The sequence below is a fragment of the Pseudoalteromonas sp. C2R02 genome (assembly GCF_018860845.1).
Classification (GTDB): domain Bacteria; phylum Pseudomonadota; class Gammaproteobacteria; order Enterobacterales; family Alteromonadaceae; genus Pseudoalteromonas.
The window spans coordinates 57,672-115,342 of the sequence record NZ_JAHKQC010000052.1; the positions used below are offsets into that span (position 1 = coordinate 57,672).

A 57,671-nucleotide genomic window follows, 5' to 3' on the forward strand; every position below is an offset into this window, starting at 1 on the left:
GTTTGGTTTTTACGATAATGCATTTAGCACAATTCAAAAGGCCTATGGCGCATTAAATCGCCCAAATGGTGCCCCTCTGCAAACTTGGCAAGATGCGTTTAAACAGCATAGCTCAATTGTGTTGCAAGAATACATCGAAGATAAATGGCAAACTTGGCCAATAGAGTTCCCCACGAATGATTTAGTGCCTGGTCAAATTGATGATGAACTGGATATCTGGGATTTATTTCGCACTGCTTATATGTGGATCAAACATTTTGTATCTGAGTTACGCAATGAAGCAGCAGAGCATAAATTATCAGAAAAAGATGACGATGATGATGAGTCTTGGCTTGAAAGAATGGCTAATTTTATATCGGTAGAAAGCCAAGAGCTTGTGGATGATGTAAAAGATTCACTTGAACATTTAGAAACTTTTTTAAAACAGTTACCAACAAAATTACAAGATAGAAATTCAGACGATCATAACGCAATTAAATTTTTACTAAAAAGGTTAAGACGTTGGATCATATCAGAGTTTTATGAACTTTTAGATGAAAACGATAAAATCAGACGTTTATTTATATCTGCTGATTTAGGGTTAACAATATTGATTGGCATGATTGAAGACGATGTTTTTAAACATGGTTTTAATGTCATCAATAATTCGGATTACAAACAATGGTTACGTGAACACGGCGCTAATGAAAAATATACCGTAAATTCAGCACCTGTAAGAGGTTTTTACGATTTAGTTTTTGCATATGAAGATGGTAATTATGATAAACCTAACATTGAAGCGGGCACTATAATACGCTGCATGATGCGCATTGCACTCAATTATAAAGGTGCCATTATGTGGAAAATGCAAGCAGGTATGGGTGATACCATTTTCACACCATTTTATCAGGCGCTGCAAGATAGAGGCGTTAAATTTGAATACTTTAATAAAGTAGAAAGCATTACAGCTCAAGGTAATACTGTTGATACCATACAGATCACCCAACAAGTTGCTTTAAAAGAGGGCGTTACTGATTATAACCCTTTAGTTAACGTGCCAGTTAAAGGTTATGAATTAGAATTAGCATGTTGGCCAGATAGACCTAACTACAATCAAATTAATGATGAACAAGCTGATTTACTACAACAAAACAATATTAATTTAGAATCTTTTTGGACTAATTGGCCTCAAGTTTATAAAACACATTTTGGCCAAGACTTACCACAAAAAACACTTAAAAATGGCATTGATTTTGATAAGATTATTTTTGGTATCTCGGTAGGTTCTTTACCATTTATTTGCGCTGACTTATTAGATAAAAGCCCCGGTTTAAAAACCATGAGTGATAAAGTGAAAACTGTGGTTACTCAGGCCTATCAGGTATGGAATGATAAAACATTAGATGAATTAGGTTGGCAATATACCCCTGATAATGGTGAAGAACCAGTTTTGAGTGGTTTTGTTGAACCCTTTGATACTTGGGCTTCAATGGATCAGTTACTTGATAAAGAAACTTGGCCGACTTCACTTGAACCTAAAAATGTTGCTTATTTTTGCAGTGTGATGCCAGTGAATAATTTCCCTCCAAAAACGGAACATGAGTTTGCTGTTCAATGTAAGTTGGAAGTTAAAAATAATGCAATTGGTAATTTAAAAAACTCAATTTATAACCTTTGGACTGACGTGGCCCAACCTGGCGAGTTTGATTGGTCAATTTTGATCGACCCTGATAATCAAGTGGGTGAAAATAGATTTAATAGCCAATTCTGGCGCGCGAATATCGATCCATCTGAGCGTTATGTGATGTCAGTTGTTGATAGTAGTCAATATCGATTAGCAACAGATAAAACAGGCTTTAATAACTTTTATATAACAGGTGATTGGATCCAAACAGGATTAAATGCCGGATGTGTGGAGGCTGCTACGATGGCAGGTATGCAAACATCAAGATCTATTTGTGGTTATCCTGAACATATTTCTGGCGAAAAAGACTTTTAAGTCTATATTTATTGTGTAAGGCTTTTAAAGCCTTACACATTAGTTATATAGGCATCTTAGAGATTTAAGATGAAATAAGCATATGATTGTAATATCCTCAAACTTGTATATTAATAGGAAAAGGGTATAGTCCAGTCATTTTTATTTAGGCGAGGGATCCCGTGAAAAAAACTTCTCTTATTATTTTTTCTTCTTCCTTTTTATTTCCACAAGCTTTTGCTGATGATCGCGATAAAGATATGGAAATTATCGAGGTAAAGGCACAAAAACGCCCGCAAAATATTAATGATGTTGCTATTTCAATTACAATCCTCGATGGTAAATCTCTTTCAGATCAAAATATAAAAGATACCACTGCTTTATCTGGCCAAGTTGCTAATTTTAAAATCACCCAAAATGCAGCCGAAGGGACACCACCTGCCATTAATATCCGTGGGGTAGGTAGCATGGATTACAATACGTCAACCACATCACCTGTGGGGGTTTATGTCGATAACGTTGCAGGTGGTTCAGCAAATTCTCAATTAGTGAATTTATATGATATTGAGTCTATTGAAATTCTAAAAGGCCCTCAAGGGACTTTATTTGGCCGTAATACAACCGGTGGCGCTGTATTAATTAATACTAAACGACCTGAAAGTGACTTTTCGGGTTACATGTCGTTAGGCTTAGCCCAAAGAGACCATATTAAATTTGAAGGCGCGGTTAATTTACCCATTAGCGAAAATGTATATACGCGTCTAGCGGTTAATCATCAAGAATATGACTACTCAATCACTAATTTATATGAGGGCGCACCAGAGGCTAAAATGCAGCAAACTCATGGCAGATTGTCTGTTTTAGCCAATTTTGACAAACTAGAAGTCTTTGGCAAAATACATGTCGAAAAATGGGATGGCGCAGTGCAACCTGTTGGCAATATCGGCGTGTATAAACAATTGGGCCCTACCCCTACACTCTGTACGCCAAGTGAAGCAGGCTCATCTCAATGTACCGATTCATTTGGTTTTAACGATGGCTCAAATGACTTTTATGATGTATCAGTTAATAATGATATTAATAATAATAGCCCGCATAAAACAGATAGCTGGGGTGCAGATGTTAATCTGAATTATCAATTAACTGATAATAGCTATGTGGTGAGTATCAGTAGTTTTAATACACTTGACCGTATTCATTTTTTTAATAGTGATGGTAGTCCAGCATCATTAGCAGAAGGAGGTCAAAATGTTTATACGGATGTTTATTCTCAGGAATTACGTTATCACTTAGAATTAGATAAAGCATATATTATTGCTGGCGGCTTTTATTTAGATGAGTCACTAACGCAAGATAATTTTTTAGATTTATTTAGGGGTTGGCGCGCTGTTGAAACACTTTTTAGCAATGCTGCTACCTTCTTTTACGATAATGAAATTAATACCCAAGTATCAGCTGTTTTTGCCCATATAGATTATGACTTTAACGATCAAACCACCCTATCAACAGGACTGAGATACACGGAAGAAAAAATTGATTATCGGGCCGTTGGCACCATTAATGTGCCATTATCCCTAGACGATCAAATGGGGTTCACTGTCCCTGGCTGGAATGAACTGGGTAAGGTAAAAGATGATAATATATCAGGTAAAATATCCATTAATCATAAATTTAATTCAAATTTAACTGCATTTATGAGCTATTCTCGTGGCTATAAAAGTGGCGGTTATAATGGCGCGATTATCACTTCTCAAGAAGAGGCTCAGCGTAATGACTATGGCGCTGAAACATTAGATGCTATTGAGCTTGGATCAAGAATTCATTGGGATGAAGATAATGCTTATCTTTATTTAGCAGCCTTTAATTATGATTACCAAGATCAGCAAGTTTTTATGAATCAAGCTGCTATTTCACCAAATGCGCCGCCTATTCAGTTATTAGATAACGTGGGTGAATCCAACCTATATGGAGCAGAAGCGGAACTTAAGTGGCAATTAACGTCGCAGTTTAACATTCAGCTGGGCATAGGTTATTTACCAGAGGCCAACCTAGAACAGTTTGTGAATGCTAAGGGTGAAACCATTCGTGATAATCGTCTGCCTTTTACTTCTAAGTGGAACGTGAATGGTTTTATTGATTATGTTTTGCCTGTGAATGAGGGGGAAGTGATTTTTCAGCTTAATTTTGATCATCAATCAGACTTTTATTTTGATCAAAACCAAAATCCTTATGCTTCTCAGGATGACTATACCCTATTTAATGCGCGTATCGCCTATGAAATGGATGATTGGAGTGTAGCTGCATGGGGGAAGAATATAACTAATGAAGAATATAGTAATTTAAAATTTGATTTGGTTGGCTTATTAGGCATGTTGCAAGACTTTAAAGGTGAATCTCGTCAACTTGGTGTTGATATTAGTTATTCTTTTTAATTGTTTATATTGAGTTTTAAATGCTTTAGCTTGTATATTAGATGCTGTTTGCAACTATTTCTATGGAATTTAAGTTTTTGGGTAAATTATTTAATTATATAGCGGTCATATCATGTTTTTTTTATGTTTTTGCAAATACTGCTTTTGCAAACGAACGACTGCTACCTACACTTTCATTAAGTGGTATTTCAAACAAAGATATTAGTAAACAGGTCTCTTATTATAAATTTGATGGCGGTCAGCTACCCGCTACAGAAAATCAAATCCCCTTATGGTTAACCTCTCTCAAAACGCATGACTCAACAAATATTTTTGGAGATAGATATATCGCTGTTTTTTCAGTTGAAAATAATACCAAAAATACTGATTGGTTTATTTACCCCTATGGTTCTGTAGTCGAAAACATCGAAATTCACGCTTATCAAAATCAACGACATACAAAGGATACAACGGGGTATAACCACAATAACAAATTAAATTTTCACTATGGTAATAAAGTTTTAATTGCCCCTAATAGTATGAGTACCGTTATTGTGTTATTCCAAAGCGATTTTTTCTTTGCACCCATTAAACTGATTATTTCCCCTGAAGCACAAGCAAAATCATCAATGGAATTAGAGAATATTATTTTATTATTATGTTTAGGGGTTGCTTTAGCATTAAGCATATATAACTTATTTATTTTTATTGGCAGTGGTGAGCGCATGTATTTATTTTATGCACTTGCTACATTTTGTTATATGTGGGGCTGGGTTCATGTATTTGGTGTTTTAGAGCTAATAACGCAAAATACCTATCCTGGTTTGTTAATGCCGCCATTTTTACTTGGTGCATTATGTACAGCATATTTTGCAATCGACTTTTTAAACTTAAAAGGCAATTATCCTAAGCTCACATTCACTCTATACGGTATCGCTCTTTTTTCATTATTGTCTACACCATTTGCCTTTTTTAATCCGAGTTTAGGTTTATTGTTAGCATCTGTGGGAACAGGCTTAATTTTAACGATAGGACTCATTGCGGGCATTATTTGTTGGCGAAATGGCTATGGTCCCGCTAAATATTTTGTATTTGCATTTTTAGCTATGGTTATTCCAAATATGGTTGGCAATATGATTAACCTTGGGCTTTTATCTGGGGTTAATCTCAATATTTATTTACTTGGTTTAATGGGCAATACCCTTGATAGCTTATTACTGGCATTTGCATTAGCTGAAAAAGTAAAAATGACAAATGCTGACAATGTAGACTTAACACAAAACTTAGAGAAAAAAGTATTACAACGTACCCAAGAATTAAAAAAAGCCACTGAAAAAGCAGAAAAAGCGACCAATGCAAAATCAGACTTTTTAGCTAAAATGAGTCATGAAATAAGAACTCCGATGAACGCGGTGATAGGATTAAGTAGGCTGACATTAAAAACAACTTTAGATACAAAACAAAAAGATTATGTTGATAAAATACTGGATTCAGGTGAATCATTATTAGGCTTAATTAATGATATTTTAGATTTTTCTAAAATCGAAGCCGGAAAGTTAACCATAGAAAATAAACCATTTGAAGTGCATAAATTGTTAAGGCGATCAGTCAATCTAAGTGCCATAAATGCGCATGCAAAAGGGTTAGAGTTAATCACTGATATAGACCCTAATATCCCTTCTGTCATGATAGGTGATCCGTTAAGGCTTCAGCAAATTATCGTGAATTTAGTCAATAATGCGGTGAAATTCACGCAAACAGGTGCGGTTTGCATCAAAATGGAACTTAAATATGAGTTTGATTCAAAAATAACATTATTATGCTCTGTGATAGATACAGGTATTGGCATGGATCAAGCGCAACAAAGCCGCATGTTTCAGACCTTTTCACAAGCTGATGAATCTATCACTCGAAAATATGGCGGTACAGGTTTAGGTTTGGCGATTTGTAAGCAGTTATGTGAGTTAATGGGTGGTGAAATAGGTTTGCAAAGTGAGCTTGGAGATGGCTCAACTTTTTATTTTACCGTCGAAGTTCAAAAGTGTGAACAAAAATCAGTAATACAAACCATTGATAAAACCGCTGTTGCAAAATTAAAAGTATTAGTTGTAGATGATATGAGTTTAGCACGAACAGTAATTATAGAACTGCTAGCCAAATTAGGAATACAAGCTGATCAGGTTGATAATGGTTTAGATGCCATAAAATTAGTTGAAGAAAAAATAAAACTTAATAAACCCTACGATTTGGTATTTATGGATTGGCGAATGCCACAAATGGATGGCATTGAAACAGCACGATTAATTCATGAAAATAGTGAAGGTAAACTACCACATATATTAATGGTATCGGCTTATGATAAAGAAGAAGTTAATACTCAGTTAGATGGTACTATTATTAAACAGTTTATAGAGAAACCAATAAATCAATCATCGCTCGTTGATGCAATCACCAATGTTGTGATTAGTGATGAAGTGGATTATGTTGATAGCAATTGCGAATCGGAGTTTATTCCAAATTTTTCTTCATCACATATATTATTAGTTGAAGATAATGCGATTAACCGTCAGGTTGCGCTAGGGTTTTTAAGCGATACTCAGGTTGAGGTCGATATCGCTGAAAATGGGCGCATTGCATTAGAAAAGCTGGCTTTATGCGAATATGATTTAGTCCTTATGGATATTCAAATGCCTGAAATGGATGGGCTTACTGCGATGGGGGAAATCAAAAAGAACCCTAAACTTGCAGACTTACCTGTTATAGCAATGACAGCACACGCGATGCCTGCTGATGTAGTTAGAAGTAAACAAGCGGGTATGTTATCGCATATCAGCAAACCGATTGACCCTGATAATCTATTTAATACTTTAGCCAATTATTTAGATGTAGTAGATGTGTCCTCAGCTAGTCAAGCACCTTGTATTGATGATTTTGAAAATACGTCTGACAGTCAAAATGCCACTTTAAAAAGGTTAAACCTCATAAGCGCAATTGATTTACATCAAGCCATTAATAATATGAATGGACGCATTGAGCTATATTTAAGTTTAATAAAAGATTTTATTAAAGATCAGCATGGCAGTACTGAACATTTAGATGATTTATTTAATAGTAAAAAATTGAATGAAATTTACTTAGTTGTCCATTCATTAAAATCGAACTCTGCATATTTAGGTGCATATGAGCTATCACAAGCGTGTGAAAGATTAGAAACATCTTTAGGAAAAGGCATATGGGAGCCTGACTATTTAGCTATTGTGAAACATCAACTATCAGATTTATTAAAAGAAATATCAAATGTTTTTGATGAGCCGATTGTAACAAGCGATGTTTTTTCAGTTGATAAATTAAAGCAAGAATTAGAGAAAACGGTCGTTTTACTACGCGCTTCAGACTTTAATGTTGAAGCACAATTATTTAACTTAAAAGCATTTTGTAAAAGTACAGATTATGAGCAAGATATTATTAATATTATTGAGTATGTTGATGATATTGAATTTGAAAATGCAACGCAAACAACACTAGAATTAATAACCCAGCTTGATGTGGTGTTTAATGAATAATAAACAAAAAGTATTGATCATTGATGATGAGAAAACTAATCTTAAAATATTAAGTGGCATACTTAAAGGTGAGGTGGAAGTCATTTTGGCAAAAGACGGTGAAACCGGTTTTTGCAAGGCTAAAGAATTATTACCAGATTTGATTTTACTCGATGTGATCATGCCTAAATTAACTGGTTTTGAGGTCATTGAAAAATTAAAAAATGAAGCCTCAACAAGTAATATTCCCGTTATTTTTGTTACTGGTCAATTAGATGTCCAACAAGAAGAAAAAGGACTGGAGTTAGGTGCCTGCGATTATATTCAAAAACCATTTCATGTAGAGATATTAAAAGCCAGAGTAAGGTTACATTTACGCATGGCAAAACAGCGAGATTTATTAGAGAAACTGGCAAATATAGACCCATTAACCTCAGTTGCAAACAGACGTTTATATGATCAAACTTTTGATTCATTATGGGGTAAGGCGATTAAACAGCGACAGATTTTTTCTTTAGTTGTGATCGATATTGATGATTTCAAAAAATATAATGATTTTTTTGGCCATGCAGCAGGTGATCGTGCCTTGGAAAAAGTGGCTACAGCAATCGCTGAAAACTTATCAAGTTCAAATGATTTTTTAGCACGCTATGGTGGGGAAGAATTTGTCGCTTTATTACCAAATACATTAGCATGTGACGCAATTAAAAACATGAATATATGTTTAGAAGCGGTTGCAAATTTAAAAATTAATCATGACCCCTCAGCAGAGCATGAATTTTTAACGGTAAGTTTAGGTGGCGTAAGTTATTTACCAATCGTTGAAAGTTGTCAGGATACCTTGTTTAAAATTGCTGACGATATGTTATTTAAAGCAAAAGTAAATGGTAAGAATCAAGTCGTTTGGCAAGATAGCGTAAAGGGAAGCTAATTTCATGGAATGTATATTATAAAATGACTAAAGCTAAAATTTTACTTGTAGATGATGAAAAAGCAAATTTGAAAGTTTTAAGCGCCCTTTTAAAAAATGACGCTAAAATCAGCATGGCTGTTAGCGGCCAACAAGCCATAGATAAAAGCCTTGCTTTAAAGCCAGACCTGATTTTACTTGATGTTATGATGCCGAAAATGGATGGTTTTGAAACCATTAAAAAACTGAAATCTATTCCTGCAACATCTCAGATCCCTGTTATTTTTATCACGGGATTAAACTCATCAGAAAAAGAAAAATTAGGGCTTACATTAGGCGCTGTTGATTATATTTATAAGCCGTTTAATTCTGAAGTTGTAAAAGCGCGTGTTGCAACACAATTAGAAATTATAAGACAAAGAAAAGAATTGCAGAAATTGTCTCAAGAACTAGCCCATGCCAGTGAAATTAAAAGCCGATTTTTGGCTAATATGAGTCATGAAATCCGTACACCTTTAACGGCTGTTATAGGGTATGCTGAATCTATTTTGGCGGGTGAAATTGATGCACAAGAGCAATTTAATGCGATTTCAATTATAAATAATAGTGGTAAGCATTTATTATCACTTTTAAATGATATTTTGGATATATCAAAAGTAGAAGCAGATAAATTAGATGTTGAACTATTACCTACTGAGTTATTTAAACTTATAGAAGAAGTAAAGTTATTAGTTGGCGATAAAGCTTTACAAAAAGGTATTGAATTTAGTATTAATTATCAATTCCCTTTACCAACAAAATTAATAACAGATCCAACTAGACTGAAACAGATATTAATTAATTTACTCAACAATGCAATTAAGTTTACGCAGCAGGGATTTGTGCATTTAAACATAAAAAATAAATCTCCCCTATTAGAGTTTTCTATTGAGGACTCTGGTATCGGCATTAATAAACATGATTTATGCAAATTATTCGTTGCATTTTCGCAATTAAATAATACTAGTCAGGAGAGTGTCAGTGGTACAGGTTTAGGGTTGCATATCTCAAAGTGTTTATCCCAAAAGCTGGGCGGCAGTATCAGTGTTTCAAGTGAAGAAGGAAAAGGAAGTTGTTTCACTGTCACTATCGCACTCAATGAAACACAAGATTGCACTTGGTTAAAAACAGATACCGAAGTTAAGACTGTACTTGAAAGCCCTTGTAGTGCCATTGAACCGGAGAACAAACTTAAAGGTCATATATTATTGGCTGAAGATGATAAAGGTCTTAGAAAGCTATTCACGCTTATATTAACTAAATTGGGTTTAACTGTTACAACAGTTGAAGATGGCGAAAAACTTGTTGATGCTGCACTTATTAATGAATTTGATCTTATTTTAAGTGATATACATATGCCTAATATGGGCGGAATAGAAGCAATGAATTTAGTTAAGGCAACAGGATGTGATACACCTTTTGTGGCATTAACTGCCAATGCGATGACGCATGAAATTTCTCAATATATAGAAGCGGGTTTTAGTGAGTACCTATCAAAACCGATACAAAGAGAGAAATTAGTGCAAGTTATCAATCAATATTTAAATATTGACTCAAGCATTGATGAAATAGATATTCCACAAAGTCACTTAACCCAATTAAAAAATGACTTTTTACACGCGCTGCCATGTGATATTAAAAATATAAAAAATGCTTATAAGCAGCAAGATTGGTGCAAACTTAAATTTTTTGCACATAGCTTAAATGGCACTTCGGCTGTTTTTGAGTTTGAAGAAATTACGCTTTTAGCAGCAGAGCTTGAAAAAGGATTACAAACAGGAGAGTTCCCAACAAATAGCATACAAATGCAGGTAATAATTGAGAATTTATCTTCCACTTCTAACACCCTGATACAAAGTAAACTGCCTTTATCTTAAATTTACTTTGTAAAGGGGGTTTACATGATTATTTTTTTCAACTGGTTATAACGATATTTTCATAAATAGATTTACTATCTGTTAATTCACTATTATATTCTGAAAATGTTTCACCCTTTTCATTTTCAAAATCACAATATGTACTTTTATTTGGTTCTGGCGGGTATTTTTTAATTACATGATCTTTAAAATGCTGCTCATATGCTTCTAATTGAGCATAATTCTCATGAACAATATCAGTAAAATCAACTGAACTATTTTAATTGTCTGTTAGCATGCAAAACTCAATCGGTGTTTTTATTTAGTGTATTTGCGTAAGTAGGAAATGAGCAGCTTATCAATAAAGTGAATAAATTTGTATTTTTATTAATAACTGCTTAAAAATAAACCAAATGCAAATTTGGCATTGATATATTGTATTTTTATTGTTTTTGAAGTTTAAGAGTTGTCTGATGAATTGACTAATTTTTATAATAGCTAAAAGACAAAGCCAGCTTTATAACTGGCTTTGTCTATTTTTATGTTCTTATAAGCAGATTTTAAATAGTTTATTTTACTATGATGGCATTGTGGTAAATATTTTGTACATCTTCAGCGTTATCTAATAAAGTCATTAACTTCTCAAATAAAGGCAGATCATCACCAGATATTTCAGTATCCGTTTGAGGTATGAATGTAATTTCATCAACATCAAATTGAATGCCTTCGAATGATTCGATTAATGTTGTTTTTGTTTTAAAGTATTCAGTGTGAGGCACAAATACTGATACCTTGCCCGCTTCTACTTCAACATCTGTTACATCTACATCAGCCATCATTAAGGCTTCTAATACAACTTCGTCATCATCCCCTGAAAATCCAAATACGGCATGATGATCAAACATATGAGCAACAGTACCTGGACCACCGAGTTTAGATTTTGACTTGGTGAAGGCGTTTCTTACATCTTGGAATGTACGTTTTGGATTATCAGTTAAACAATCAACAATTACCATCATGCCACCAGGCCCAAAACCTTCATAGCGCGCTGGTGCGTAGTCTTCACCTGCTCCGCCGGTAGATTTATCAAGTGCTTTTTGAATTACATGAGCGGGAACCTGATCTTTTTTTGCTTTTTCGATTAGTTGCTGCAAACTTAAGTTAGCAATGGGATCGGCTCCGCCACTTTTCGCACATGCGTATATGGCTTTACCATATTTAGAATTAACTTTACTTTTAGCCGCTGCCGTTTTTTCCATTGAAACTTGGCGTACAACAAATGCTCTGCCCATCTCATACTCTTAATAAAAATAAATATTATAAATTCATTCTAACAATTACTGAGAGTGAGAGCTAGAATCTGATTTTAAAATTTGTAGCATAAGCCTTTAATATTTCTAAATCCAACTCAATTTAACATAATCTGTAGTTTGTGTTTTTTAAATCAAATATTTAAAAGCGATAACTCGTAGATAAAATCCAAAAATCACCAACGCCATCTTGATTTGAATAACCAAAACCCGCGCTCACTTCTAGTTGAGTGGTGAAATAATACTGAGTCGATAAATCAATATAAGTACCGTTTCGTTCTTTGGTATTATGGCTAATACCTAAAGATAATAAAGTAAAATCAGAGGGGTAATATGTCAGTGTTGCGGACTGATATTCTAAAAAATCTTCATCTTCAATTGCGGTTGAATATTCAAAAGTGATAGTTTGTTCATCATTTAAAGGGAAAAGCTTTCTAGCTGTAAATAAAATAAATTCATTCCAACCAGTACCATTCGAAAAACTGGTGCTAGCAGATATCCTTAAATAATCATCAAGATAATGACCAGTTGTTAATGACAGATCTTGAAAACTATTCCCTTTTTCAAAATTGGTATTAACTTCTATATAAGTATTGTCATTAATAAATTGTGTTCGACCTAAATTAGCAACTGTTGAATCAATTTTATCAAACGATATCCCCGCTAAATACCAAGATGATGTTTTATTTAAATAAGCGGTTTCAGCCAGTGGTCCTTTGTTGGTAATTTTTTTATCAAAATATTCTATTGTTGCACCATATATAGTGATATCGGGTGACTGTTTGAGGCTTTGTAATGCAATACCTAGATTAACTTCAGTTTGATAATTAGCAAAAGAGTAAGGGGATAAAAGTATGGCTGCTAGCAAAAGTGCTGATTTCACGAGATGTTCCAGTGTACCTAATATGTCGGTATTGTAGAGTGATATATACTTAAATTCAAAGGCTAAAGTGTATAAAAATGTTTAGGAAGACAGGGTGTGTTTCCTAAACATTTAATTATGCATAATTGCGTGTATTACTCGAAGTTATTTCGCTTCAAACTGTGTTTGTAGCCAAGTATCTTCACCGCTAAATGTTAAAGTTTTAACTTTGCCTTTGCCCTCAACATTCACCATATTAACTTGTGCAGGCCATAAGTCACGTAAAGCACCATGTGACATACGTAAACCTTTAGCTGAATCAGGAATGGTTATTTCTTGGTAAACCCAAAAAAATTGACCGTCAAGCTGATGCCCAACAGGCTTTAATGTTAGTTTTTTATTGCTCAAGGTTTCGAGTTTAAACTGCTTATCAACATAATTTGCAAAGGTATTTTGCGTTTCTTTATCTGAAATTAAATCAGCGTGATTATGTCTACCAGGCGATTTAGCAAATAAGTGGCTCACTGCATGTTCTGCATCATGTAAATAAAAGCGATGCATCACTTCAATGTTATTGGTTCTATCATTAAATAACACAGTTGTTACAGCGGCTTTAAGTTGATGAGCGCTTGCGGCGCTCGTCAACATTAAAGATATTAAAGGGAGGAGTAATTTCCTCATTTTTTATCCTCAGTTACTGGTTTATCTTTTTTATCTTCGTCTTTTTTCAGCTCAGTTTTGATATCTTGCATAATATCACGATAAACTTTGCCATCTCTTTTCTTCGATTTGTAAGCTTCGATACGTGAAGGAATGATGCGACGGGGGTAATGGTTATTCTCTACATCGACATCAGCTGTTAGCCATGAAGGGTCAATGCTGATGCTTTTAAGCTCTTTATTTTTATCTGTTACGATAAGTTTTTGCACGTTCTTAGGTGAACGACGCCAAACTTCTGCAGGAATATACTTATCTTCTACTGTGCCATCAGTGTAAGTTAACTGTAGCAATATAGGCATAACTAAACCGCCTAAGTTAGAAAACTCTAGCACATAGTAGTTTTTATCTTCTTTTACAGCACGCTCAAATGTTTTGCGTTCCCAAGGTTTTAAGCCTTTAAGAAATTTATTATAAGAATTACGCTCTTTATTTGTTACTGTGAAGCGGTCATTATCGTCGTAAAAATCAGAAACATCTTGGTTGTTATCGATCCATAATTCACGACCTTCAGCTTTATTACGTTCAACAAACTGTGATACCGGCTTATTAAGCTCTGTTTCGCGTAATCGGCCATAATCAATATCTGGATTTTTAGTATCTAAACGTAACTTGTATACGCGATCAATTGAAATATCAACATGATCAGTACTGTAGAACCAACCACGCCAGAACCAATCTAAATCAACACCTGAGGCTTCTTCCATTGTTCTAAAGAAATCTGATGGCGTAGGACGCTTATATTTCCATCTTTGTGCATATTCTTTAAATGCAAAATCAAATAATTCACGACCTAAAATGACTTCTCGTAAAACATTTAAAGCCACAGCAGGTTTAGCATAAGCGTTGCGACCAAAGTTTAAAATGCTATCAGATTGCGTCATGATAGGTACTTGGCGCTCAGATTTCATATAAGGAACGATATCTTGTGCTTCAACGCCCCAAGGAATCGTTGGATCCCATTCACGGCCCGCAATACCATCTAAAAAGCTATTTAAACCTTCATCCATCCATGTCCATTGTCTTTCGTCAGAATTGACGATCATAGGAAAATAAATATGGCCAACTTCATGGATCACTACACCGATTAAAAAGCGCTTTTCGGCTTGAGTATAAGTGCGTGTACCATCATCTTGTAATTCTGTTCTTGGGCCATTAAAAGTGATCATGGGATATTCCATGCCACCGACAGGTCCGTTTACTGACTGTGCCACTGGGTATGGGTAATCAAATGAGAATCTTGAATACACTTCCATCGTATGTACGATAGATTCAGTAGAATATTTTTTCCATAAATCGCCGCCATCTACAGGGAAAAATGACATCGCCATTACTAGTGGTTGATCATCACCACCTTGTTTGTAGCCTTTAGCATCCCATATAAACTTACGTGAAGAGGCCCATGCAAAATCACGTACTTTTTCAGCGTTAAATTTCCATGTTTTTGTTTTTGAAGTGCCTTCTTTTTCGTTTTCTAACGCTTCTTCTTCAGTTACGATAAAGATAGGGCGCTTGGCTGTTTCTGCTCGTTCTAAACGTGCACGTTGTGTTTTTGTAAGTACGCTGCTGGCATTTTCTAACTCACCCGTTGCAGATACAATGTGATCGGCAGGCACTGTTAGTTCAACATCGTAGTTACCAAACTCTAAAGTAAACTCACCACTGCCTAAAAAAGCTTTATTAGTCCAAGCTTCATAATCAGTATAAGCTGCTAAACGTGGGAACCACTGCGCTAATAAAAAGATGTCATTGCCATCTTTTTCAAAGTGCTCATAACCAGCACGAGCGCCAACAGCATCTTCTTCTGCAATGTTAAATGCAAAATCCATTGAGAATTTAGTTGTTTTGCCCGGTTTTAATGGTTTTTTAAGATCGATACGCATTAAAGTACCGACAACGGTGGCTTTTAATGTATTGCCTGAGTTGTCTTTTACCTTAGCAATTTGGTAGCCCATTTCAGTATCATCAAGAAATTGATGACGACGTAATGTATTTAGGCTGATTTTTGCTTTGCCTTTATCTGGACCTGATTTTAATTTTGTTTTTACTGTAGAGGTAAGCTCAGCGATTGAATCGCTTTTAAATATATTTTGGTCAAGCTGTAACCAAAGGTACTTTAAAGTATCAGGTGAGTTATTTTTATAGGTGATACTTTGATGCGCAGTTAGACGGCGTTTTTCTTCATCTAAAGATGCTTTAATTTTGTAATCTACCTTTTGTTGCCAGTATTGCGCGCCAGGTTCGCCTGCTGCATTTCTATAAACATTAGGTGTTGGTAGTGCTTGGCCTAGTTGACGAAACTTATCTTCAAAGTCGCCTTTTGTTTGATTGATTGCCGAGGCATTAACACTCATGGTTAATGGCAGCATAATTGCAGCTGCAATTAATGTTAGTTTATTGCTCATAACGTTCCTGATATAAGTTTATACTTTTTATGAATTGGCTTATTCTCCAAACTATCACTTAAAAAGCAATTTTTAAGCGACAAAGATCACTTTTATACGATGAATCCTTATTAAATATGTTCAGGTTTTATTCAGGGAAATACATTTATTCTAAGAGTGAAAATTAAACGTCGTTTAAGGTGGTGTTATGTATTTTTATATTATTAAAAAAGATAATTGTTTGTCGGCGATTGAAGCAGATGAAAAATTGTTTCTGGCCTACGAAAAACGCGGGTTTACCTATATTGATAAAGTTGCAGCTAAAGATAAGAAACATGCGATAAAGTGCTTATCAAAAACCAGTAATATAGTTAAATCGTCATTAAGTATTATGCTATCGTTGGCTGTTTTAGGGATAACTATTTTCATAATAAAAATGTAAAGGGGGTTTACATCCAGAGCTAGAAATTTTTAATAGATCGTCTTTTTATAATTTATTTCCTATTTATCGTTATTAATAGTTGAAATTACCCCCTAAATATCATTAAAATGCCACACTTTTTACAGGGATATGTATAAAAATAAAATGAATGATTTTGTTCATTTATAAAAATAGCAAAAAGTGGTGTACTTATGGATTTTTATATCCTGAAAAAAAATAACGAATTAACAGCCATTCCCGCAGAAGAAAGTAAATGCAAAGAGTATTTAAATTCCGGCTATAGCTATGTTAATAAAGTCGCGGCTTGCACTGCAAAATCGGCAGTTAAAAAGCAATTAAGTGAAAAAAATCGTTTTACTCCGGTATTTATTGGCATTGTGATAATATTAATCGCCGCGAGTGTGTTTTATTTTAGTCGGTGAAAACACACTGCTAAACATATTACAGTCAATATTTGAGTTGGTATAAAACTGTTTTTTACTAACTCAGTCAAGTTAGAAACATTTAATCTTTTAACATAAACTTCGATTTTAAGTGAAACTCTAATAAACCTAGTTTCGTATACGTTATTTCTATTATATTCAGCATCTTATAAGTATTTTAAAACATAATAGTTTGTTTTAGTGGATATGCTTTTCTCTTCCCTCTATATATACCAAGCTCGTATTAGTACACAAAATTAAAAATACTTAGTAAAAATTTGATCTAAGTAAATATGAAAAATGATTACTACGCATTTTAGTTTTTTGTTTGATACAAATCATAACGGTATTCCTTAAAGCTCTTACACTGACCGTATTTAGGTAAGGTTAAGATGATTATGAGCGTGCGCATTTGTCAATCAGCATTAGAAGCTGTATCTATCATTGAAAGTAACGAAATAATTTGGACCCATTCAATGGCTGCCACACCTAGGGTTTTATTTGAAGCTCTGGCGGTTCATGCTAAAACTAAAACTAATTTAACACTATTGCAATTGCATACAGAGCGTAGTGAAGCGTTAAGTGATAAAAGTCTTTCAGGTCATTTACGTCATAGATGTTATTTTAGTAGTACACCTACCCGTTCATTATTAGCTTCAGGTGATGCTGATTATGTGCCAATTTTCTTGTCTGAAGTACCTAAACTGTTTCGCAGTGGAGAGCAAGAAATTGATACTGCAATTATTCAAGTGTCACCTCCTGATAAACATGGTATGTGTACTATGGGGGTTGCTGTCGAAGCAACTAATGCCGCTTGTCAGGTTGCAAAAAAAATAATTGCTCATATAAATCCTAATATGCCAAGAACTCATGGAGACTCTTTTATTGCGTACGACAGGTTTCATAGTGTGTATTGGCAAGATGATGATTTACCTATTCATACAATGGCAGCGCAAGATGAAATAACACAAACAATAGGCAAAAATGTTGCTCGGCTTATAAATGATGGTGACTGTTTACAAATGGGCATAGGTGCGATTCCAGATGCTGTTTTGGCGTGTTTATATGATAGAAAAGACTTAGGAATTCATACAGAGATGTTTTCTGATGGTGTATTAGATCTAGTTGAATCTGGCGCAATCAATAATAAACTAAAAAAAGTTCACCCAGGTAAAATTGTAACTGGCTTTGCTTTAGGCTCTCAGCGTTTATATGATTTTGTAGATGATAATCCACAAGTTGTATTTTTAGATATCGAATATGTAAACGATACTTCGATTATTCGTCGTAATGATAATGTCGCTGCAATTAATAGCGCTCTTCAAGTCGATATAACAGGGCAGGTCTGTGCTGATTCTATTGGTACCCATATATACTCTGGTGTTGGTGGTCAAATGGACTTTATTCGTGGGGCAGGACTTTCAAAAGGAGGAAAAGCTGTGATTGCATTACCTTCAACAGCGAGTAAAGGTGCAATTTCCCGCATTGTGCCAACTTTGAGTAATGGTGCTGGTGTGGTAACGACTCGGGCTCATGTTCAATATATAGTGACAGAATATGGTATTGCAAACCTAAGAGGTAAAAGCCTTCGTGAACGTGCACAAGCATTGATAGAGATAGCACATCCCAACTTTAGAGAGCAATTAAAACAGCAGGTTAATGAACTATGGGAGTTTGCTGTATAGTTACAGAGCGTTTTATTACTAACTTGAAATTAGTAATAAAAGATATGAATGATGACTTAGAAGTCGACTAAAATGTGAGTTTTTGTAAACCCCCTTTACATTAATTTATTTAGTTCAGTGACCAACCTCTAAGTTTTTTATATCTGACACCATTATTAGTGCTTTGAGAATGGTAAAGCACAACATCAGTGAATTGAATTCTGATGCTAGGGGAGTCCACGATATTTGGATATTCAGAAATTTTTCGAGCTACAGTGATATGAGGTGTGTACTCTAACTGGTTTAGGTCGGTTTCAGTGCAGCTCACCATTTCATTTAGATTTTGTACTAAATTTAATAAAGTGTGAGGCGTTTTTTCCGGCTTTAAATAAAGTACTTTTGGTTTTTTGAAATAGCCAATTTCAGTAAAAGATAAGTGAATCTTCCTACCTTTTAAATGGTTTAATTTTGCAATTAACTCTTGTTCTATCTCTAATTCTGTATTGCCTAAAAAACATAAAGTAAGATGTAGATTATCTGTGATCACAGGAGCGGATAGTTCAGGTAAGGCCTGTTCACGCCATAAAGTAATGGCGCATTTTTCAAAGTCAGGCACTTCAAGCGCCAAGAATAATCTTTTCATTACTAGTAAGCTTTCACAAATTAATAATGGTTAATTATAGTTTAAAGCTGTTCTTTTGTGGAAGTCGTCTACCTTTATTTCATAATAAACCGCTTCAATATCACCAAGAGGGTCCTTATGTATATACGTTTTGATGTATTTCATACCGAGTTTTGTCATTATTTTTATTGAAGCTAAGTTACACTCTAATGCGATAGCTGAAATTTTACTCACGCTCTTAGTTTGGCTAACTGCTAAAGCTATGCTTTTAGCAGCTTCTGTTGCGTAACCTTTTCCCCAAGTGATTTTTTTAAAACGCCAGCCAAGTTCTAGGTTATCTAATTGTGAATTATCACTAAAAAAGTCGATAGGTCTTACTAATACCCAACCAATAAATTCATTGGTATCTGTGATTGATACTTTCCATTGTCCCCAGCCTAATTTTTCGTTTGTATAACTTTTCATTCGTGGAATATAAATATTTAATACATCTTCCATTGAGGTCATATTGCCGCCATTAATATAGCGCATGACTTCGGGATCTTGGTCTAACTCAAAAAATAAATGCGCATCTTGATCTGTCATCAGTTCAAATTTTAAACGTTCGGAATTAGCTATTTTCATTTTTGATCTTTTAACCTTGTTAGATGAGCTAATAAATATACTAAATTTTTTTAAGCAGTTCTTTATTCTTATTACTTTAAATAAATATCTTTTATTGAGTTAATTTAAGGTGAATTTTAATTTTTAAATTATACTCAAAGTTATCTTCATCATGAGGGGCTATTATGAGGTTTAGTATGGATGATTATGAAAAATTACCACCAGGCCAGGAAAGGCGGCATTCAAATTGTCCTTCAAGTAACTTATTATGGTGTAAATTGAATGATGCGCAAAAATCAGCTGTAACGGCATTGCATGGTTATGGTTATGAGTTAACTTTTATTCGAATTGTTGAACACGAAAACTTAGCTATTTTATTACTTGATGGCAATCCTGCAACCGTAGATGTTGATGGTGAGATAGATACAAGTCCTGAGATCATTGTACGCCATTAAATTACTTTGCATGGTAAAAACCCCATCCAATTGTATGCTGGGGGTTGGGTAATAAAATACTGACATCTTTGAATATACATTTTAAGAGACTGGGTCTTGATGTAATAATAGTGCTTGTTTAAAAACTTTTATGGCCTCAATAAATTTTTTATATTTATTTAAACCATCGAGAAAATATGCAATCACTTCCATTTTATCGTGGAAGTGAGGATCATTATAAACGTCTTCAATAATGAAGCTTTTAGCTGTTTTAAAAACATAACCCGCAATACCAATATCGTCAGATATACGGCTCTCTTTTTTAAGTCTAGTGCAAATAGAGTAAATAACTCGTTATGCTGACTATTATGTAAAAATCGAACTTCTTTCTGAATCACTTTCACGGGAAGCGATATTTGCTAAAGTGGAAAAACTTGAGCTAAGGTTTCTTGTAGCGCAATTTCGCGGTTAATTTTAAATATACGTTCAAGGCAACTCGATTTCATAATTTGATCCGTAACTCTAAGTTACATTATTTTTTAATAGAAGGCTTAATTGTTGATGTTCTTTATTTATTACTTTGCTGTTGAGAGTCATTTTGAACATTTATTTGTAGCTGGATTCTATCTCCTAAGTTTTGCACTGTGCTTTGAAATTTCAGGTTTTAGTGAGTTAAATTTTATATTACTTTGTGGATGTTTTGCTTATGAACACTTGATTTAATTTCCAGTTTGTCACGTAAGCTTTGTATTGTTTGTTGTAATTGAAGGTTTTCTTGGTTTAAGTCGAATTTTACTTTTTGAATGTCTTGTTCTCGAATACTGGCTGGTAATTCTAATTGATCTCGTAAAGTACTAATGGTTGCTTTAAATTCATTAGTTTTATTATTTAAAGCATTCTAAATATTGAGCGCTGATTGCGCTTTAGTATCTTGTATTGTTTCAAGCTGCAATCTGGTTGCTGCTATCATTTGTTTTAAATGGACATTGTCATTTTTAAGTTGACTTAATTGAGACAATGTAAATCCTAAGATGAATTCATTTATTTAATAATAGAATAAATGAATTCATCTGATTGATTTGTATTTAAAGCTTTAAAATATGTGAGCTTGTTAATTTTTATCGATACCATATTCTTTTAGCTTATTGGCGATTGCTGTATGGGAGACCCCTAGTTTTTTAGCGAGTTTTCTGGTGCTCGGATAAATAGGATAAAGTTGACGAATTAAATCAGCTTGAAATTTTTTGGTCGCCTCTTCTAATGTATCGCTAAATGCTTCTAGGCTGGTTTTTGGCGCAAGAATATCTGAAGGTAAATTCAGCATTTGTGGTGTTAATTCTGTGGAGCCATCTACCATGCTGATAGCTTGAAATATAATGTTTTTTAACTCTTTTACATTACCTGGCCAGTCATAAGCTTGCAATTTATCAAGGCTTTTTTTCGATAAGGTAAATTCAGTTTCACCTTGCTTATCAGAGTATTGCTGTAAAAAGTATTTAGCTAATATTAAAATATCTTCTTTGCTTTTTCTTAAAGGTGGAATACTTAATGAGCAGGTATTTATTTGGAATAATAGATCTTGTCTGAATTTTCCGGCTTTCATTAATTTAACTAAACTTTTTTTATTTGAACAAATAATTCTGACATCAAACTTTTTATCTGGATTATTATTCAATGTGGCTGTTTTAATTAAGTTTATTAAACTAATTTGCATCTCATTGGTGAGCTCTGATATTTCATCTAAATAGACTGTGCCAAAGTTAGATTGTTCAAATACACTGACAATTTTCTTTTCTTTACAGCCATATAAAATATCATTTAGGTGGCTTTTTTCTAGTGTTGCACATGAAATTGAAGTGAACTTATTATTTTTTCTGTTACTTGCATCGTGACATGCCTTTGCTATGCGTCTTCTGCCTGTACCTACTTCTCCCATAATTAGAATAGGCTCTTCTAGTAGTGCAACTTTTTTGGCTTGTAATAAAGTGCGCTTAATCGCAGAGCTTTGTGAACGGATAGTTTCAAATCCGGCCATGATACTTTTAGTTGATTTATTTTTTGGTTGTTTTGTTGAGTCGGTTTGCAATATATTAATTTGCTTGCTTAATCTTGAGGATGATTTAAGTAAAACAATACCGCCAGAAAGCGTTTTAGTATCTAGATTTTCAGTAATATAAATCGGTAAAATTTCAGCTAAATAGTTTATACCATTTACTTGTACTCTTACCGTTTGATTTATGCCTTTTAGATCATCAAACCAGTTTATAAATGAAAAACCTTGAAGCCACTGATTGAGAGTTTCATTCTCAATCTTTTCTTTTGAAATATTTATTAATGCCAGGGCTGCTTCATTGGTTCTGGTTACTTTACCTTTTAAATCAATGAAAAAAACGGGATCAGGTAAAGAGTTAAGTGCATAATGCTCTGTTTCTAAAGGCATATTTTTAACACTTCTAACATCAAGTACATGATCAAGTTTACGTATTTCGGGCATTAAATTTTTAAACCGTTCAAATTCCAATTCAGGAAAATGCACATGAATAATGCCATTACTATTGGCTTCAACTGCATAGAGATTCAAATCATAATTTTCTAGAATTTCGAGTAACTTTCGTGCTATTCCGGTTTTATTCTCACAAAGAATTTCAAGACGCATAACTCTACTCTTTAATTGACGGTTATTATTTAATTGACGGTTTGCCCTTTACGTAAACGTAAGGCTGAAGGTTAGTTTAAAACTAAAGTGATATTATTGGCAAGTAAGATTTACGTCTAGATAGACTTGTTTCTAGACAAAAACATTATAGAAGTTTAATCTTATCAAAAATTTATATCGAGTTATTACAAATGCAAAAGCCATATTCTCAAGCCTGTGAGAACAATAAATCATATATTCTTAATATTCTCAAAGGTGCCTTTAGTACTCACTCTAACGTTTTAGAAGTTGGCTCGGGAACAGGTCAACACGCAGTGCACTTTGCTAAAAATTTAACGCATTTAACATGGCAAACTAGTGACTTAATAGAGAATCATCAAGGTATTAATCTTTGCATTGATGATGAGCCTTCTGATAATTTAAAACGTCCATTACCGCTTGATTTTTCCAAGCCTTGGCCTGTTGAAATAGTTGATGGTATTTTTACAGCGAATACTTTGCATATAGTCAGCGAGGCCTTAGTGGTATCATTTTTAAAAGGGGTAGGGCGACACTTAGAAAATAATGGCACTTTGTGTATTTATGGTCCTTTTAAATATAATGGTGAATTTACAAGTCCTAGTAATGCACAGTTTGATTTATGGCTTAAAAATATAGACTCAAATCGAGGCATAAGAGATATAGAAAGTATTTTATCTTTAGCTAAAAAAGAAGGACTTTTATTGATTAATGACTTTGATATGCCAGCAAATAATCAACTTTTAGTATTTAAAAAATCATTTTAATCGTCTTTTTTATAAGGTGATAAAGCTTGGCACTCTTTAAAGTATTGTTGCATATGTTGTGTTTCTCTTTGTAAAAAGTCATCGATAGCTAATGCAAAGTCAGAATGAATAATTTTGTGGTTTGAGTAAGTAAATACAGGCTCAAACCCTCTTGCGATTTTATGCTCGCCTTGCGCACCAGAGTGAAAGCATTTTAGTTTGTGTTTAATGCAGTACTCTATGCCTTGATAATAACACAGCTCAAAATGTAAAAAATCACATGGCTCATTTGCTCCCCAATAGCGCCCATAAAGTATATCGTCTGATTTTAAACTCAAAGTAGCTGCGATTAATTCATTAGATTTTGTTGCTGTCATGATAATTAAATCATCGGCTAAGTGCTGCTTTAATAAAGTAAAAAACTCTATATTTAGATAACCTAGATGACCTGAGCGTTTTAAGTAAGTGCGTTGATAAAATTCAATAAATTGTTTAATCAAGTTATCACTAATGTCATCACCGCTTAGCCACTCAATTTGAATATCTTGAGACAGTACTTTTTGTCGCTCCTTTTTTATATTTTTACGCTTTCTAGCATTTAGTGAAGTTAAAAAACCATTAAAATCAGAGTAGCTATTATTAAACCATTGAAATTGTACTCCGATCCTAGGCATGATTTTTTGCTGCTTTAATAAGTTTGATGTTGTTTGATCACAAAAGTTAATATGCCAGCCAGACCAAAGGTTATTGTGTGCAACTTGGTTTAGTGTAGTGCAAATAAATCGATATAAAGCGATAGTATCGCTTTCTTTATGGGCAATACGTAATCCTTGTATTGGTGAAAATGGTATTGCATTTATCCATTTAGGATAATAATTCAAACCATTATTTTGATACGCTTCAGCCCATGACCAGTCAAATACATACTCTCCATAAGAGTGACTTTTTATATACCCAGGCAAAATCGCAACAAGAGAGTGCTCTCGATATATTAAAAAGTGATGTGCAACCCAGCCTGTCTTTTCAGTTGCAGATAAACTTGATTCACACGCATTAATAAAAGCGTGTTTGGTGAATGGGTTATCATCAAAAAATGCATCCCAAATAGATGAATCAATGTCATTAATATTATTTAAAATTTTATAGGAATACATTAGTAGTGTTATTTCTTTGTTGGCCAAGTCATTGAAATCATAGCACCGTGAGGATCAACATTGGAGACTTTTAAATGACCTTGGTGGTTGCGGGTAATGTTATCGCATAGTGATAAACCTATACCTGAGCCTGTTGATTTAGTGGTATAAAAAGGCGTTAAAGCATTATCTAAATTGGCAAACCCAGGACCATTATCAGTGATTTCTATAACTTGATTCTGTTGTTGGCTATATAAGGTGATAGATACTTCACAGGTATCTTTTGAGCATGACTCTTGTGCATTTTTTAAAAGATTAATAAGTATTTGAGAAATTTGATTTTCATCTCCATAGCATAAACCTGCTCCTTTATAGTGAACGTTAAGCGGCGCTCTTATCATGCTTTTGGCCTCGTCTAAAATATCTATAAAATTAAACCAAGTGCAGTGAGGAGCTGGTAATTGCGCTAATTGAGAGTACTGGCCAATAAAAGCAAGTAGTTTCTCGCTTCTACTTTTGATTCTATCAAGTACCATTCTGGTTTGGCTTTCGTTGAGTTGCTCACTGCATAATAAAGTATCAGCCATAGATGCCATTGGGGTGAGTGAATTTCTTAGCTCATGAGAGAGTACTCTTACTAAGTTCTTTTGTGTGGTCGTTTGGTTTTCATTCAGTAATTGCGAAATATCTATGGCAGAAAACAGCCAATGTTTTTTAGATTGATTTAAGTAATTTATGCTTTGTTTTTGCCATTTATCATCAAACTTAACATGACTAAAATGCCCATGTTTAAATTTAAAACCTAAATTTGATGCTGATGTACCATTTAGCATAGGTTGTTGTATTTGCGCGTTCATCGCACTATTGCGATAAATTAGATTTAAATTTTGATCAAATACACATACGGGAATTGGCCAAGAATCTAATATATGGCTCAGTAAACTCTCAACTGTATTATTTTGTGTATTTTTTTTAAGCTTGTTTTGAGCTAAAGCTTCGATTTCTTGTTGTAGTTCTAGTAATAAATTATTTTTATTTTGTTTTTTATATTTTAAATTATGCTCGCCATCTTTTAAAACTTGGGTATAGGTCGTTAGTTGCATTATGGATTGACACCAAAACTGATAATATTTATTAGCACTGAAAATTAATGGGTACATTAATAAAAATATTAATGTGCTGATTGCTAATATACTCCAATTAAGGCTGTATGTGAGTGCCGTAACTAAAGCCATTATGATTAAAATAATACTTGTTAGCCCAGTAATGAGCCACTTTTCATGACTCATATTTGATGCCAAACTTTTCTAATCTGCGATATAACGCATTACGAGAAATTTCTAATCGCTTTGCAGCTTCAATTACTTGACCAGAGCTTACCGATAACGCTTTTTCGATTAGCTGTCGCTCTGCTTGCTCTAGTGGTTGCAGTGCTATTCCTGAGTCTTGGCTATTCGTATTATCTAAAAGTAATGCTTGGGCAGTAATTTCTTCATTTGTCGATAATAAAACAGCACGTTCAATCGCATGACTTAGCTCTCGAATATTGCCTGGCCAAGTATGTTGTTTCAGTTTTGTTAACGCGTCAGATGAAAGGCTTAATATTGATTTATGATACTTAGTACAAAATTGATCTATAAAAGTATCAGCTAAAGGTTTTATATCTTCTAACCTTTCTCTTAAAGGTGGCAGAGTGATCACTAAAGTATTTAATCTGTATAATAAATCCTGACGAAATAATCCTTCATTTACCAGTTTTGATAACTCCGCATTAGTGGCGCTGATCAGCCTTGAATTGGTATTTTGTGTTTGGCTTGAGCCTAAAACTTCATATTCACCGGTTTCTAAAACGCGTAATAACTTAGGTTGTAAGTTAAAAGGTAAGGAGCCGATTTCATCAAAAAATAAAGTGCCTTGATCTGCTAATTGAAAACGGCCAATGCGATTTTTTTTGGCATCGGTAAATGCGCCTTTTTGATGGCCAAATAATTCACTTTCAAATAAGTTATCAGGTATAGCCGCCATATTTACTGAAATTAAAGGTTTATCTTGTCGGGATGAAAATTGATGAATACGTTTAGCTAATTGAGATTTTCCTGTGCCATTTTCACCTAATATTAAAATATTGGCATCCGTTGGTGCTATTTGTTCAATGAGTTGCTCAATTTGTTTCATGGCATCTGATTGGCTAATCCAAGTTTGATTTTTATTGCTTTGTTTTTCACTTAATAGTGTTTGATAGCCTTGGTGTTCTTGTTTTATTTTTTTAAAGCTTAGCTGCTGATTTATGCTGTTGAGTAACTTTGCTTTATTCCAAGGTTTTTCTATAAAATCAGATGCACCTTGTTTTAAACCGTTTACTGCCAATTCAACATTTGCCCATGCGGTCATCAAAATAATAGGTATATCGTTATTTTTTAATTGGGCTAATATTTCTAAGCCTTCTTGGCCACTTGTGGTATCGCGGCTGAAATTCATATCTAGCAAAATGAGATCAGGGTTTTGTCTATTGGTTTGGGTGATCACTTCTTTAGCATTAGCTGCTTCAATGGTTTTATAACCTTGAGAGGATAATAATAATGCCAAGGCTAATCTGATATCTTCGTCATCATCAGCCAGTAATATTGTTGCTTGATTATTTTTATTAGGTGTTTGTTGCAAACTAAGCTCCGTGTTTATTATAAGTAATGAGAAAGGCAACTTATAAGTTGCCTTAGTTTAACTTAATTAACCTGAGGTTTGGATAAGAGTTTTACTATTCTTCTCTTAATGCTTTCATAGGATCTGAGCTTATCACTCGCCATGCTGGAATAGACACAGATAAAAGCACTATGATGATCAAACCTATATCTAAGCCTGTCATAGCTAACCAATTAAATTCTGGGAGCAATGTGAGGCTTGCTTGTAATTGCTGATAACCAAAAACAGAAATGATAAATCCTAAGCCTAAACCTGAACCTAACATCCAAAATGCATCTTTAAGAATAAAAGTTAATAAACGACTTTGTTTAGCACCTGTGGCCATACGTACAGCTAACTCGTATTTCTTTTGATTGGTTGTCATTTGAGTTAAACCAGCAATGCCAATGGCCGCTAAGAATAAGGTTAAACCTGTCATGGTTAATACTACCCAAAGGCTTAATCGATCACTTAAAGTTTGCTCATCCCAACGATCTTTTAATGAAGTAACTTGAAGGTTAGTTAACATCGGGTATTGCTTTGTAATTTGAGTTTGTATCTGCTGAGCGTTCATACTTTGACCATCAGGAAGGTTTACAGTAAATGAAAATGTGCTGAACATATTGAATTGACCGAAATATACGCGTGGTGTGATGATAGGATTAGCTCTGCCAACTTGGCTTTGAATAGAACCAACAATCCCATTAATTACAGATTTTACGGCTTCACCATTTTCATTTTCTTGTCCTAAGTCTATTGTTTTACCGATTATTTGGTCATAAGTTAAATTAGGAAATAACTCTTTAGCCATATTAGTATCTATGACGATGCGTTTTTCACTATTTTCAATTTGTGCTTTTGTTAAATTAGTTCCTGCTAAAATAGGAATATCAAATGCCTCAAAATAATTAGGCGTTAAAAAGCTAGGCTGAAATAAAATTTGATGGCTTGGATTATCTTCGGGAATGTATGAATTAAGTATGTACATATCAGTGAGAGGTGCACCTGTTGGGATCACAACTTTACTGTCAGTTACATTAGTTTCAATTATATGAGTTATATTTTGGTTTACTTTTTGTGCTTTACTGCCCTGATACCTCGTTGGGTTTGCTATTTTTTTAGCCCACTGGGGATCAGATACAGACATTGATACTTCATAATGATTACCTAATTCAAAACCTAAATCACGATAAACAGCATCATAACTTTGAGAGGCAAGCATCACTGAAGCGGTTAATAATAATGATGCAACAGCTAATTGTATTACCATTAATGTTCGGCTTAACCAGTGATTAGATTGTGCTTGTATACCTTTACCACTGCTATTTAAATTAGTGGCAAGAGCTTGTTTATTGATATCAATTAAGGCAAAAGCGCTAAAGAGTATGCTTAGCAAAACAATGATCATAAATGAAGCGGCTAATGTTGTATTGTTAACTGCTATTTCGTTAATCATAGGAAGGTTGTTATTAGTAATATGAGGTAAACTTTTTAGAATCCAACCTGTTACTAAAAGCCCTGATATAGTAGCCAAAATAAAACTAGGTAAATTTTCTAATAAAACTAATAGCCTCAACTTTAATAAGCTGGAACCTAAACTTAATTGTATTGCAAACTCTTTATTGCGGGCTTGATAGTGTGCAATAAATAGATTAAGCAAGTTTAGTGTTGCCATTAGAAGCAGACCGATAACTGCAGTAAATAAAGCATACACTAAGCTTTTACTTGAGCCCAACAAGTGATTTCTATAACTATCTGTGATGACTGATGCAGGGCTGCTATTGATAAACCCTAAATAGCCTTGTAGCTGATCTTCAGGTGTATTATTTGTTATGTACTGTGTGCGCCATTGTAAAACTTCTTCTTTTGAAGGTGGTTTGATATTGGGGTTTTTAGCTTTTAATAATAAGGCTTTTATATCATCTCTTACTGCACCTTCTTCTGTTTTTCCTAATAAACTAGTTAACTTAGAAATAAACCAAATTTGCTCCTGAGCGATAGCATTATTATCTGGTGCATCCATTAAGTCTTCTATGATCCCGGCTATGATATAACTTTTATTATTATGCGTTATTTGTTTACCTATCGCTGAGTCATTACCTGAAAAAGCTTGTTGCCATAAAGAGTTTGATATCCAAACATACTCATCTGGCGCATCTATAGTGACATCTTGTCCTTTAAGTAATTGGGTACCTAATACATTTAAAATAGTATCAGAGGCGGAAAATTGTGTAGTTGAATATGTTACATTATTAATGCTAACAGCTTCTTCATTATTAGATGAAATACCCGCCCAAGTTCCTAAATGCTTATAAGTTTCATTAAAGTCAGCTAAGCGGCGCAAATTCCAATATGAAATACTCATATCTTTACTAAACTGCATCTGAAATTGAAATGTTTGAATACTATCTTCGTTATTTACGCCTTTAAGTGGCTTTAAAAATAACGTGGATGAAATCGCTATTACGCTTAATACTGCACCTAAAGTAAGGCCTAAAGTTACAATAAGCGGAATACTTAGCCGTGGCAGTGAAAATACTCTCGCGATCCCTGAGATAAATGCTTTTTGGTATAAACTCATGCAACCCCCTGAACATTTTGTGCAGCGAATTGTTCAGTGATAATTTGACCGTCTAACAATTGTATTTCGCGGCTTGCACAGCGAGAATAACGACTATCATGGGTTACCATTACAATAGTTGAACCTGCTTTATTTAATTGCTCTAATAGCAACATCACCTGATCACCATTTTTACTATCTAAGTTACCTGTGGGTTCATCTACTAAGATGAGATCTGGCTTACCAACTAAGGCTCTGGCGATGGCGATACGCTGTTGTTGACCACCTGAAAGCTGGTTAGGTCGGTAGTTTTTACGATGTAGCATATCGACTTGATCTAATACTGCTTCTACACGGGTTTTTATTTCAGCTTTTTTTACATTTCTATGTTCAAGTGGCAAAGCGATATTTTCGAATACAGTTAAATTATCAATTAAATTAAAAGACTGAAATACGTAACCGATATGTTCATTTCTTATTTGTGTTCTTTGATCAATTTTGAGGTTTGCAGTATCAATTTGGGCAATTTGATAACAGCCTTCACTTGCACTATCCATTAGACCCATAATAGATAATAAAGTTGATTTACCACAGCCTGAAGGTCCTGTGATAGCCACAAACTCTCCTTGCATAATTTCAAGAGAGACACCTTGCAAGGCGTGAGTTTCTATTTGTTGGCCATCATAACGCTTATGGATATTACTCATAGAGACAACTTGTTTCATAATATATTCCTTATAATTTTTCTATCCAAATCATTGTAAAGGGCCTTTACGTTTTGGCATTTTACATTGATTTGGGTGGATATGGTTAATCTAATAATGCTAATTGTTTGAACTGGCTATATTTACTTAAATCTGAACTCACAATTTTATCGCCAGCGTTTAAGCCTTTGGTGACAACTAAATTTCCTTGAGATATATCACCAAAAGTAACTTCTCTCTTTTGCAATGTATCGTTTTGTGTTTGTATAAATACATTGAGTTTACTGTTTGGGCGCATTCCTGATGCTTGTTGGGTAAATACGGCATCTTTTTGATGTTTTATAAATACTTGTGCTGATATTGTTAAGGCGGGGCGTGCATTTGTTGTTAATTCACTATCAATAATTGCTTCCGCCAGTACAGAGCCATTTTTTACAACACTTTCGATGCGAGAAATATGGGCTTGAATTAAACCTTTTTGTGTATCTAATATCACAGGTGCATTAATATCTATTTGATCTGCCTGATGTTGCGGCAAACGTAATCTGGCGATGAGTTCTTTATTGCTACCTACTTTTGCGAGAGACTCACCTAGCTGAACGCTTTGACCTAACTCTATTTCTAGGCTTTGTAAGGAACCAGTGATCCCCGCCTTAACTTTCATATCTTCAAGTTGCTGTTCTAATAAACTCACTTGTGAGGTTTGTTGTTCAATAGTGATATCTTTTTGAGTGAGTTGGTAACTCTGCATCTCTATAAATTGCTGGTACTTCTCTTTTTCGAACTTTAATCGTTTATTTTGTTGTTCAAGGGCCAGTTGTGCGCGTTGTAACTCAATTTGTGAGGCAACGCCTAATTTTAATAGCTTTTGATTAACTGAAAGTTCTAGTTGTGCTTTTTCAATTTCTGCTTGGATATCTGCAATATTACTTTGGTAGTTTAATCTTTCATTTTGTTGTTCGTATTTAAAAGCCTCACGTTCTGCTTTTTGTTGTGCTAATAACCCTTTAGATTCACTTACTTCTTGATTTAATTTAGGGTTGAATAAATGAAGTATGACAGTTTCGGGCGTTACTTGGGTGCCTGGGCGTACCAGTATTTGAGATACTTTTCCCAGTGCAGGGGCTGTTAATAAACGCTCTTTTGCTGAAATCAACTCACCATAGGCGTTAGCGTATATATCCATAGGCCCAGTTTGCACATTTTGAAAACTCACATTTTCTTTTGGTATAGATTTTACCGACTTACTGCTAACTGCGTAAGCGGCATAACATAATAAAGAAATAAACAGGCTGATTAATATGCCTTTCTTCCAAGGTTTGTTTTGTGTTAATTCTATTTTCATTGTTGAGGACACATATTATTTAATAACTTGAATTCTTTAATGGAATTACTGTGCCAATTTTATTTTATTTATTTATCAATAAGTTATATTTTTCATTGTATTTTTTGAAGTTATTTTTGTTCGGTTTTAGTTTTTTATGTTCGTTTTTAAGCATTAGAAATTGTTTAATAAAATTGAAAATAAGCACAGATAAAAAATGAAGGGGTTACTGAATTGATTTAAATTGGGTTTAGCCTTAATGCAAAGCAATTGTCTGTGATGTGAAGCGCCAAAAGCTTAATAACTTGCATTATTACTAAGTTATTTGGCACTATAAACTATCTTATATTTTTACTTTTTCAATGTGTAGTTCTTCAACTTGTGCTTGTATAAAGCAATTTTCTAGTATTTTCTTTGATGGCATTGCGCCCAAAGCAGTATCAACTTTCATTGTTTCAAAATCAATGATAGCGGGTATGACATTGGTGCTATTTCTGATTTTTTTCTTTTTAAGGCCTTTTAACACAGTTATATCATCATTACTGGGTGATTTATCAAATGTAAAATAGATGTAATGTAATGAAGCTTGAGCTGATGATGAAACTGCTTTTTTGAGTGGTAGTAGTCTCTCGAAAAGATCGTCGTTATTAGCTTTTACCTGCTCTATTGTTACTTTATTCATATCAATGAGGGATACAGATACAAATGAATTAAAGTAGTTTTTAAAAGCTATAAACTCTAAACCGGGCACATCATCTTTCTCTTCAATATTTAAAACGCTAGGCTCTAATTCAGTAAACTCCTGACTATTAATAAGTATATCTTTTAATCGTTCACGCGCTGTAGGTAAGGGGCTTAAAAAAGATGCTTTTTTCTTCATTTTTTTTCTAATATTAAAGCCAATAAAGCCTATTGCTATTAAAAAGATCATTTTACCGCCAATACGGTGCCAAAAATCTAATAAAGGCATTTGGGGGAACTCATTTTCAGACTCAATTAACATGATTGAAATTTGATCTTGAGGAAGGTTTAAATATGTATCTTCTTGTCCTGTAGTGCCAACAAGCCTGCCGTCATAATTCCAAATAGGAATAAATAGGACTGCGACTGATTTATAGATATAACCTATATTTACATATTCCCCTTCAGGTGTTTGGAATCTTTCATCATTGGGTAGATCAATAACCTCAATTATCTGTTCGCCACCAAAAGATAAAAATCCAGCTTTAGCATGTGCGAAACTTGAGCTGAATATTGATATTATTAATATAAATATGCGTAGTGTATTCATCGTAATCCTTTACTTAAATAAATGCTCTTTTAGAGCCGGTTAATTGTTTATTTGTCACAGTAGCTTTATTTAGAGAAGTTAACTCTTTAAATATTTAAAAATAACATTAGGAATTAAATCAGAGATTTATACTGGGTTAAAATTAATTTTATAGTGTAAAGGAATTTATATATAAAATCACGTACCGATTTTAGGTGTGTTTTTTAATGATTGAAAACTTAAATATTTTCACTCGTAAAAATAATACAAAGTAACCTAATAAATTAGGTACAATGATACTAAGGGGCATTTTTTGATTTTAATGAAGTTTAATTACTTGATTTGAATCTTTATTTTATAGGTTTCAAAAGGTTGTTTAATGAAAAGTTTAGAAGTTAATTTTGATGGATTAGTTGGCCCTACACATAATTACGCGGGTTTATCTGAGGGCAACGTTGCCTCATTAAAAAGTGCCCACGATAGATCAAATCCAAAAAGCGCTGCTAAACAGGGTTTAGCAAAAATGAAAGCTTTACATGACTTAGGCTTAACGCAAGGCGTATTGGCACCGCAAGAAAGGCCTGATTTGTATACCTTGAGACGTTTAGGTTTTAAAGGGAAAGATGCTGAGGTATTAGCACAAGCATATAAAGAAGCACCTAATGTTTTAGCTGCATGTTATTCAGCATCGAGTATGTGGACAGCTAACGCTGCGACTGTTTCACCTTCATCAGATACCTGCAATAAAAAAGTACATTTCACTCCTGCCAACTTAACAAATAAGTTTCATCGTTCATTAGAGCCAGATACTACCGGCAATATCTTAAAAGCAATCTTTGCTAATGATGAATATTTTGAACACCATAAGCACTTGAATGATAGTGATCATTTTGGTGATGAAGGGGCTGCTAATCATACGCGTTTATGTGGTGACTATGCTGATGCAGGTTTGGAAATTTTCACTTTTGGCCGTTTTGCATTTAATCCTGATATGCCTAAACCACAAAAGTTTGCTGCAAGACAGACGATAGAAGCCAGCCGCGCAGTTGCTAGGTTACATGGTTTATCAGACGATAAAACTGTATTTGTACAACAAAACCCTGATGTGATTGATGCGGGGGTATTTCATAATGATGTAATTGCAGTCGGCAATCAAAATGTATTGTTCTACCATGAACAAGCTTTTTTGAATACGGGTGCGTTTATAGAAGAAGTGAATCAGAAACTCGAACATCAAGAATTACATTTTATACAAGTACCTAGTAATGAAGTGAGTGTGCAAGACGCAGTTAATACGTATTTGTTTAATACTCAAATAGTCACTTTGCCTGATTCATCAATGGTGATTATTGCGCCATCACATTGTGAAAATAATCTAAATGTAAAAACGTATTTAGATCGTTTAATAACAAAAAATACCCCGATAAAACAAGTTAAATACTTTGATGTAAATGAAAGCATGAAAAATGGCGGTGGGCCTGCCTGTTTACGTTTAAGAGTAACATTAAGTGAGCAAGAGTTAGCTGCTGTAAATCCTGCTTGTATTATGTCGGACAATTTATATAGAAGATTAAATACTTGGGTTGATAGTCATTATAGAGATGTAATAAAACCTGAAGATTTACAAGATCCTCAGTTATTAATTGAATCTAGAACTGCATTAGATGAATTAACTGATATCTTAAATTTAGGTTCAGTTTATAAGTTTCAACAAGTATAGAATTAAGACATTAAAAAAGGGTTACTCATATATTATGAGTAACCCTTTTTTGTTTATATACTTAAAACCAATTTACAGCTTTTGCACACCCATATTATATAAAGTGAAACCATAAATATCGGCATATTGCTCAATGGTTTTACTTGTTGGTGTACCTGCGCCATGACCAGCATTGGTTTCAATACGGATCAGAGTCGGGTTTGTGCCTGCTTGCTTAGATTGTAGCTCTGCCGCAAACTTAAATGAATGTGCTGGTACTACACGGTCATCATGGTCGCCTGTTGTTACCATAGTTGCAGGGTATTGCACGCCAGGTTTTACATTATGAACTGGAGAATAAGCTTTTAAGTAATTAAACATTTCTTTACTTTGCTCAGCTGTACCATAGTCGTAAGCCCAACCTGCACCTGCAGTGAAAGTATGGTATCGCAACATATCTAATACACCAACAGCAGGTAGTGCAACTTTAAATAGTTCAGGGCGTTGTGTCATAACGGCACCAACAAGTAAACCGCCGTTTGAGCCACCATTTACCGCAAGTTTAGGGCTTGAAGTATATTTTTTGTCGATTAAGAATTCGGCTGCTGAAATAAAGTCATCAAAAACATTTTGTTTTTGTAGTTGTGTACCCGCTTTATGCCATTCTTTACCGTATTCACCACCGCCGCGTAAATTGGCAACAGCATAAATACCGCCTTGCTCTAACCAAGCTGCTCGTGTTGGGCTAAACCTTGGCGTTAGGCTGACATTAAAACCGCCGTATGCATAAAGAATTGTTGGGTTTGAGCCATCTAATTCAATACCTTTTTTATGGGTAATGATCATAGGTACTTTTGTACCATCTTTAGATTTATAAAATACTTGTTTAGACTCGTATTGTTCGCTATCAAATTTAGCATTTGATTTACGGTATACCTTACTTTCACCTTTAGATGCATTTAAAGCGAAAGTTGTGCCTGGTGTTTTATAGTTAGTAAATGAGTAATATAAAGTGGCATCGTCATCTTTTCCACTAAAACCTCTTGCAGTGCCTACTCCTGGCAGTTCGATTTCACGTATCTCTTTACCTGATTTATCAAACTGCTTAACTTTTGAAATAGCATCAACCATATATTTAGCAAAAATATAGCCGCCACCAGTCGAAACACTTAATACATTTTTTGTTTCAGGGATCAAATCTTCCCAGTATTCTGGGCTAGGATCAGCAGCATCTACAGTCACAATTTTTTTATTAGGTGCATTTAAGTTAGTTACTAAAAACAATTTACTGCCTATATTATCTAAAACATAGGTATCTGATTCTGTATTATCTAAAATTGTAACTAACGGGCTTTTAGCTTTAGTTAAATCTTTAATAAATAGTTTATTACCCGATGTTGAAACAGATGCTGATACTAATAAATATTTATCATCTTCAGTAACATATCCGCCAATATAACGATGTTTTTCGCTATCTGTGCCACCAAATACCAGCTGGTCATCTTTTTGCGCTGTACCTAGCTTATGAAAGTACAATTTATGTTGATCTGTTTTAGCAGATAGTTCGCTACCTTTTGGCTTGTCGTAGCTTGAGTAATAAAAACCTTCATTACCAATCCAAGATATATCACTGAATTTAACATCAATAAGCGTTTCCTCTATTTGTTTTTTAGATTCAACGTCTATGATGATTACTTTGCGCCAATCACTTCCACCTTCAGAAATTTGATAAGCAGCAAGAGAACCATCTTTAGAAAAGCTTAAACCTGCAAGTGATGTGGTGCCCTCTTCACTGAATTTATTTGGGTCTAAGAAAACCTCTGCTTCTCCATCACCTTTTTGGCGATAAACAACATATTGATTTTGTAGACCATCATTTTTATAAAAATATGTGTAGTTACCTTCAGTAAAAGGCGCGCCTACTTTTTCGTAGTCCATTAAATTTTTAAGGCTTGCTTTTAGTTCATCGCGATATGGAATTTGTGATAGGTAATCTGCTGTTACTTTGTTTTGTGCTTTAACCCAATCAGCAGTTTCTTCGCTCATATCATCTTCTAACCAGCGATATGGGTCGGCAACTTGCGTTTCAAAGTAGCTATCAACTACATCACCTTTTTTAGTTTCAGGATATTGAACCGCAGCGATTTGAGAGGATGTCTTTTTAGCTTCAGTTTGTGCATTTTTGTTATTATTTTGTACTTCTTGAGTACCACAAGCTGTCAGTGCCATCAGTACGGCACATGTGAGTGCTTTTTTAATCATCGAACTTTTCCCTAGTAACTAAATATAGAGACGTTAAGCTATAGTGAAACGAAGTGAAAGTCTAGTGATTGTCGATGAAGTGATTTCTCTTTAATTACATGGCGTTATATTACTTCTATAGCTTTATTTTATTTTCATTTACAATGATTTACTTAAGTAATACCAATTCCCTTAATTAACTGGTCACTTAATTATCGAAATTGCTATAAGTTTCAAGATTGCCTTAATTTTGATACATGTCCTGTAATAGCTGATTTTACTTGCTGACGTAACCACTGATTTTTTTGATGTTGATCGTTGCGCGCTTCCCATAATATTTCTATTTTAAAGTCTGGTACCTCAATAGGCGTTTTAGCAAAACTCAGTTTATTTGAAAATAAATCAATTTTAGCCATTAACTCAGGCACAACACACAGTAAATTTCGCCCCGTTAAAAGGTGTCTTAAAGTTAAAAAATTACGTGTGGTGACTTTTACTTTTCTTTGCTGGTTATGCTGAGATAACTGTTTATCTATAGGTGATGATATTTGGCCATTAGAGCTGGTTAATGCGTGAGGCGTTGTACAGTATTGTTTGATTGATATCGGCGTTGTTATGCCAGTAGCTTGCTTATCAAATAAACAAACGTGGTGTTCAGTATATACATGTGAGCGGTTAAAGTTTTTATATTCATTATTAATACTGCCTAACATTAAATCGAGATGATGTGTTTTGAATACCTGCTCAAAATTACTTTTATCAACATGATAAAAACAAATTTGGCTTTGTGGTGCAAGGCAAGAAATTACATCAAATAGGATAGGGGCAAAAAGTAATTCAGCGTAATCAGTTAAACCTATTTTAAAAGTGCTATTAAATTCTTTAGGCTCAAAAGTACCTGTACGCAAAACTTGCTGAGAAATTTGATTTAAAATACTGGCGATCACTGGTGTGAGTTCTATGGCTTTTTGACTTGGCACCATATTATGGCCTTGGCGTTCAAATAAAGGGTCGCTCAGTAAATCTCTTAAGCGAGATAAGCTATGACTCATAGCCGACTGCCCTATTTTTAGTTTGTCAGCGGCTTTGGAAACACTTTTTTCTTCAACTAACGCATTAAATACCACGAGTAAATTAAGATCTATGGCACGCCAATTAATTTCTTTCATCTTTCATACTCTTAAGTTGTTAATATCAGAAATGGTTAATATGTTTATTAATTATATTCATACTAACAATCAAAACAATCAATTTGAATCATTGTTATAAATTTATTATCTTGCAGCTATTAATTGTATAAATAGATTTAAATGATGTTTGAAATATTCTGTAAATTTTTCATTTTAGGGTGCGTTAGCTTTGGTGGGCCTGCCGCACATATCGGTTACTTTAGGCAAGCCTTTGTTGAAAAACATAAATGGTTAAGTGATAAGGATTATGGCCAATTTGTTGCTTTAAGCCAGTTTTTACCCGGACCTGGTTCTAGCCAAGTTGGGTTTTCTATCGGTTATCATCGCGCTGGGTTACCAGGGGCTATCGCTGCATTTTTAGGTTTTACTTTGCCTTCGGTTATGGTGATGTTAGTGATTGCTTTATTAAGCCAGCACTTCTTAAATAATACTATTTTTGAAGGTGTGGTCCATGGTTTAAAATTACTTGCTGTGATTGTTGTGGCGGATGCTGCTTGGGGCATGTTTAATAACTTTTGCAAGCAAAAAATATCAGTTGCTTTATGTGCTTTTACCGCGATTGCATTATTAATGGTGCCTTCGCTTTATACACAAATATTAGTATTAATTATTGCCGCTTTAATTGGTAAATATTTTTTGATACCAAAAGAGCGCAGTGAACAAAGAACACTCTCAAAAATGAAATTAAATTGGCCGCCATTAGTTATATTTATAAGCTTATTGGTTGTTTTACCGTTATTTTCTCATTTGAATGCACATACTAAACTGTTCTCAGACTTTTTTCAGGCGGGCAGTTTTGTTTTTGGTGGCGGTCATGTTGTTTTACCTTTATTAGAGAACTTAGTGGGTGAACAATTGAGTCAAGATGCATTTTTAACTGCTTATGCAACTGCACAAGCTGTGCCGGGACCTATGTTTACATTAGCAACCTTTTTAGGCTTTGAATTATTGCCGAACTCACCCATTACAGGTGCATTTTTGGCAACTGTAGCTGTATTTCTTCCTGGTTTTTTATTGATATTAATCGTATTGAAAAACTGGCAGGCTTTAGCGAGTAATCCGAGTATTTCAGGGGCTATGAACGGTGTGAATGCTGCTGTGGTAGGATTATTATTATCAGCTTTATATCAGCCTGTTTTTCAAAGCGCAGTGATTAATGGCATTGATATGGCTTTAGTTGTACTTGGCATATATTTATTAAAATCTTTGAAGCTCCCTATTTTGGCATTAGTGACTTTTTATTCATTGTTTGGCGTACTTTCAATTTATCTTTAAAGGGTGTGAATTTATTTCATGGGTTTTAGTCTTAAAAAGGATTTCTATTCATAGCTAAATGTCATTAGAATATTTAGCTATATTTTATTTTAGGTACACTCATGACAGACATATTAAAAAAACTATTCGCGAGTAATAATAACGATATCGCTCCTTTAGTAATAAGGCTCACTTTAGGTGTGATTTTTATCGGTCACGGCTGGGGTAAGCTATTTGGTGAAGGCAATCCAGCAGGGTTTGCGGGCTGGTTAGGCAGTATGGGTCTAGAACCTAGCTATTTATTAGCTGTTGCAGCAGGTCTTGCTGAAACACTTGGTGGTGCTTTGTTAATTGCGGGTTTATTTACGAGAACGGCTGCAAGCAGTTTAGTTGTAGTGATGTTAGTGGCAATTGGTTTTGTGCATCTAGATGCTGGTATGTTTGGTAAAGGGGGATATGAATTCCAACTTTTACTTTTAGCGGGTGTTGTAAGCTTATTGATCCAAGGTGCAGGTAAGCACTCTGTTGATGAAATAATTTATAAAAAAATGTAGTATCAAAAGACCCATTTAGTGAATAGTGTATTAAATGGGTTTATTTCATTAACTAAAGGCACAACTTTTTGAATAACTACAAGTTATTACCTGCACTTATCTCTCTATTACATACTCGTAATCTCACCGAATCTGCAAAAACGCTGAATGTGACACAATCAGCTATGAGTAAAACCTTATCTCAAATTCGTGATGCCTTTCATGATCCTATTTTAATTCGAGAAGCCAATCATTTTGTACTGACAAAACGAGGTGAAGAATTAAAAACGCAGTTGCCCAGTTTAATACAAAGTTTAGATAATTTATATTTACCTAAAAAGTTAGATATAGCGCAATGTGAACGTAAGTTTATATTGGCTTCAAGTGATTACGTATCACAATTTATCTTACCAGATATATGCGCAAAAATGGTAAATAGTGCGCCAAGTATTAGTATTGAATATCAGTTATGGCAAAAAAACTGGTTATATGAATTATCTCAAAAACCTTTAGATTTAGTATCTACAATCGCAGATTCAGTGCCTGAAAACCTTTACGGTAAAAAAATGGCTGAAGATGAATTAGTGATTGTAATGCGCAAGGCACACCCTAAAGTGGCAAGCCCCTTTACACTTGATGATTATACAGATTCAAAACATATTGTAATTAGTGGCGGTGGCGATAAAGATAGTCCAATAGAAGCAGCTTTATCTGGACAAGGTAAAACAAGAAATGTATTTGCATCAGTACCGTTTTTTCAATCTGCGATAGAATTATTATTACAAACAGACACTATTTTAACAACACCGCTGCATATTGCTGCTGACTTTTCACACCTTCATGATTTAGAAATTAAACCTTTACCGCTAGATATAAAACCCCATCAATATTATATCTTGTGGCATGCAAAAAATAATTTAGATCCTGAACATAAATGGTTTAGAGAAATATGTTATCAACTTTTTAAAGCGCATTTAGATACCACAATTGAATATGGATTAAAGTTACTTAAAAATAACAGATAAAGCTAGGTATGAATTTTTCACATACCAAAAAGTCAATAATTTGATTTTTATTCATGCTATTAGCAAGGTAAAATAAACTTAATATAAATAAGTTTGAGAGTAATATGGAATTAGCAGCGTGGTTATCTTTAGCCTCTATCTGTTTATTAGGAGCGATGACCCCAGGACCAAGTTTAGCGATTGTTTTAAAACATACCGTTTCTGGTAGTCGAATGAATGGCTTTATTGTGAGTATTGCACACGGTGCGGGCATTGCTTTATACGCATTATTAACTGTTTTAGGGATGGCACTTGTCATAAAAGAAACGCCTTGGTTATTCAATGTGATTAAATATACAGGCGTTGTATTTTTACTTTGGTTAGCATTTAAAGCATTCACTTCAAAATCTTCTCTAGGTAAATTAAAGCATGAAAAAACATCCGTAACGTTTAAACAAAGTGCATGGGAAGGTTTTATGATTGCCTTTTTAAATCCTAAAATTGCCATGTTTTTTTTAGCACTGTTTAGTCAATTTATTGATGCTGATGCCAGCTTAGAGCAAAAAATAATTATGATAGGCACAGTAGGTGGTATAGATACTATTTGGTATTGTTTAATTGCGCTGGTGTTATCAAAATCAAGTATGTTAGAAAAGTTACGCAATAACGTGCATATCATTGAAAAAATCACTGGCGTTGTTTTACTGGGGATTGCAGCAAGAGTACTAATGTAATTTTTTAGTGAGATTAATATTGTAAAATACCCAAGTCACATTTTTTATGTTACTTGGGTATTGTTTATAATAAGGTAAGAAAGCATAAACACCAACAACATCTGGTCTTAAACTGTAAAAAATAAATAAAACCTTAACTTAACTGTTCTGCTAATATTTTATATAACATATGAAGCTCAATGGGTTTATCTACGCGTGCATTAAAGCCAAGCTGTTCATAGTTTTTTATGTCGTCTTGTATATTATGCTCACCCACTGCAATGATAGGCATTATAAAGTTTTTAACTCTAATTTCTTTACAAGTTTCTATACCATTTATAACCGGTAGTTGGGTATTCATCATTATCAAATCTGTTTGTTTTTCTTTTAAGTAATTAAGTGCTTCTTGTCCGTTTGATACAATTGACACATTGGCTTTAGTTGCCTCTAGCATACTTTTAAAAATGACCTTACTCACTGCGTCATTCTCTACCAATAAAATATGTTTACTCTCAAAGTGAGGTATAACTTCTTGAGTATGTAAATGCATTTCTTGAAAATTTTTATCTTGTTTTATCAAAGGTAAAATAACTAAAAAGCAAGAGCCTTCACCTATTGTGCTGCCTACACTGATAGAGCCATCCATCAACTGTACCATTTTCTCTACAATGAGTAGGTCAATACCAGAGCCATCACATAAATGTGTGGTAAGTTTTATACCTTGGTCTATATGATTAAAAAGACTCGCTGCTTTTTCTTTGCTCATACCTGAGCCAGTATCTGAGACTGTAATTTTAATAGATTTTTGATTGTTACTAGAATCAATAATATCGATATGAATATCTATACTGCCATCTATGGTGAATTTTAAAGAGTTTAAGATTAAATTCAAAATTATTTGTCTGATCCTAACGGGGTCGCCTAACCAACCATCAGTAAAATTGCTTGAATAAGATACTGATAATTTCACGTCCTTTTTCTGTGCTTCATGAGTCATATCATGGATTAAAGTATGTAAAAGTTGTTTAATACTAAATACAGACTCTTCAATAAATAACTTATCTCCTTCAATTTTTGAAAAGTCAATAATATCATCTATGGTACAAATGAGTGATTTTGAGGAAAATAATGCTTGTTCAATGAGTTTGTTACTTTTATCAGAACTGGCTTCATGATTTAAAATTTGTAAAACGCCATATATGCTATTCATAGGGCTTTTAATTTCATGACCCATATATTCTATAAATTTACTTTTAGCTATTTTTATTGATTCAGTTTCATATTTTGATTTTTCAAGTTGCTCTATCGTTTTAGTTTCGAAATAAATATTTTTTATGACACCAATGAATAGCTGCTCTTTGTCAAAAGTGATTTCAGCCAAAGTAATATCAATTGGAAACTTAGTTTGGTTTTTATGTAAACCTTCAAGGTTACTTCTCTTTTTTACGACTAAAGGTTTTTTCTTTGTATTAAAACCTTTCACATGGCTGTCATGTTCTAAACTGAGTTCTGTTGGCATTAATACATTGACACTACGTCCTACAATTTCTTTTTCGGTATAACCAAATAAGGTTTCTGCTTTTTGTGAAAAAGACTGAATAATACCTTTATTATTTATGATAATAATCGCGTCATTTAAGTTGGCAGTTAAGGTATTTAATTTGTTTTTTTCGTCATTAAGTTGATCATTTATTTTAGTTAGTTGTTCCTCTTTATCTTGAGATAAGCGTGAGAAATACATAAGTAAGGAATATAAAAATTTGAACATAATAGCCATAAATAATAGCCAACCGGGTAGGCTTGAGGTGATATTTTTAAAAAAAACTAAGCTTGGGCTTAATGCTATTTTCCAGTCCATACCATGAATTGACATGGCATGGCTTTGTGTAAAGTGGTTATCATTAATGTTATTAGATAATGAACTATCAAAAATATCTTGATAGTTGTGATTTAATTTTAGTGCTATAACACCACTATTTTTAGATTGGATACTGTTTAAAAAAGCTTTTAGGTCAATATGAATAACCACAAAGCCTTTTAAGTTTTCATTATCTAAAAAGCTTGGGGTTACCACTATTAATGCCGTATTTTGAGTGTTTTCACTTATTTTTGTATCAGCAGAAAATACTTTAGTTTCCTCTACTTCTTTAAACAGTTTTAATAACTTGTCTGAAAAATCATTTTTTATATCTAAATTTGGCAATGTATAGACTTGATTTGCAGTATTAATATCAAACCATTGAATATACTTGATCCAAGATGTTTTATAGATTGGATCTACGGGGTTTATAGGAGAATTGTTTTTATCTGTTTTTATATTAGTTAACTGCTTTAGTAGAGCATTTAATGCTTGATTTGCATTACCTTCAATAACAGTAATCTCATTTTGTATTTGTGTTTTAATCGCCCTAGACTCTTGATTGACACTTTGTATCCACAAAATCAAAAATATGATAGAAACTAGATAAGTAGCATTAAAACTGCTTTTATTATCTTTTTTATACTGTTTATTTATAAATAACCTCATGCTCATTGAAATGCATAAAATAGCTAAAGCACTATGGATTGCAACAGGAGAAAAGTAACCCCAAGCGTAAAAAGAACTAATGCTAAAGATATAGCCAAAAAGTGAAATAAAGAGCAAAGAAATCGTAATAAATAGACTGCTATTGCAAACCAAGACAGTTATTTCTGAGTTTATTTTTGGTGATGTAAAAGTTAAAAAATTAAGGGAAATTAAAATAAAACATAGTGAGGAGACTGGTGACATTCTACCAGGTAAAAGGTTAAATAAATTATCGGTTTGACTAATAAAAACCTGATCTAAACCTAAGTTTATACTTAATATATATTCTAATAAGGTAATTAAGCTTATAAACAATACAATGCTAGGTAATAACGCTCTTAATTTATGTTTGACAGTAAAAAGGCTTATGCCTAGCAAAAATAAGCATATAGCCTCATTAAAATGCATTGGAGCAAGAAACTTGTGAAGTTGAATCAATAAAGCTTGGTTTAAGTACCAAGCGAGTATTACCACAAATCCAAATAAGCCTCCAATAATAGAAAAAATTTTACTGGTTAATGGCAAAGCAATAGTGTCATTGTTTTTGATATTCATTGTTATCCTAAAATAATCCAAAATACAAAAAGTAAAACTGTTTTAAATATAGTTTAAAAAAATCAGAATGGAATTATTCGAAAATCATAAGTTTCAAGGAAAAAACAATATCTGTTTCTATAATTAAGTAAATTTAAAATTTATCTATGGAAATACATATGGCTTTACCAATTCTCATGAGTTATGACGAATGGAAAGAACAAACTTATGCAGGAAAACTATCAACTAGAAGCCAGCTATTAAAAGACGTTGATGATTCAATCCGTAATTATAATACTGATAAATCAGATGAAACCTTATCCGATTTAAAAGTGAAATTTGGTTTATGGTGCCAATCTAAAGAAGATTTTCGTTTATCTATCCGTAGTACTAGGTCAGATGCACCTTGGAAGCTGCATTTACAGCTGTTCTTTGGACAAAAAACAGATACTCAAACATTACGTGAACTTGCATTAATGAAAGATGCCCAACAAGAAATTTGCATGCAAATTTTTCGAGGCTGTAATATGAAGTTTAAGAGCAAACTAAAAACAGCCAAAGAATTTGCCAATGATGTGAAAGACCTATTAGAACAGTTAGGTTTTAAAGGTTTTAGTGTACCAAGTATGGTTCAAGAGATCATTGCCAAAGTAAAATCTGGTGTATCTCAAGCTGTTAAGTATGTATCAGGAAAAACGACTTTAGGCGGCATTATTTCTAATGTGGTTAATTTTGTTTTAGGTTTAATTAAGTCTCTTAAAATTACAGTAATGGAATTTATTGAGATGCTAAAAGCTGAAATATATAAATTATTAGAAAACCTATTGATGCACCTTATTCCATTAGCCAGTACAGCTAAATTTATTGTTGAATTTGCGCCTAAAGTATATGCATTGGTAAAAAAACAAGTAAAAATCAGACAAACAAGAATAGCCAAATACTTTTTTGCTCAGGGGGATCCTAAAGCGGCGGTTAATAGTTTAAAACATGCATTACAGTCAGAGCGTAATGCGATGGCGGTTGATTTAGCCGCTGATTTAGCGTCAGCTGCAACAGATGCTTTTGCACCTGTTGGCGCTCAAGCGGTTAAGTGGGCGAATGATTTTCGAAAAACCCTTACAAACATTATTAAAACCATTCAACACTGCAAAGAAGTAAGGAAAGTTAATAAACTATTTAAGCGTTTGTACGTATCCTCATTTGACTTAAATATATTTAAAACAAGTCCTTTACTCGCTTGTTATTTGATCAGTACTTGTAGCCAAAGTCAGTTGGTATCTATGCTACCAGGCAATGCATATAGTTTTTCTACTTGGATTAATTATACCAAACGAGTAATCGATGATCATATAAAACCAATGCAAGAAGAAGCCAGACGATTAATGGACGAACACCCTTGTGAGGTTGAAGGAATAGGTGATGCGTTAAGAGAGGATGCAGACCAACTCAGGGAATCGATTTTAAAACATAAAGAATTAACTAAGGATTACTTAGGTGATATACACAGAGCTGCACATTTAAGTGAAATTAGACGTTTTGATAAATCGAGCTTAAAAGCAACTGAAACTAAACTTGGTTCAGGCAGAGGGTTATTAGATGACATAACTTGGTTTGATAAATCTAAATTAAAATCGACTACAGCCTCTGTTGGCTCAGGTAAAGGGCTATTAGACGAAATTACTTGGTTTAATAAATCAAAGTTGACTGATACCCAAACATCTGAGGAAGATCATATTGCAAAAATGAAGCAGTTTGAAATGTCTTTAAAAAATATAAATAGTCAAATTTTGACAAAAACATGGCTCAATGAACACGCATTTAATCATGCAAAAATAGGTGATAAAGTCATAGGTTTAGCTAAGTGGAAAAAGCTAAGTTGGGTTACTTTTGGTCGCCGTCATGAATTTACACAAGCGATAGATAAAGGTCTTGTAAGTTACAGTCAATTATTTCAAACCACTAAATCTAAATATGCCTTGGTGATCACAAAAACACATTTAACGCAGTGCTTAAAAGATATTCAAAGTAGAATTGAATTTATATCTAAAAACATACTCATGCCCTTACATCACTGGCTAGATCCTAAAAATAAAGTGCATCAAACATCTAAGCGACTCAAAGCAATGCAGCAGTTACGAGTTTTGATTGATAATGAAATAGGTCAGCTTAGTCTATTACATAGCCAATATTCGAGTAAAAAACATCAAGTCGAGCTTCTTTACGGGTAATTTTTACCTGATAGCTTGACTGAATAAGCTTGAGTGGTAAATTGAGGTATATCTAAACATTTTAATTAACTGATTTAGGTATTATTTTGCAAAATAAGTGAGAGTTATATGCCGTCAAATACTGAAAAAACTCTAAATCCTCTTTTTGCTGAAGAAATAAAAATTCAGCAAGCTATTGTCAAAAAGAATAAAGCTGCTGTAATGGCCAAAATCAACTTACAAGGTCGGATGTCGCAAGGGTTTAGGCTAGTAAATAATCAAGCTTATGAGCAAAAGCTACAAAAATTAAAAGCAAAAATATCATCAAATGAATATGTGAATGATGCAAATAGAAATCAAGATATGTCTATGTTAAATATCATGACGCAGAAAAATGCAATATCTAATTATTTAGATGCAGCTTCAAGTGCTAAATTGGCTAATAAACAGTTAGATTTTAAATCTAGAAACCAAGTTGCCAATACTAAGTTAAAGCGTAAACAATTATTTATGATGTTTCAAAGCACTTGTGAAGCACAAGAAGAACTAAAAGAATATGCAGTTCAAGTCGCTTCGGTATGTAAAGGTACAGTTAAACAGCCTCCGGGCGCATATTTTGGTGTAAAAGACTTTCATGGTGCCTTAGATAAAATTACCAACCGTAAACGTAATTACGATATAGGTGATTTAAAAGATGCAACAAGAATGACCATTATCTTTGACTCTATGGTAGATATGGTTGCAGCTAAATCTATGATATCTTTAACTAAAGAGTTTATTGAGTTAAAGCATTTCCAGTCAGCTATGAAAGATAGGTACGGTACAGGGCAAGGCGATAATGCTAAATATAATTGTGGTGCAACAGGTGCCGGTTATAAAGATATTAAGTTTTTCTTAAAAATGAGTAATGGTCATATAGGTGAGCTACAACTTAATACTAAAAATATGATGGTGGCTAAAAAGAATGGCCATATTATTTATGATGTATTACGTGATGGCGGTGCTTTAAATAAACCATTTACTATCACCAATAAAGAAGTTATCGCTAAAGTTAGCACAAACATGAGCGAAAAATGGTTTAACTTTGTTAAAACTCGTGTACCAAAAGCCTTAGTTGAATTAGACGAAATCAAAAAAATAGTTAAAAGACTTAATGATAATGTTGAGCGGGGAAATCACTCACTCGTTGTCAGCTTAGCGGAAATAAAATCCTTATCTACCGTTAGCTTGCTGATTTATGAACAAGGCGATAACGCCAGAGTATTATTAGATTAAATAACCCGGAACGACTTGGGGTTAATCCTCAAAAATTGAAATTTATAAGGAAAGTGTGTGGCATATCAATTTGAAAATAGAGGGTTATATTTTACAGATTCAAATAACAATACTCACTTGGGTCATAAGCTGGTCATTAATGAAAGTTTATCAACTCCGTTTTTGATCCAAGGTGTATTGGTAAGCAGTAATTTTTCCGCAGATGATCAACTAGGTCAACCTATTACATGTCACTGGAATGAAGTTGCCGATAATAAACAAAAAGAAAAGCGTGTATTTAATGGCTATTTAACTGAAGTTCAGTTACTTGAAAGTCAAAGTGATCATGGCTACCAGCATTATAAAATCGTACTAAGACCTTGGTTATGGTTACTTACTTTTCGTAAAAATTATCGTGTTTTTCAGCAAAAAACCTTATCAGATATTCTATCTGAAGTATTTGATGATGCCGGTTTTTCAGGAAATTATACTTTAGGAACTTTACCATCAGATGAGCGTAATTATTGTGTGCAATATAATGAAACTGATTTTGACTTTGTGCAAAGATTATTAGCAGAGCAGGGAATTCATTATTATTTTAATCATACAAGTAATAGCCATCAGTTAAATCTGCAAGACCCAGACTCACCTTATGAAGATGCAAGTATTGCTAAATTAGATTACAAAGCAAGCCGTACTGGCGAGCAAATGTTGGTTACGCAATGGCAGCCAAAGCTTAAGCTTCATGGCGCTGCAATAAGCAGTGTTAATTATGATTATGAAAGCACGCAAGTTGTTGATAGTGGTGATTCTAGCTCTTCTCACACTATCGCAAATACGCAAAAACTGACCCAATATGAATTTGGGGCCAACTCAGTTAAAGGTGATATGAGTGATTTAAGCAGTAAAGTGGTTAAAAAAAGGCTTAATCAAGTGCAAAGTGATTTCAGTTTAGTTGAAGCTAAAAGTATTGTTGAAGACTTAACTTTGGCAACGCAATTTTCACTGTCTGCACATCCAGATAGTAGCCAACTTGGCGATTATGCCATAGAAGAAATTATTCATACTATCGAAGCTGCTGAGCAATCAGTGAGTTATTCAAATCAATTTATATGTCGTCCTATTAAAAGCCCCAGTTACCCTAAGTTTATTCCTAAACCTGTGATCAATGGTTTGCAAACAGCTGTTGTGATTGGTGGAGATGTTGGTCAACCTCAGCATGATGTAAGTGGTCGTATTAAAGTGCAATTCCATTGGGATAAAGTAGGTGGTGATAGCCCTAGTTGTTGGATCCGCGTAGCACAAACAATGGCAAGCTCTGGTTTAGGTATACAGTTTATTCCTAGAGTGGGAGATGAAGTGTTAGTAAGCTTTGTCAATAATGACCCCGATCAACCTTTGGTTATTGGCAGTGTTTATAATAGTAAAAACCCACCGCCATATAATGAACTCAACAGTACACAAAGCGGGATTAAAACTCAGCTGGGTGAAACTGCAAATGAAATTCGTTTTGATGATAAAAAAGATAATGAACAGATATATTTTCATGCTGCAAAAGATCATGTTATTGAAATCGAAAATGACTTTAAACAAACTGTGACTAATGAGTTTTCTAGCACCACAGAAAAAGCCATTACAGTAACGGGTAACGATAATTATGCTTTAACGATTAAAGAAACCTTAGCTGAAAAAGCCAAGCAAATAACCATGGAAGCAGATGATAAAATCACTTTAACAGTAGGTAGTAATTCCATAGAGCTAAGTACAAGTGGTATTGCAATTAAATGTGATAAGTTATCGATTGATTCAACCGGTGATGTACAAGTTAATGGTGCTAATTTAAAACTTAATAGTGATGCCGAAACAAAAATAAGCGCAGGTAGTAACTTTAAGGCTAACGCAAATGCTAATGCTGAAATGTCGGGTAATGCAGGTGTTACTGTGAGTACCTCAGCACAAGCTAAAGTCACAGGTAGTGCTGGTGCAGAACTTAGCTCATCAGCTATGACAAAAGTATCATCATCAGGTATTACACAAATTTCAGGTTCTTTGGTGCAGGTAAACTAATGTATAAAAAAATACCCAATCAAACTATCGCATCTATCTTAGTGAGATATGAATTAAGCGATGATGCAAAATTATGTATCACAGATAATATGACGCCAAAAGAGGCGATTGATGCTTTAAACGATGCTAATTTATTGAGTGATGCTGTACAGTTTATTTCTCATGCTTTGCCTATGGTTGATGCGATTAACTGGGCAAGCATTGTTATGGAGTTGCGTGAAAATGAATGGGATGATACTCAAGTTCATGCAATTAATAGCGCCCGTAATTGGTTAAAACAACCTAATGAAACCCATAGAGTTCGTGCCAACCAATTAGCTGATAGAGTTGGCTTAGAGTCAGCGCCATCATGGGTTGCAAAAGCTGTTTTTTGGTCAGGTACTGGTTCTATTGTTGCACCTGAATTACCCGCTGTTATGCCGCCTACATTTTTGTATGGTCATGCAGTTGCAGCTGCTATAACCGTAGCAGCAGCAGTGCCACAATGGCAGGAAGGTGAAATGGGGTATGAGCAGTTTTACATTAAAGCGATTCAGCTAGGCATAGATATCGCCAATGGTCAAAGTGCGAAAACCGCACTTCTAAAAATTAAAGAGAAAAGCTAATGGGACAACCTGCAGCAAGAATGACGGATATGCATGTATGTCCGATGCAAACACCGGCAGTACCACCCATTCCTCATGTCGGAGGGCCAATAATTGGTCCTGGCGCACCCACAGTATTAATTGGCAGTTTGCCGGCAGCCGTTATGGGGGATAGCGCAACTTGTGTTGGCCCGCCTGACAGTTTAGTTATGGGCAGTGCCACAGTATTAATTGGCGGAAAGCCAGCAATTAGAATGGGAGATACATCAGCACATGGCGGCTCAATTGTTGCCGGGTTACCTACGGTTTTAATTGGCTAAAACACATGATTGAAATACTCAGCAAAATTGCCAATAGTCACTTCACTAACATATTTATGGCACTATGTTTAATGTGCACCAGTGGTTATCAAATTTATGGTCAAATACAAAGTGACACACATCAACTCGGTGCCCACCATGGTGTTGCAATTTATGGGCTTATTTTATTAATAAAAGAATTTTTAAGCATGGTACAAACAACAGATAAAGCCATCAAACATCTACAGTCTGAAAAATCATAAGTTTAAACGAGTTCTGCAATTACAAAGTAGCCATAAGAGATTACATTAAGTTACAGTGTTCCTGTAATAATACACTTATGCTTAATAGGAAATATATACCAAAATAAAGGATTAACATGGTGAATAAAAAATTAACGCTTGGTTCAGTTATTTTATTAACCTGTATTGGTTGTAATAGTGATACCAATGACCAACAGAAAATGCTTGATGATAATCAAGCTAAATGGGAATCACTTAATATAACAGATTACACTTTCACTCAAAGAAGAAGCTGTTTTTGTGTACCCGAAGTTGTTCAACCTACAGTACTTTTAATAAAAGATAATCAAACTGTTTTATCATATACAGAACAAGATGAAGTGATTGTAGATAAACAGTTCCGCTCAAGCTTTTTAACTGTGAATGAACTCTTTATTAAAGTGAACAGCTTAATTGATAATAGCGAATCATTAACCGTTGAATATCATCCTACCTTTGGTTACCCCACTTTAATAAGCGCTGATATTGACAAACAAATGGTGGATGATGAGTTTAGTATTAATAGTGGTGATTTTGTTGATACTACTGATGCTGTGTGCCCTGAAATATTCTTTCCTTCGTTTACCCTCAACATCATTGATAATGATACACAAGCACCGCTGAATTGTGACGTATATGGGCGTTTTCAATTTGAAGATAAAGAAGCGGAAGAATTTCTCCTGGATACAAATAATCAATGCGATCCCACAACGCCAGTAGATTTAGGAACTAATTTTGGTATCGCAAATTTAACTGTTAAATCAGATGGCTACAATATGAAAAAAATAGATGAAATACATATTATTGCCGACCATTGTCATATTAAAACTCAGAATCTAAATATCTCTTTAACAGCTAAATAAAAGCCTAGTTGTTAACATTTATAATCTCTTTAATTGTTTTTAGATTATTAAATTGTAGTCGTGTGATTACCAAAGGAAACTGTCAGTTTTAACTATTAGGGTTAATCTGGCAGGTAGCTATGAGCGAAAAGCGGAAATTCAATAGCTGTAATTCTGAAGTGCTCTATTCTGACATTGCAGGCATTAACGGTTTAACCGTTTTATGCAGTTTACAACGTCAGAATAGAGGTACCTAACTAACAGCTTCTTAAAAGTTGTTTAATCCTTAAACTGTTCGCTTGGGTGGCTCCATATAAATGGTGACGCATATGGCCCTGTTATGCTTGACGATGATTCACCAACACCATCAAGCGCACCTTTAGTCAACTCACGAGCGAACCAACATTCTAGCGGTGCTTCACTTTCAACTGGAAGTAAAACGTTGTGAGATGCATTGTAGCGCTTAGCATAGTGGTGAGGTTCACCCATTACGAAAATCACATCTGCATCTAATTGTTTTTCTGCTTCTTCCATTAATCGAGTCGCATAGCCCTTTCTTTGATATTCAGGCAAAACAGCTAATGGCGCTAATACATAGCATTTTAGGTATGGCGCTTTATCTATCGTGATAGGCGTATAGCAAGCATGTGCTACGCCTTCATAAATAATTGAAAAGCTACCGTCTTCAATTAAATCGTTAGCAAAGTCACCGTATAATTTTGCATGTCTTTCATCATAGAGGCCACCCGCATTTGCGAAGGCTTCAAATTGTATTTGGTATGGTGTTTTCACTGAAACACTCCTTATGTGTCATTCTTAACATTCATCGTTTTTAGCTTCATATTGCCATTAGCCTATTGCTGGTCAGTAACTATAACCCCAATAGCAATAAGTGCTTTTTGATGAAGCGTTGTTTAATTTTTGTCAAAGGGTATTCATCTTCAGCAAATAAGTAATTGAGTGCGATTCCGTCTAACTCAGCAATTAACATATGGCTGTCAACAAGACTATCCGCAGATGGAATATCATTTAATATCGATTGAAATGATTCCAACATAAGTTGATACCTTTCATCAAACAGGTCTTTCAATAGTGTTCGTAAAGCAGGTTGACACAAAACTTGAAAATCAAATTGATAATATAGCTTGTGTTCAGCACAGGTCATTGAGAGAAATATTTTTTCTAAGTGACTAACGAACCTTTCTTTTGTACTCAATTCTTCGTTTACTAAATCTACGTTGTCGCCAACTTCTTCGATAATTTGAGCCATACGGAGGAAAACCTCCCTGAGTAGACCTTCTTTATTTTCAAAGTGGTGGAAAGCCAGCCCTTTTGAAACATTCGAGTGCTTACAAATAGCTGAAATAGGCGTATTTTCATACCCTCGCTTTGCAAATAACTCTATCGCTACGTCCATGATTTGTTGTTTTTTGTCCAAAATATTCACCTAACCACTAATTGACTGACCGGTCGGTCAGTTGTGTGTTATTAAAAATCTACGAGATTGGCAAGCGAAATTTAAAATCAAGTACGAGCATACTTTATAAACACATTTAATTTAGTAGGAGGCTTTTTGCTAGAGAATCGGGTAATTGCTCGTTCGTAGTCTTTTGAGGCTAAAGAACACTATAAGCCCCATCACATGCTGATGGTAGGTATTTATTGGCAATTGTAAAAATTGAGGCGACTCAAATGAATATATCTAGAAATGAACAACGAGTTTTACACGTTCTCGCACTAGGGGGCGAGATACAGTACCGTCGAGAAAGCGGCAAGGTTCATGAGGTTACTTGTTACACACAGGATGGTATGGTGCTGTCTAACTTTACCGTTGATGCTTTAAGAGCTTAAAAAGAAAAAGGCTTATTAGCTCAAATAAAGGGCAGCCATACCGTATTACTCGATTAGGTGCGAGTTCAGTTCAAACGCAAATGTTCCAGCGGTTTTGATCTGATTTAGAGCTTCACTATTGCATGAGTGCTATGGTGAATCTTTCGGTATAGCACTTTCTAAATTTTAATGAGCGTTGAAAGACTCTTCTGTATGTCTGCTGTTGGCACTTTTCGGAAGAAAACCACTGAATTAAATCTTGCCAACCGAGTGATGAGCGCATTTGCGAATGCCTGGCTTGGTTAAGCCTTGTTAATCGAATTTGATAACTCAAGTTAAGGCTTATTCAATTTAACCTGTTAAAATGAACCATTAAAAGTTAACGCTATTATTTTACTAAATTGTTGCTATGGATTAGATTATAGAGATCCGAATTAGAAGTGATTATTTTACAAGGAAATATTTACTTCTAGGGAGTCGTCTTTTTCATAAGGAGCAATTTACACATGTTTAAACATGTCTCTGTTTTATCTACTTTGGCTATTTCTTTATTATTGCCATTTCAGTCAGTGTCAGCTGAGCAAGCCAATAATAAATTGGTGAATTATGATGATATTTTCAACATAGAATACGCTGCATCACCACAGGTTAGCCCAAATGGTGATTATGTGATTTATGAACGTCGCGCTATGGATATCATGACCGATAGTAGCAGAGTTAATTTGTGGCAGGTTAATATTGATGGTACGCAACATGAGCCTGTATTTTCGGGTAAAGCGAGTTATCGTATGCCAAGGTTTTCACCTGATGGTAAACAGTTAGCATATTTGTCATCTTATGAAGGCGATAATCAGCTTTACATTTTATGGCTTGAATCAGGTAAAACTTCACGAGTGACTAATTTACAAAGCGCTCCGAGTGATATTTCATGGTCTCCAGATGGAAAAACGATCGCTTTTTCAATGTTTAAGCCTGGTAAATCAACAAGTCTTTTTAAAGAAATGCCTAAAAAACCAAAAGGCGCAAATTGGGCGGGTACAGCAAAATATATAGATCAAATGAATTATCGCAGAGACGGTGCTGGTTTTAATAAACCTGGTTTTAGGCATATTTATGTTGTGCCAGCGCTTGGTGGTACTGCAAGACAAGTCACATCTGGTGATTATCATCATGGTGGTGTGATTAATTGGTCAATAGATAGTAAAAATATCATTATTGATGGTGACCGTCATGACGATTGGCAAGATAGACCAATTGAATCTGATATTTATCAAGTAAATGTTAATACAGGAAATATCACAACGTTAGTGAAACGTGATGGCCCTGATAATCGCCCATTAATAAGTCCTAATGGTAAAAAAATTGCTTATTTGAGTTTTGAAGATAAAAAGCTATCTAGCCAAAATACACAACTATACGTTATGGATACTAATGGCAAAAATGCTAAAAACCTGACGCCAGATTTAGATCGTAGTGTGAGTAATGTGCATTGGGCCCAAAATGGCAAAGGTTTATATTTTTCTTATGATGATCATGGTCAAAGCTATGTTGGCTACGTTGACTTAAAAGGTAAATTAAAAAGAAAAGTAGTGGCAACTGGTGGTCAATCATTAGGTCGCCCTTATACATCTGGCGATTTTACCGTTGCAGATAATCGTTCATTAGTTTTTACAATCGCAGATAATCAAAGACCTGCAGATTTAGCTGTGATTAATAAAAAGGGTAAGATCACCCAATTAACGCAATTAAATGAAGATGTATTTGGCCACAAAACCTTAGCAAAAGTTGAAGCTTTAACTGTAAAGTCGAGTGTAGATAATCGTGATATCGAAGCTTGGATTGCACTACCGCCTGGTTTTGATGCAACTAAAAAATACCCAATGATCCTAGAAATACACGGCGGTCCGCATGCTGCGTATGGACCAAATTATAGTACCGAAATACAACTAATGGCCGCAAAAGGCTATGTTGTTGTTTGGGCTAATCCAAGAGGCAGCACTTCATATGGTGCTGAGTTTGCTAATACAATTCACCATAATTATCCTTCAGAAGATTATAATGATTTGATGGATGTGGTTGATGGTGTGATTGGTAAAGGTTATGTTGATGAAAAACAATTATTTGTAACGGGTGGTTCTGGTGGTGGTACTTTAACAGCTTGGATCGTGGGTAAAACGAATCGCTTTAAAGCTGCTGTTGTAGCAAAACCTGTTATTAATTGGATGAGCTTTAGTTTAACTGCTGATGGTTATTCTTATTTCACAAAATACTGGATGCCAGGCATGCCTTGGGATCACGCTGACCATTTATGGAATCACTCGCCATTATCTTTAGTAGGTAATGTTAAAACTCCTACTATGTTATTAACAGGTGAAGTGGATTACCGCACACCTATGAGTGAAACAGAGCAATATTATCAAGCGCTTAAGTTACAAAATGTCGATGCCGCTATGGTACGTATTCCTAAAGCTGCGCATGGTATTGCCGCAAGACCAAGTAATTTAATTCAAAAGGTTGGTAATATTTTGGCTTGGTTTGAAAAATATAAAACAGCTGAAAAATAACTAATAATAGATTTAACTCTTAAATAAAAATCCTCAAACATGGCTTGTTTGAGGATTTTTTATTTTAACTCACTGCTAATTCTTATGTGATTGAATCATGACTCAATTGAATGACAGCGTTTAATTTCTTCAATTAATGCATTGGCAAGTGGTGATGCTGTATTATTTTTTGATGAAATTAAAACCACTGGAATTTGATAAGAATACTTTTCTGGCAAAATTGTCTTAAACAAACCTTTATCAACCCAAAAGTTGGCATAGTGATCGGGTAAATAACCAATAAATTCACCTGATAATATTAAATGTGCAATGCCTTCATCATGATAAGCAGTGGCACTATTTTGATAGTTTAGACCGTCATTTCTGGTTTCTTTATCTCGCATATAGTTACTACTGATCACTTCTGCTTTTTTTAATAGCTTATTAACTTCAGAAGGTTTGCAATCAAATAATGGATGATCGACACCACAATATAAATAGTTATTTTCATTTCTAAGTGGGAAATAATCTAATCCACGAAGATGGTGCCTACTGACGCCAATACCGACTAAAGAACGGCCATTAACAACCGATGTTTCAACTTCTCGCGCTTCACATACGTTTATATCAAATTGAATTTTATCGCTTTTTGCTTTTAAGGCAGCGATTGTACGTCCAACACCACAACGCGGATCGCTGACCATAGTATCAATAGTGGCGATAGTTACACGGCCTGAGAGCTCATTTTTAGAGCTGGCTACTGTG

43 protein-coding genes and 1 pseudogene (2 of these 44 cut by a window edge) are annotated in these 57,671 nt (G+C 34.3%); 24 read left to right on the forward strand and 20 right to left on the reverse strand.

Features of this window, described 5'->3' with window-relative positions:
• From KO527_RS24315 to KO527_RS24335, 5 genes are all read left to right on the forward strand, one after another.
• Nucleotides 1-1,978: the 3' portion of an NAD(P)-binding protein gene (locus tag KO527_RS24315; protein ID WP_216042830.1), read on the forward strand. The gene continues 200 nt to the left of window position 1, outside the view; the window shows 1,978 of its 2,178 coding nt (coding positions 201-2,178); its start codon lies off the left edge, out of view; its stop codon occupies nucleotides 1,976-1,978.
• Between the two features lie 161 nt (nucleotides 1,979-2,139).
• Nucleotides 2,140-4,389, forward strand: coding sequence for a TonB-dependent receptor (locus KO527_RS24320; protein ID WP_216042831.1), 2,250 nt, complete (start codon nucleotides 2,140-2,142; stop codon nucleotides 4,387-4,389).
• A gap of 77 nt (nucleotides 4,390-4,466) precedes the next feature.
• Nucleotides 4,467-7,931, forward strand: a complete 3,465-nt coding sequence (locus KO527_RS24325) for a response regulator (protein WP_216042832.1) — start codon at nucleotides 4,467-4,469, stop codon at nucleotides 7,929-7,931.
• Nucleotides 7,924-8,841, forward strand: coding sequence for a diguanylate cyclase (locus KO527_RS24330; protein WP_216042833.1), 918 nt, complete (start codon nucleotides 7,924-7,926; stop codon nucleotides 8,839-8,841). The genes KO527_RS24325 and KO527_RS24330 overlap by 8 nt, the downstream gene beginning before the upstream one ends.
• 23 nt (nucleotides 8,842-8,864) lie before the next feature.
• On the forward strand, nucleotides 8,865-10,736 hold the full coding sequence (locus tag KO527_RS24335) for a response regulator (RefSeq protein ID WP_216042834.1): 1,872 nt from the start codon (nucleotides 8,865-8,867) through the stop codon (nucleotides 10,734-10,736).
• 548 nt (nucleotides 10,737-11,284) lie between these two features.
• On the opposite strand, the gene KO527_RS24340 is transcribed toward KO527_RS24335, so the two are convergent.
• The 4 genes from KO527_RS24340 to KO527_RS24355 all read right to left on the reverse strand — a co-directional run bounded on the left by KO527_RS24340 (nucleotide 11,285) and on the right by KO527_RS24355 (nucleotide 16,009).
• The gene (locus tag KO527_RS24340; RefSeq protein ID WP_216042835.1) at nucleotides 11,285-12,007 is read right to left on the reverse strand and encodes a YebC/PmpR family DNA-binding transcriptional regulator; all 723 of its coding nucleotides are present in this window, start codon (nucleotides 12,005-12,007) and stop codon (nucleotides 11,285-11,287) included.
• Nucleotides 12,008-12,167: 160 nt separating this feature from the next.
• On the reverse strand, nucleotides 12,168-12,908 hold the full coding sequence (locus tag KO527_RS24345) for a putative porin (protein WP_216042836.1): 741 nt from the start codon (nucleotides 12,906-12,908) through the stop codon (nucleotides 12,168-12,170).
• A gap of 144 nt (nucleotides 12,909-13,052) precedes the next feature.
• Nucleotides 13,053-13,568: a DUF6702 family protein gene (locus KO527_RS24350; protein WP_216042837.1), complete on the reverse strand. Its 516-nt coding sequence runs from the start codon at nucleotides 13,566-13,568 to the stop codon at nucleotides 13,053-13,055.
• Entirely contained in the window at nucleotides 13,565-16,009 is a 2,445-nt protein-coding gene (locus KO527_RS24355) for a M1 family metallopeptidase (protein WP_216042838.1), read from the reverse strand. Before KO527_RS24355 ends, KO527_RS24350 begins: the two co-directional genes overlap by 4 nt.
• 187 nt (nucleotides 16,010-16,196) lie before the next feature.
• Here KO527_RS24355 and KO527_RS24360 point away from each other — a divergent pair, with 187 nt between their 5' ends.
• The 3 genes from KO527_RS24360 (at nucleotide 16,197) to KO527_RS24370 (ending at nucleotide 18,537) form a co-directional block, all read left to right on the forward strand.
• A complete protein-coding gene (locus tag KO527_RS24360; protein WP_216042839.1) occupies nucleotides 16,197-16,430 on the forward strand; it encodes a hypothetical protein in 234 nt (77 codons plus the stop codon).
• A 191-nt stretch (nucleotides 16,431-16,621) separates the two neighbouring features.
• Nucleotides 16,622-16,852, forward strand: coding sequence for a hypothetical protein (locus KO527_RS24365; RefSeq protein WP_216042840.1), 231 nt, complete (start codon nucleotides 16,622-16,624; stop codon nucleotides 16,850-16,852).
• 398 nt (nucleotides 16,853-17,250) lie between these two features.
• Nucleotides 17,251-18,537 (forward strand): acetyl-CoA hydrolase/transferase C-terminal domain-containing protein, encoded by a 1,287-nt coding sequence (locus KO527_RS24370; RefSeq protein ID WP_216042841.1) that lies wholly within the window; start codon nucleotides 17,251-17,253, stop codon nucleotides 18,535-18,537.
• Nucleotides 18,538-18,646: 109 nt separating this feature from the next.
• On the opposite strand, the gene thpR is transcribed toward KO527_RS24370, so the two are convergent.
• Nucleotides 18,647-19,159 carry an RNA 2',3'-cyclic phosphodiesterase gene (gene thpR, locus KO527_RS24375; RefSeq protein ID WP_216042842.1) on the reverse strand — a complete coding sequence of 171 codons (513 nt, stop codon included), beginning with the start codon at nucleotides 19,157-19,159 and terminating at the stop codon, nucleotides 18,647-18,649.
• A gap of 30 nt (nucleotides 19,160-19,189) precedes the next feature.
• Nucleotides 19,190-19,762: a GNAT family N-acetyltransferase gene (locus tag KO527_RS24380; RefSeq protein WP_216042843.1), complete on the reverse strand. Its 573-nt coding sequence runs from the start codon at nucleotides 19,760-19,762 to the stop codon at nucleotides 19,190-19,192.
• 164 nt (nucleotides 19,763-19,926) lie between these two features.
• Here KO527_RS24380 and KO527_RS24385 point away from each other — a divergent pair, with 164 nt between their 5' ends.
• A complete protein-coding gene (locus KO527_RS24385; RefSeq protein WP_216042844.1) occupies nucleotides 19,927-20,196 on the forward strand; it encodes a hypothetical protein in 270 nt (89 codons plus the stop codon).
• A gap of 1,090 nt (nucleotides 20,197-21,286) precedes the next feature.
• Here the strand turns inward: KO527_RS24385 and KO527_RS24390 are convergent.
• Nucleotides 21,287-22,831 carry a sigma 54-interacting transcriptional regulator gene (locus KO527_RS24390; RefSeq protein ID WP_216042845.1) on the reverse strand — a complete coding sequence of 515 codons (1,545 nt, stop codon included), beginning with the start codon at nucleotides 22,829-22,831 and terminating at the stop codon, nucleotides 21,287-21,289.
• Nucleotides 22,832-23,022: 191 nt separating this feature from the next.
• Here KO527_RS24390 and KO527_RS24395 point away from each other — a divergent pair, with 191 nt between their 5' ends.
• Nucleotides 23,023-23,616: a DUF938 domain-containing protein gene (locus KO527_RS24395; RefSeq protein ID WP_216042846.1), complete on the forward strand. Its 594-nt coding sequence runs from the start codon at nucleotides 23,023-23,025 to the stop codon at nucleotides 23,614-23,616.
• On the opposite strand, the gene KO527_RS24400 is transcribed toward KO527_RS24395, so the two are convergent.
• From KO527_RS24400 to KO527_RS24430, 7 genes are all read right to left on the reverse strand, one after another.
• Nucleotides 23,613-24,749, reverse strand: a complete 1,137-nt coding sequence (locus KO527_RS24400; RefSeq protein ID WP_216042847.1) for a GNAT family N-acetyltransferase — start codon at nucleotides 24,747-24,749, stop codon at nucleotides 23,613-23,615. The genes KO527_RS24395 and KO527_RS24400 overlap by 4 nt on opposite strands.
• Before the next feature lie 8 nt (nucleotides 24,750-24,757).
• Nucleotides 24,758-26,017 carry a HAMP domain-containing sensor histidine kinase gene (locus tag KO527_RS24405; RefSeq protein ID WP_216042848.1) on the reverse strand — a complete coding sequence of 420 codons (1,260 nt, stop codon included), beginning with the start codon at nucleotides 26,015-26,017 and terminating at the stop codon, nucleotides 24,758-24,760.
• Nucleotides 26,007-27,389 (reverse strand): sigma-54 dependent transcriptional regulator, encoded by a 1,383-nt coding sequence (locus tag KO527_RS24410; protein ID WP_252734099.1) that lies wholly within the window; start codon nucleotides 27,387-27,389, stop codon nucleotides 26,007-26,009. Before KO527_RS24410 ends, KO527_RS24405 begins: the two co-directional genes overlap by 11 nt.
• A 94-nt stretch (nucleotides 27,390-27,483) precedes the next feature.
• On the reverse strand, nucleotides 27,484-29,988 hold the full coding sequence (locus tag KO527_RS24415; protein ID WP_216042849.1) for an ABC transporter permease: 2,505 nt from the start codon (nucleotides 29,986-29,988) through the stop codon (nucleotides 27,484-27,486).
• Nucleotides 29,985-30,692 (reverse strand): ABC transporter ATP-binding protein, encoded by a 708-nt coding sequence (locus KO527_RS24420; RefSeq protein ID WP_216042850.1) that lies wholly within the window; start codon nucleotides 30,690-30,692, stop codon nucleotides 29,985-29,987. The genes KO527_RS24415 and KO527_RS24420 overlap by 4 nt, the downstream gene beginning before the upstream one ends.
• 85 nt (nucleotides 30,693-30,777) lie before the next feature.
• Nucleotides 30,778-32,016: an HlyD family efflux transporter periplasmic adaptor subunit gene (locus KO527_RS24425; protein ID WP_216042851.1), complete on the reverse strand. Its 1,239-nt coding sequence runs from the start codon at nucleotides 32,014-32,016 to the stop codon at nucleotides 30,778-30,780.
• Between the two features lie 322 nt (nucleotides 32,017-32,338).
• Nucleotides 32,339-33,286 carry a hypothetical protein gene (locus KO527_RS24430; protein WP_216042852.1) on the reverse strand — a complete coding sequence of 316 codons (948 nt, stop codon included), beginning with the start codon at nucleotides 33,284-33,286 and terminating at the stop codon, nucleotides 32,339-32,341.
• Between the two features lie 358 nt (nucleotides 33,287-33,644).
• Here KO527_RS24430 and astB point away from each other — a divergent pair, with 358 nt between their 5' ends.
• A complete protein-coding gene (astB, locus tag KO527_RS24435; RefSeq protein ID WP_216042853.1) occupies nucleotides 33,645-34,985 on the forward strand; it encodes an N-succinylarginine dihydrolase in 1,341 nt (446 codons plus the stop codon).
• A gap of 72 nt (nucleotides 34,986-35,057) precedes the next feature.
• Here the strand turns inward: astB and KO527_RS24440 are convergent, their stop codons facing one another.
• Both KO527_RS24440 and KO527_RS24445 read right to left on the reverse strand, forming a co-directional pair.
• The gene (locus tag KO527_RS24440; RefSeq protein ID WP_216042854.1) at nucleotides 35,058-37,226 is read right to left on the reverse strand and encodes a prolyl oligopeptidase family serine peptidase; all 2,169 of its coding nucleotides are present in this window, start codon (nucleotides 37,224-37,226) and stop codon (nucleotides 35,058-35,060) included.
• A gap of 212 nt (nucleotides 37,227-37,438) precedes the next feature.
• The gene (locus KO527_RS24445) at nucleotides 37,439-38,374 is read right to left on the reverse strand and encodes a LysR family transcriptional regulator (RefSeq protein ID WP_216042855.1); all 936 of its coding nucleotides are present in this window, start codon (nucleotides 38,372-38,374) and stop codon (nucleotides 37,439-37,441) included.
• A gap of 144 nt (nucleotides 38,375-38,518) precedes the next feature.
• On the opposite strand from KO527_RS24445, the gene chrA reads away from it, so the two are divergent.
• From chrA to KO527_RS24465, 4 genes are all read left to right on the forward strand, one after another.
• On the forward strand, nucleotides 38,519-39,670 hold the full coding sequence (gene chrA, locus KO527_RS24450) for a chromate efflux transporter (RefSeq protein ID WP_216042898.1): 1,152 nt from the start codon (nucleotides 38,519-38,521) through the stop codon (nucleotides 39,668-39,670).
• Between the two features lie 101 nt (nucleotides 39,671-39,771).
• On the forward strand, nucleotides 39,772-40,203 hold the full coding sequence (locus KO527_RS24455; protein ID WP_216042856.1) for a DoxX family protein: 432 nt from the start codon (nucleotides 39,772-39,774) through the stop codon (nucleotides 40,201-40,203).
• Nucleotides 40,204-40,271: 68 nt separating this feature from the next.
• Entirely contained in the window at nucleotides 40,272-41,207 is a 936-nt protein-coding gene (locus tag KO527_RS24460) for a LysR family transcriptional regulator (protein ID WP_216042857.1), read from the forward strand.
• A gap of 104 nt (nucleotides 41,208-41,311) precedes the next feature.
• Nucleotides 41,312-41,920, forward strand: a complete 609-nt coding sequence (locus KO527_RS24465; RefSeq protein WP_216042858.1) for a LysE family translocator — start codon at nucleotides 41,312-41,314, stop codon at nucleotides 41,918-41,920.
• Nucleotides 41,921-42,053: 133 nt separating this feature from the next.
• On the opposite strand, the gene KO527_RS24470 is transcribed toward KO527_RS24465, so the two are convergent.
• Entirely contained in the window at nucleotides 42,054-45,020 is a 2,967-nt protein-coding gene (locus KO527_RS24470; protein WP_216042859.1) for an ATP-binding protein, read from the reverse strand.
• A 158-nt stretch (nucleotides 45,021-45,178) separates the two neighbouring features.
• On the opposite strand from KO527_RS24470, the gene KO527_RS24475 reads away from it, so the two are divergent.
• From KO527_RS24475 to KO527_RS24505, 7 genes are all read left to right on the forward strand, one after another.
• Nucleotides 45,179-47,227 carry a hypothetical protein gene (locus KO527_RS24475; RefSeq protein ID WP_216042860.1) on the forward strand — a complete coding sequence of 683 codons (2,049 nt, stop codon included), beginning with the start codon at nucleotides 45,179-45,181 and terminating at the stop codon, nucleotides 47,225-47,227.
• 108 nt (nucleotides 47,228-47,335) lie between these two features.
• Complete coding sequence (locus tag KO527_RS24480; RefSeq protein WP_216042861.1) at nucleotides 47,336-48,481, forward strand: hypothetical protein; 1,146 nt, start codon at nucleotides 47,336-47,338, stop codon at nucleotides 48,479-48,481.
• A 57-nt stretch (nucleotides 48,482-48,538) separates the two neighbouring features.
• Nucleotides 48,539-50,527, forward strand: a complete 1,989-nt coding sequence (tssI, locus tag KO527_RS24485) for a type VI secretion system tip protein TssI/VgrG (protein WP_216042862.1) — start codon at nucleotides 48,539-48,541, stop codon at nucleotides 50,525-50,527.
• Entirely contained in the window at nucleotides 50,527-51,132 is a 606-nt protein-coding gene (locus tag KO527_RS24490; RefSeq protein ID WP_216042863.1) for a hypothetical protein, read from the forward strand. Before tssI ends, KO527_RS24490 begins: the two co-directional genes overlap by 1 nt.
• On the forward strand, nucleotides 51,132-51,431 hold the full coding sequence (locus KO527_RS24495; RefSeq protein ID WP_216042864.1) for a PAAR domain-containing protein: 300 nt from the start codon (nucleotides 51,132-51,134) through the stop codon (nucleotides 51,429-51,431). Before KO527_RS24490 ends, KO527_RS24495 begins: the two co-directional genes overlap by 1 nt.
• Before the next feature lie 5 nt (nucleotides 51,432-51,436).
• Entirely contained in the window at nucleotides 51,437-51,673 is a 237-nt protein-coding gene (locus KO527_RS24500; RefSeq protein WP_216042865.1) for a hypothetical protein, read from the forward strand.
• Between the two features lie 116 nt (nucleotides 51,674-51,789).
• Nucleotides 51,790-52,554: a DUF6174 domain-containing protein gene (locus tag KO527_RS24505; RefSeq protein ID WP_216042866.1), complete on the forward strand. Its 765-nt coding sequence runs from the start codon at nucleotides 51,790-51,792 to the stop codon at nucleotides 52,552-52,554.
• Between the two features lie 258 nt (nucleotides 52,555-52,812).
• Here KO527_RS24505 and KO527_RS24510 read toward each other — a convergent pair whose 3' ends face one another.
• Together KO527_RS24510 and KO527_RS24515 are read right to left on the reverse strand one after the other, a co-directional pair.
• Nucleotides 52,813-53,325, reverse strand: a complete 513-nt coding sequence (locus tag KO527_RS24510; protein ID WP_216042867.1) for a GNAT family N-acetyltransferase — start codon at nucleotides 53,323-53,325, stop codon at nucleotides 52,813-52,815.
• Between the two features lie 79 nt (nucleotides 53,326-53,404).
• Nucleotides 53,405-53,971 (reverse strand): TetR/AcrR family transcriptional regulator, encoded by a 567-nt coding sequence (locus KO527_RS24515; protein WP_216042868.1) that lies wholly within the window; start codon nucleotides 53,969-53,971, stop codon nucleotides 53,405-53,407.
• Nucleotides 53,972-54,225: 254 nt separating this feature from the next.
• Between KO527_RS24515 and KO527_RS24520 the strand changes: the two are divergent.
• Both KO527_RS24520 and KO527_RS24525 read left to right on the forward strand, forming a co-directional pair.
• Nucleotides 54,226-54,482 (forward strand): annotated as a pseudogene (locus KO527_RS24520) (YjhX family toxin).
• Nucleotides 54,483-54,869: 387 nt separating this feature from the next.
• On the forward strand, nucleotides 54,870-56,927 hold the full coding sequence (locus KO527_RS24525; RefSeq protein WP_216042869.1) for a S9 family peptidase: 2,058 nt from the start codon (nucleotides 54,870-54,872) through the stop codon (nucleotides 56,925-56,927).
• A gap of 95 nt (nucleotides 56,928-57,022) precedes the next feature.
• On the opposite strand, the gene KO527_RS24530 is transcribed toward KO527_RS24525, so the two are convergent.
• Nucleotides 57,023-57,671, reverse strand: partial view of a LysR family transcriptional regulator gene (locus KO527_RS24530; RefSeq protein ID WP_216042870.1) — the 3' portion only. The gene runs 254 nt beyond the window's last position; 649 of the gene's 903 nt are visible here — the last part of the coding sequence; the start codon falls outside the window, past its right edge; its stop codon occupies nucleotides 57,023-57,025.

Coding starts and splice junctions, on each gene's coding strand:
- KO527_RS24425 (WP_216042851.1), bottom strand. CDS start 32,016: ATGAAAATAGAATTAACACAAAACAAACCTTGGAAGAAAGGCATATTA.
- KO527_RS24370 (WP_216042841.1), top strand. CDS start 17,251: ATGAGCGTGCGCATTTGTCAATCAGCATTAGAAGCTGTATCTATCATT.
- thpR (WP_216042842.1), bottom strand. CDS start 19,159: ATGAAAAGATTATTCTTGGCGCTTGAAGTGCCTGACTTTGAAAAATGC.
- KO527_RS24415 (WP_216042849.1), bottom strand. CDS start 29,988: ATGAGTTTATACCAAAAAGCATTTATCTCAGGGATCGCGAGAGTATTT.
- KO527_RS24385 (WP_216042844.1), top strand. CDS start 19,927: ATGAGGTTTAGTATGGATGATTATGAAAAATTACCACCAGGCCAGGAA.
- KO527_RS24340 (WP_216042835.1), bottom strand. CDS start 12,007: ATGGGCAGAGCATTTGTTGTACGCCAAGTTTCAATGGAAAAAACGGCA.
- KO527_RS24495 (WP_216042864.1), top strand. CDS start 51,132: ATGGGACAACCTGCAGCAAGAATGACGGATATGCATGTATGTCCGATG.
- KO527_RS24420 (WP_216042850.1), bottom strand. CDS start 30,692: ATGAAACAAGTTGTCTCTATGAGTAATATCCATAAGCGTTATGATGGC.
- KO527_RS24465 (WP_216042858.1), top strand. CDS start 41,312: ATGGAATTAGCAGCGTGGTTATCTTTAGCCTCTATCTGTTTATTAGGA.
- KO527_RS24470 (WP_216042859.1), bottom strand. CDS start 45,020: ATGAATATCAAAAACAATGACACTATTGCTTTGCCATTAACCAGTAAA.
- KO527_RS24330 (WP_216042833.1), top strand. CDS start 7,924: ATGAATAATAAACAAAAAGTATTGATCATTGATGATGAGAAAACTAAT.
- KO527_RS24505 (WP_216042866.1), top strand. CDS start 51,790: ATGGTGAATAAAAAATTAACGCTTGGTTCAGTTATTTTATTAACCTGT.
- astB (WP_216042853.1), top strand. CDS start 33,645: ATGAAAAGTTTAGAAGTTAATTTTGATGGATTAGTTGGCCCTACACAT.
- KO527_RS24335 (WP_216042834.1), top strand. CDS start 8,865: ATGACTAAAGCTAAAATTTTACTTGTAGATGATGAAAAAGCAAATTTG.
- KO527_RS24440 (WP_216042854.1), bottom strand. CDS start 37,226: ATGATTAAAAAAGCACTCACATGTGCCGTACTGATGGCACTGACAGCT.
- KO527_RS24525 (WP_216042869.1), top strand. CDS start 54,870: ATGTTTAAACATGTCTCTGTTTTATCTACTTTGGCTATTTCTTTATTA.
- chrA (WP_216042898.1), top strand. CDS start 38,519: ATGTTTGAAATATTCTGTAAATTTTTCATTTTAGGGTGCGTTAGCTTT.
- KO527_RS24355 (WP_216042838.1), bottom strand. CDS start 16,009: ATGAGCAATAAACTAACATTAATTGCAGCTGCAATTATGCTGCCATTA.
- KO527_RS24475 (WP_216042860.1), top strand. CDS start 45,179: ATGGCTTTACCAATTCTCATGAGTTATGACGAATGGAAAGAACAAACT.
- KO527_RS24490 (WP_216042863.1), top strand. CDS start 50,527: ATGTATAAAAAAATACCCAATCAAACTATCGCATCTATCTTAGTGAGA.
- KO527_RS24405 (WP_216042848.1), bottom strand. CDS start 26,017: ATGAGTCATGAAAAGTGGCTCATTACTGGGCTAACAAGTATTATTTTA.
- KO527_RS24455 (WP_216042856.1), top strand. CDS start 39,772: ATGACAGACATATTAAAAAAACTATTCGCGAGTAATAATAACGATATC.
- KO527_RS24390 (WP_216042845.1), bottom strand. CDS start 22,831: ATGCGTCTTGAAATTCTTTGTGAGAATAAAACCGGAATAGCACGAAAG.
- KO527_RS24395 (WP_216042846.1), top strand. CDS start 23,023: ATGCAAAAGCCATATTCTCAAGCCTGTGAGAACAATAAATCATATATT.
- KO527_RS24500 (WP_216042865.1), top strand. CDS start 51,437: ATGATTGAAATACTCAGCAAAATTGCCAATAGTCACTTCACTAACATA.
- KO527_RS24380 (WP_216042843.1), bottom strand. CDS start 19,762: ATGAAAATAGCTAATTCCGAACGTTTAAAATTTGAACTGATGACAGAT.
- KO527_RS24365 (WP_216042840.1), top strand. CDS start 16,622: ATGGATTTTTATATCCTGAAAAAAAATAACGAATTAACAGCCATTCCC.
- KO527_RS24400 (WP_216042847.1), bottom strand. CDS start 24,749: ATGTATTCCTATAAAATTTTAAATAATATTAATGACATTGATTCATCT.
- KO527_RS24360 (WP_216042839.1), top strand. CDS start 16,197: ATGTATTTTTATATTATTAAAAAAGATAATTGTTTGTCGGCGATTGAA.
- KO527_RS24350 (WP_216042837.1), bottom strand. CDS start 13,568: ATGAGGAAATTACTCCTCCCTTTAATATCTTTAATGTTGACGAGCGCC.
- KO527_RS24480 (WP_216042861.1), top strand. CDS start 47,336: ATGCCGTCAAATACTGAAAAAACTCTAAATCCTCTTTTTGCTGAAGAA.
- KO527_RS24430 (WP_216042852.1), bottom strand. CDS start 33,286: ATGAATACACTACGCATATTTATATTAATAATATCAATATTCAGCTCA.
- KO527_RS24445 (WP_216042855.1), bottom strand. CDS start 38,374: ATGAAAGAAATTAATTGGCGTGCCATAGATCTTAATTTACTCGTGGTA.